At 44.8% G+C, this 57671-nt stretch carries 53 protein-coding genes, 6 pseudogenes and 1 other annotated feature (1 of these 60 running past the window's edge); of the genes and pseudogenes, 41 read left to right on the forward strand and 18 right to left on the reverse strand.

Going from position 1 to position 57671, the window contains the following annotated elements:
- The 7 genes and pseudogenes from SB724_RS14020 to SB724_RS14050 form a co-directional block, all read left to right on the forward strand.
- Positions 1–1462: thioesterase domain-containing protein (locus SB724_RS14020; RefSeq protein WP_410571599.1), on the forward strand; the 1462-nt coding region annotated here is incomplete at its 5' end.
- 99 nt (positions 1463–1561) lie between these two features.
- Positions 1562–2245 carry a response regulator transcription factor gene (locus tag SB724_RS14025; protein WP_007609089.1) on the forward strand — a complete coding sequence of 228 codons (684 nt, stop codon included), beginning with the start codon at positions 1562–1564 and terminating at the stop codon, positions 2243–2245.
- Positions 2242–3264 carry a sensor histidine kinase gene (locus tag SB724_RS14030; RefSeq protein ID WP_265973242.1) on the forward strand — a complete coding sequence of 341 codons (1023 nt, stop codon included), beginning with the start codon at positions 2242–2244 and terminating at the stop codon, positions 3262–3264. Before SB724_RS14025 ends, SB724_RS14030 begins: the two co-directional genes overlap by 4 nt.
- An 843-nt stretch (positions 3265–4107) precedes the next feature.
- Entirely contained in the window at positions 4108–4872 is a 765-nt protein-coding gene (locus tag SB724_RS14035) for an ABC transporter ATP-binding protein (RefSeq protein ID WP_007408973.1), read from the forward strand.
- Positions 4859–6784 carry an FtsX-like permease family protein gene (locus SB724_RS14040; protein ID WP_410571602.1) on the forward strand — a complete coding sequence of 642 codons (1926 nt, stop codon included), beginning with the start codon at positions 4859–4861 and terminating at the stop codon, positions 6782–6784. The genes SB724_RS14035 and SB724_RS14040 overlap by 14 nt, the downstream gene beginning before the upstream one ends.
- Before the next feature lie 54 nt (positions 6785–6838).
- Positions 6839–9871, forward strand: coding sequence for an efflux RND transporter permease subunit (locus SB724_RS14045; protein ID WP_265973245.1), 3033 nt, complete (start codon positions 6839–6841; stop codon positions 9869–9871).
- 86 nt (positions 9872–9957) lie between these two features.
- Positions 9958–10204, forward strand: a pseudogene (locus SB724_RS14050) (DUF4885 family protein); the annotation flags it as partial.
- Positions 10205–10256: 52 nt separating this feature from the next.
- On the opposite strand, the gene SB724_RS14055 reads toward SB724_RS14050, so the two are convergent.
- The 3 genes from SB724_RS14055 to SB724_RS14065 form a co-directional block, all read right to left on the reverse strand.
- On the reverse strand, positions 10257–11102 hold the full coding sequence (locus tag SB724_RS14055; RefSeq protein WP_410571604.1) for an aldo/keto reductase: 846 nt from the start codon (positions 11100–11102) through the stop codon (positions 10257–10259).
- 110 nt (positions 11103–11212) lie between these two features.
- Positions 11213–11905, reverse strand: a complete 693-nt coding sequence (locus tag SB724_RS14060) for an LrgB family protein (RefSeq protein WP_265973249.1) — start codon at positions 11903–11905, stop codon at positions 11213–11215.
- Positions 11875–12279 carry a CidA/LrgA family holin-like protein gene (locus tag SB724_RS14065; protein WP_003156751.1) on the reverse strand — a complete coding sequence of 135 codons (405 nt, stop codon included), beginning with the start codon at positions 12277–12279 and terminating at the stop codon, positions 11875–11877. The genes SB724_RS14060 and SB724_RS14065 overlap by 31 nt, the downstream gene beginning before the upstream one ends.
- A gap of 195 nt (positions 12280–12474) precedes the next feature.
- Between SB724_RS14065 and SB724_RS14070 the strand changes: the two genes are divergently transcribed.
- The 7 genes and pseudogenes from SB724_RS14070 to SB724_RS14100 all read left to right on the forward strand — a co-directional run bounded on the left by SB724_RS14070 (position 12475) and on the right by SB724_RS14100 (position 17573).
- Complete coding sequence (locus tag SB724_RS14070; RefSeq protein ID WP_003156749.1) at positions 12475–12906, forward strand: MarR family winged helix-turn-helix transcriptional regulator; 432 nt, start codon at positions 12475–12477, stop codon at positions 12904–12906.
- A gap of 425 nt (positions 12907–13331) precedes the next feature.
- Positions 13332–14717 carry an amino acid permease gene (locus SB724_RS14075; RefSeq protein WP_410571606.1) on the forward strand — a complete coding sequence of 462 codons (1386 nt, stop codon included), beginning with the start codon at positions 13332–13334 and terminating at the stop codon, positions 14715–14717.
- A gap of 92 nt (positions 14718–14809) precedes the next feature.
- Positions 14810–15523, forward strand: a complete 714-nt coding sequence (locus SB724_RS14080; protein ID WP_410571608.1) for a YjjG family noncanonical pyrimidine nucleotidase — start codon at positions 14810–14812, stop codon at positions 15521–15523.
- Between the two features lie 10 nt (positions 15524–15533).
- Positions 15534–15746: pseudogene (locus tag SB724_RS14085) on the forward strand (sensor histidine kinase); the annotation flags it as partial.
- A gap of 213 nt (positions 15747–15959) precedes the next feature.
- The gene (locus SB724_RS14090) at positions 15960–16436 is read left to right on the forward strand and encodes a DUF4879 domain-containing protein (RefSeq protein ID WP_044802685.1); all 477 of its coding nucleotides are present in this window, start codon (positions 15960–15962) and stop codon (positions 16434–16436) included.
- Positions 16437–16516: 80 nt separating this feature from the next.
- The gene (locus SB724_RS14095) at positions 16517–16765 is read left to right on the forward strand and encodes a sigma-G-dependent sporulation-specific acid-soluble spore protein CsgA (protein ID WP_029974790.1); all 249 of its coding nucleotides are present in this window, start codon (positions 16517–16519) and stop codon (positions 16763–16765) included.
- 109 nt (positions 16766–16874) lie between these two features.
- Positions 16875–17573 (forward strand): YqeB family protein, encoded by a 699-nt coding sequence (locus SB724_RS14100; protein ID WP_140957167.1) that lies wholly within the window; start codon positions 16875–16877, stop codon positions 17571–17573.
- A 45-nt stretch (positions 17574–17618) separates the two neighbouring features.
- Here SB724_RS14100 and SB724_RS14105 read toward each other — a convergent pair whose 3' ends face one another.
- Entirely contained in the window at positions 17619–17879 is a 261-nt protein-coding gene (locus SB724_RS14105; protein ID WP_003156732.1) for a hypothetical protein, read from the reverse strand.
- Positions 17880–18064: 185 nt separating this feature from the next.
- Here SB724_RS14105 and aimA point away from each other — a divergent pair, with 185 nt between their 5' ends.
- Positions 18065–19684 carry a glutamate/serine transporter AimA gene (gene aimA / locus SB724_RS14110; protein ID WP_265973254.1) on the forward strand — a complete coding sequence of 540 codons (1620 nt, stop codon included), beginning with the start codon at positions 18065–18067 and terminating at the stop codon, positions 19682–19684.
- Positions 19685–19778: 94 nt separating this feature from the next.
- On the opposite strand, the gene SB724_RS14115 is transcribed toward aimA, so the two are convergent.
- Together SB724_RS14115 and glpT are read right to left on the reverse strand one after the other, a co-directional pair.
- A complete protein-coding gene (locus SB724_RS14115; RefSeq protein ID WP_410571611.1) occupies positions 19779–20666 on the reverse strand; it encodes a glycerophosphodiester phosphodiesterase in 888 nt (295 codons plus the stop codon).
- Positions 20667–20761: 95 nt separating this feature from the next.
- On the reverse strand, positions 20762–22096 hold the full coding sequence (gene glpT / locus SB724_RS14120) for a glycerol-3-phosphate transporter (RefSeq protein ID WP_003156725.1): 1335 nt from the start codon (positions 22094–22096) through the stop codon (positions 20762–20764).
- A 334-nt stretch (positions 22097–22430) separates the two neighbouring features.
- Here glpT and SB724_RS14125 point away from each other — a divergent pair, with 334 nt between their 5' ends.
- Positions 22431–22673 (forward strand): DUF2651 family protein, encoded by a 243-nt coding sequence (locus SB724_RS14125; protein ID WP_007408994.1) that lies wholly within the window; start codon positions 22431–22433, stop codon positions 22671–22673.
- A 55-nt stretch (positions 22674–22728) separates the two neighbouring features.
- On the opposite strand, the gene hpaB is transcribed toward SB724_RS14125, so the two are convergent.
- The 3 genes from hpaB to SB724_RS14140 all read right to left on the reverse strand — a co-directional run bounded on the left by hpaB (position 22729) and on the right by SB724_RS14140 (position 26997).
- Positions 22729–24174 carry a 4-hydroxyphenylacetate 3-monooxygenase, oxygenase component gene (gene hpaB, locus SB724_RS14130; protein ID WP_038456832.1) on the reverse strand — a complete coding sequence of 482 codons (1446 nt, stop codon included), beginning with the start codon at positions 24172–24174 and terminating at the stop codon, positions 22729–22731.
- A gap of 150 nt (positions 24175–24324) precedes the next feature.
- Entirely contained in the window at positions 24325–24750 is a 426-nt protein-coding gene (locus tag SB724_RS14135; protein ID WP_410571613.1) for a hypothetical protein, read from the reverse strand.
- Positions 24751–24822: 72 nt separating this feature from the next.
- Positions 24823–26997 carry a glycoside hydrolase domain-containing protein gene (locus tag SB724_RS14140; RefSeq protein WP_342019379.1) on the reverse strand — a complete coding sequence of 725 codons (2175 nt, stop codon included), beginning with the start codon at positions 26995–26997 and terminating at the stop codon, positions 24823–24825.
- 374 nt (positions 26998–27371) lie between these two features.
- Here SB724_RS14140 and SB724_RS14145 point away from each other — a divergent pair, with 374 nt between their 5' ends.
- The 9 genes from SB724_RS14145 to trhO all read left to right on the forward strand — a co-directional run bounded on the left by SB724_RS14145 (position 27372) and on the right by trhO (position 34631).
- Positions 27372–27815, forward strand: coding sequence for a hypothetical protein (locus SB724_RS14145; RefSeq protein WP_410571616.1), 444 nt, complete (start codon positions 27372–27374; stop codon positions 27813–27815).
- 278 nt (positions 27816–28093) lie between these two features.
- Positions 28094–28564, forward strand: coding sequence for a helix-turn-helix transcriptional regulator (locus SB724_RS14150; RefSeq protein WP_045206559.1), 471 nt, complete (start codon positions 28094–28096; stop codon positions 28562–28564).
- 71 nt (positions 28565–28635) lie between these two features.
- Positions 28636–29706, forward strand: coding sequence for an iron-containing alcohol dehydrogenase family protein (locus SB724_RS14155; RefSeq protein WP_410571618.1), 1071 nt, complete (start codon positions 28636–28638; stop codon positions 29704–29706).
- Positions 29707–29787: 81 nt separating this feature from the next.
- Positions 29788–30942 carry a phosphoribosylglycinamide formyltransferase 2 gene (gene purT / locus SB724_RS14160; RefSeq protein WP_410571620.1) on the forward strand — a complete coding sequence of 385 codons (1155 nt, stop codon included), beginning with the start codon at positions 29788–29790 and terminating at the stop codon, positions 30940–30942.
- 477 nt (positions 30943–31419) lie between these two features.
- On the forward strand, positions 31420–31953 hold the full coding sequence (pssA, locus tag SB724_RS14165; RefSeq protein WP_007409002.1) for a CDP-diacylglycerol--serine O-phosphatidyltransferase: 534 nt from the start codon (positions 31420–31422) through the stop codon (positions 31951–31953).
- The gene (locus SB724_RS14170; protein ID WP_003156711.1) at positions 31944–32432 is read left to right on the forward strand and encodes a DedA family protein; all 489 of its coding nucleotides are present in this window, start codon (positions 31944–31946) and stop codon (positions 32430–32432) included. Before pssA ends, SB724_RS14170 begins: the two co-directional genes overlap by 10 nt.
- Positions 32425–33240, forward strand: a complete 816-nt coding sequence (locus SB724_RS14175) for a phosphatidylserine decarboxylase (RefSeq protein ID WP_265973262.1) — start codon at positions 32425–32427, stop codon at positions 33238–33240. Before SB724_RS14170 ends, SB724_RS14175 begins: the two co-directional genes overlap by 8 nt.
- Positions 33241–33282: 42 nt before the next feature.
- A complete protein-coding gene (locus SB724_RS14180) occupies positions 33283–33558 on the forward strand; it encodes a hypothetical protein (RefSeq protein WP_265973264.1) in 276 nt (91 codons plus the stop codon).
- 104 nt (positions 33559–33662) lie between these two features.
- Positions 33663–34631, forward strand: coding sequence for an oxygen-dependent tRNA uridine(34) hydroxylase TrhO (gene trhO / locus SB724_RS14185; protein ID WP_007609165.1), 969 nt, complete (start codon positions 33663–33665; stop codon positions 34629–34631).
- 36 nt (positions 34632–34667) lie between these two features.
- On the opposite strand, the gene gltP is transcribed toward trhO, so the two are convergent.
- Positions 34668–35918 carry a glutamate-aspartate/proton symporter GltP gene (gltP, locus tag SB724_RS14190; protein WP_110124493.1) on the reverse strand — a complete coding sequence of 417 codons (1251 nt, stop codon included), beginning with the start codon at positions 35916–35918 and terminating at the stop codon, positions 34668–34670.
- 369 nt (positions 35919–36287) lie between these two features.
- On the opposite strand from gltP, the gene SB724_RS14195 reads away from it, so the two are divergent.
- Positions 36288–37355 (forward strand): branched-chain amino acid aminotransferase, encoded by a 1068-nt coding sequence (locus tag SB724_RS14195; protein WP_130571659.1) that lies wholly within the window; start codon positions 36288–36290, stop codon positions 37353–37355.
- Between the two features lie 40 nt (positions 37356–37395).
- Here the strand turns inward: SB724_RS14195 and SB724_RS14200 are convergent, their stop codons facing one another.
- The 4 genes from SB724_RS14200 to SB724_RS14215 form a co-directional block, all read right to left on the reverse strand.
- Positions 37396–38799 (reverse strand): amino acid permease, encoded by a 1404-nt coding sequence (locus SB724_RS14200; protein WP_410571624.1) that lies wholly within the window; start codon positions 38797–38799, stop codon positions 37396–37398.
- Between the two features lie 113 nt (positions 38800–38912).
- Positions 38913–39860 carry a homocysteine S-methyltransferase gene (gene mmuM / locus SB724_RS14205; RefSeq protein WP_410571626.1) on the reverse strand — a complete coding sequence of 316 codons (948 nt, stop codon included), beginning with the start codon at positions 39858–39860 and terminating at the stop codon, positions 38913–38915.
- A 115-nt stretch (positions 39861–39975) separates the two neighbouring features.
- Positions 39976–41412, reverse strand: coding sequence for an alanine/glycine:cation symporter family protein (locus SB724_RS14210; RefSeq protein ID WP_094032888.1), 1437 nt, complete (start codon positions 41410–41412; stop codon positions 39976–39978).
- A gap of 24 nt (positions 41413–41436) precedes the next feature.
- The gene (locus tag SB724_RS14215; protein ID WP_410571629.1) at positions 41437–42420 is read right to left on the reverse strand and encodes a glutaminase; all 984 of its coding nucleotides are present in this window, start codon (positions 42418–42420) and stop codon (positions 41437–41439) included.
- Between the two features lie 243 nt (positions 42421–42663).
- Here SB724_RS14215 and glnK point away from each other — a divergent pair, with 243 nt between their 5' ends.
- The 5 genes and pseudogenes from glnK to SB724_RS14240 form a co-directional block, all read left to right on the forward strand.
- On the forward strand, positions 42664–43956 hold the full coding sequence (gene glnK / locus SB724_RS14220) for a two-component system sensor histidine kinase GlnK (protein WP_021495302.1): 1293 nt from the start codon (positions 42664–42666) through the stop codon (positions 43954–43956).
- Position 43957: 1 nt separating this feature from the next.
- Entirely contained in the window at positions 43958–44905 is a 948-nt protein-coding gene (gene glnL, locus SB724_RS14225; RefSeq protein WP_007409014.1) for a glutamine utilization two-component system response regulator GlnL, read from the forward strand.
- A 5-nt stretch (positions 44906–44910) separates the two neighbouring features.
- A pseudogene (locus SB724_RS14230) lies at positions 44911–45144 on the forward strand (hypothetical protein); the annotation flags it as partial.
- Positions 45145–45192: 48 nt separating this feature from the next.
- Positions 45193–45443 (forward strand) — a binding site (T-box leader).
- Positions 45444–45531: 88 nt separating this feature from the next.
- Positions 45532–45696, forward strand: coding sequence for a tryptophan RNA-binding attenuator protein inhibitory protein (locus SB724_RS14235; protein ID WP_032872714.1), 165 nt, complete (start codon positions 45532–45534; stop codon positions 45694–45696).
- Between the two features lie 128 nt (positions 45697–45824).
- A pseudogene (locus SB724_RS14240) lies at positions 45825–46006 on the forward strand (transposase); the annotation flags it as partial.
- 141 nt (positions 46007–46147) lie between these two features.
- Here the strand turns inward: SB724_RS14240 and SB724_RS14245 are convergent.
- Positions 46148–47040: pseudogene (locus SB724_RS14245) on the reverse strand (cation diffusion facilitator family transporter).
- 428 nt (positions 47041–47468) lie between these two features.
- Here SB724_RS14245 and SB724_RS14250 point away from each other — a divergent pair.
- The 5 genes and pseudogenes from SB724_RS14250 to SB724_RS14270 all read left to right on the forward strand — a co-directional run.
- Positions 47469–48089 carry a nitroreductase family protein gene (locus SB724_RS14250; protein ID WP_410571632.1) on the forward strand — a complete coding sequence of 207 codons (621 nt, stop codon included), beginning with the start codon at positions 47469–47471 and terminating at the stop codon, positions 48087–48089.
- A 24-nt stretch (positions 48090–48113) separates the two neighbouring features.
- Positions 48114–49049, forward strand: a complete 936-nt coding sequence (locus SB724_RS14255; protein ID WP_410571634.1) for a ring-cleaving dioxygenase — start codon at positions 48114–48116, stop codon at positions 49047–49049.
- Between the two features lie 132 nt (positions 49050–49181).
- Positions 49182–49571, forward strand: a complete 390-nt coding sequence (locus SB724_RS14260; RefSeq protein ID WP_007609195.1) for a DoxX family protein — start codon at positions 49182–49184, stop codon at positions 49569–49571.
- A 179-nt stretch (positions 49572–49750) separates the two neighbouring features.
- On the forward strand, positions 49751–50089 hold the full coding sequence (locus tag SB724_RS14265; protein WP_057080017.1) for a thioredoxin family protein: 339 nt from the start codon (positions 49751–49753) through the stop codon (positions 50087–50089).
- 139 nt (positions 50090–50228) lie between these two features.
- A pseudogene (locus SB724_RS14270) lies at positions 50229–50407 on the forward strand (transposase); the annotation flags it as partial.
- 164 nt (positions 50408–50571) lie between these two features.
- On the opposite strand, the gene SB724_RS14275 reads toward SB724_RS14270, so the two are convergent.
- Positions 50572–50955 carry a DUF2512 family protein gene (locus tag SB724_RS14275; protein ID WP_003156684.1) on the reverse strand — a complete coding sequence of 128 codons (384 nt, stop codon included), beginning with the start codon at positions 50953–50955 and terminating at the stop codon, positions 50572–50574.
- A 153-nt stretch (positions 50956–51108) separates the two neighbouring features.
- On the opposite strand from SB724_RS14275, the gene SB724_RS14280 reads away from it, so the two are divergent.
- The 4 genes from SB724_RS14280 to tatC all read left to right on the forward strand — a co-directional run bounded on the left by SB724_RS14280 (position 51109) and on the right by tatC (position 54549).
- The gene (locus SB724_RS14280; protein ID WP_224181575.1) at positions 51109–51537 is read left to right on the forward strand and encodes a cell wall hydrolase; all 429 of its coding nucleotides are present in this window, start codon (positions 51109–51111) and stop codon (positions 51535–51537) included.
- 263 nt (positions 51538–51800) lie between these two features.
- Entirely contained in the window at positions 51801–53552 is a 1752-nt protein-coding gene (locus SB724_RS14285; protein ID WP_021495297.1) for an alkaline phosphatase D family protein, read from the forward strand.
- Positions 53553–53564: 12 nt separating this feature from the next.
- Positions 53565–53762, forward strand: coding sequence for a twin-arginine translocase TatA/TatE family subunit (locus tag SB724_RS14290; RefSeq protein ID WP_014469689.1), 198 nt, complete (start codon positions 53565–53567; stop codon positions 53760–53762).
- Positions 53763–53823: 61 nt separating this feature from the next.
- Positions 53824–54549, forward strand: coding sequence for a twin-arginine translocase subunit TatC (tatC, locus tag SB724_RS14295; RefSeq protein ID WP_410571638.1), 726 nt, complete (start codon positions 53824–53826; stop codon positions 54547–54549).
- Here tatC and pcp read toward each other — a convergent pair.
- Positions 54546–55193: a pyroglutamyl-peptidase I gene (gene pcp, locus SB724_RS14300; protein WP_410571640.1), complete on the reverse strand. Its 648-nt coding sequence runs from the start codon at positions 55191–55193 to the stop codon at positions 54546–54548. The genes tatC and pcp overlap by 4 nt on opposite strands.
- A 71-nt stretch (positions 55194–55264) precedes the next feature.
- Between pcp and SB724_RS14305 the strand changes: the two genes are divergently transcribed.
- Positions 55265–56392: an aminotransferase class V-fold PLP-dependent enzyme gene (locus SB724_RS14305; protein ID WP_410571642.1), complete on the forward strand. Its 1128-nt coding sequence runs from the start codon at positions 55265–55267 to the stop codon at positions 56390–56392.
- A gap of 34 nt (positions 56393–56426) precedes the next feature.
- Here SB724_RS14305 and lmr(B) read toward each other — a convergent pair whose 3' ends face one another.
- Positions 56427–57671, reverse strand: partial view of a lincomycin efflux MFS transporter Lmr(B) gene (gene lmr(B), locus SB724_RS14310; RefSeq protein ID WP_410571644.1) — the 3' portion only. The gene runs 195 nt beyond the window's last position; 1245 of the gene's 1440 nt are visible here — the last part of the coding sequence; its start codon lies off the right edge, out of view; its stop codon occupies positions 56427–56429.

Raw genomic sequence — 57671 nt, forward strand, 5'->3', positions numbered from 1 at the left:
ACTATATTTAGGCGGAGATGGCGTAGCAAGGGGCTATTTAAATCAGCCTGAATTATCTGGGGAGAAATTTATACAAAACCCGTTTGTCTCTGGGGAGAAATTATATAAAAGCGGAGACATCGCCAGATGGCGCAGAGACGGTAACATTGAATTTGCCGGCAGAGCGGACCATCAAGTCAAGATTCGGGGATTCAGAATAGAAACAGAAGAGATTGATCGAAAATTATTGAGCCATCCAAGCATTAAAGAGGCTTTGGTTTTAGCCAAAGCAAATGAACAGAATGAGAAGTACCTTTGTGCTTACGTAACTACAGATGGAGTTATGGATAAACTAAAGCTTAAAGAATATTTACAAGAGAGTCTGCCGGACTATATGGTACCAGCTTATATAATAGAAGTAGAATCATTTCCTCTTACTACAAACGGGAAAGTGAATCGCAAATCTCTTCCTGAACCAATACCAAAAGATTTAATTTATGGAAAGTTTGAAGCGCCTAGAAACGAAACAGAGACAAAATTAGCAGCTTTATGGAATGAAGTTTTAGGAACGAATAAAGTTGGAATTGAAGATAATTTTTTTGAATTGGGAGGGGATTCCCTAAAACTAATAAAGCTTTTATCCAGAACAAAAGATATTTTTGGAATGGACATTGAACTGAATAAAATGTATAAGAATCCTAATATAGTATCTATGGCAAAATATATTCTCAAAAAAGAGTATAGCCGTATATGTGGCGCGGATAAATTACAGCTACTGAACAAGAAGCAAGATAGAAATCTTTTTGCCTTTCCACCAGTCGGCGGGATTGGAATAGTGTACAGTGATTTGGCAAAGTTAATCCAAACTCATTCCTTTTATGCATTTGATTTTATTGAAGAAAATAAGAGAATTGAACAATATGTAGAGTTAATTTTAAACACACAGGCTGAAGGGCCATATCTATTATTAGGATACTCTGCTGGGGGTAACTTAGCATTTGAAGTTGCAGCAGAATTAGAACGGAACAGAAAAGAAGTATCGGATGTTATTCTATTAGATAGTTATAAGGTTGAAAATAAACAGAGTCAGTCAACTTATTCAGACAATTTGTATAAAAATATAATCGAAGGAGCAAAAAAGGAACCAATGTTCCAAGAGTATCTTGAAACTGAGTACTTTAGAGAAAAAGCAATTGATAAAATAAAAGCCTATACTCGATTTTTAAACAGTATTACACATAAACACAAAATTGCTGCAAATCTTCATCTTATTAAGGCAGTAGGAAATAAAGAGAAAAAAGATAATGATCAATTCCTTTTATATAATTGGGGAGACTTTACTGAGAGAGCAGTGCATTATTATAATGGATTCGGGGAACATGGTGAAATGCTTTCAAAGGATTATTTATCAGGGAATACGGCATTAATTACTGATATATTTAAAAAAACAGAAGAACATTCATTACCTTATAAAGGAATGTAACATTTAACACAGGAGGGAATTGATTTTTTCTTCCTTCCTGTTTTATTTTTAAATAATCCTTGAGAGAATGGTGAGCTATTTTTATAAGAAGGTGAGAAATTGGATAATATATATAAATTGCTGATTATAGAAGACGATAAGGATATGGCTAAGGCTTTACAAAATTTACTTGTTAAATGGAATTTTGAGACTGTTATATGCGGAGATTTTGATAATATTTTGTCAATATATGAAAAAGAAGAGCCTCACATCATATTATTGGACATCAATATTCCTTCATTTGATGGTTTTTATTGGTGTAAGAAAATAAGAGAAGTTTCAAGTGTCCCAATTATTTTTTGCTCGTCTAGAAACAGTAATATGGATATTGTCATGGCTATTAACAATGGCGGGGATGATTATATTCAAAAACCATTTGACAGCCATGTGTTGGTGGCGAAATTACAAGCAATTATAAGAAGAACTTATGAGTACATAACAGCAGAATCTCATCTAATCGAATCTAATAATGTGATATTAAACCTTAACGATGCAAAAATATACTTCCAAGATCAGAGTTTAGAGCTTACAAAGAATGAATTTAAAATTCTAAAAACGTTAATGGAAAACAAAGGGAAAGTTGTTTCGCGGGATAATTTAATGAGACAGCTTTGGAATGATGATATTTACGTAAACGAAAATACATTGACAGTAAATATAAATAGATTAAGGAATAGATTAGAGGGGATTAATGTTGATGACTTTATTTTAACAAAAAAAGGAATGGGATATATAATTCAATGAAATTAATTGATTATGTGAAAAATCATATATTATGGATTTTATGCAGTGCACTTATTCTGGTTGTAATCAATGGGATTTTGTTTGCGAGTACCTCTATTCATCAAAGTTATATAGACATTTTTTATATGGATTTGTTGATTGTCTTTATTCTACTGATCAACATTTTCTATGGATTCATCAAGGCAAAAAAGAAATACGAAGTTGTGTTTAATAGTTCTATCGAAACTTTAGAAAAAAACAAAGTTGGAAATGATTATTTTATAGATATGCTTATAAAAGTCTCCAAAAAGCAACAAAATAAATTTTTGAAAGCAGAAGAAGATTATAAAAACGGTATTAACGAAATTCAAGACTATACTACTCAATGGGTTCATGACATAAAAGTTAATATAGCTGTGTGTGAACTGCTACTGGATGAGATTAACTTAGAAAGCAGCAGAGAGCTGCGTAATCAAATTGAACAAATTAAATTTAGGATTAATCACATTTTACATGTGACAAGAGCTAATCACTACGATCAAGACATTTTAGCGGGAGTAGTAGATGTATGTCATATTTTAAGAAGTGCAATAAAAGAAAATGCTCTTTTTTTTATTAATAAAAACATTGAGATTGAGACTAATTTAAAACCATTTAGTGTTATCAGTGATGGACGTTGGATTTATTATATTTTTGGTCAAATTCTTAATAATAGCAGTAAATATACACCTGAGGGGGGAACGCTGACTATTACAACTAAAGAAGAGAAACAAGCCTATTATATAATGATTAAAGATAATGGAATTGGCATTTCAAAAGAGGATTTATCTAGGATATTCAATAAAGGCTTTACAGGTAAAAATGGTAAGGTAGGAACGAAATCTACAGGGATGGGTTTATATTATGCTAAAAAAATGGCTGATAAACTAAGTATAGGAATTGAGGTAGACAGCGTAGAGGGTGAATATACTGAATTTCACATTATATTTTATAAACTATCCGATTATTATAAAGTGGCAAATGAAGCAATAAGTAATTAGTTAAAAACAGGGGGTAATCTAATGAGAAGAAAGGCTAAAATATTTTATATTCCATTTGCAGTGGGTCATCGATAGTTTATTCTAAGTGGAAAAGATTCATGGATCCACTTGTTGAGGTAAATGAAGTAGAGAGTTGGCTGGCAGAGGAAGAAGATTGAAAGACCCTCAATAGACAATATGGAAGAAATGGTTGAGGATATATATAATTCTATTAAGAATAATATAACTGAACCTTTTGCCTATTTTCGAACATAGTATGGGTGAACTGCTTACATATGAGCTTTGTCACAAATTTCGAAATGAAGGAAATCCTGCCCTCGTGCCTATTTGTCTCCGTAGAAAAGCTCCTCAATTGAAGGGAAGAAAACGACTAATACACATCTTTCCAAAACATGATTTTTTTTCTGTGATTTTAAAATTAGATGGTACAGGTAATTTATTTTTAAGAACAAGGAGTTAGAAGATATGTTCTTGCCGATTTTGAGAACTGAGTTTAAGTCAATAGAAACCTATGAATTTACTCCTAAAAACAATTTACCAAATTCCGATTTTTCTGTTTTTTTATGGAGTAGACGATAAGACTGTTGATTTTGAAGAATTATCTTTTTGGAGAAAAGTAATAGGGAGCGATGCCGCTCCTTATATCTGCTTAAAAACCTCCCATACTGATTATCCATGGTTTTGTACAAAAGTCCTCTAACTCATCACCCCAACCTAACATGAATGTCACATTCACTTTTAGAAATGTAACCTAAATCGATAGCAGCGTTTTGTGCTCTAAATTATAATACAACTATAAGAATCAATGTCCTACGCATAATCAGATTTTATGGGGGTTTATAGATGAATAAGATCGTAGAGGTATCAAACGTAATAAAGGAGTATGGTGAAATTGGCAGTACCTTTCGAGCGCTTAAGGAGGTAAGCTTAAATATCAACAAAGGAGAATTTGTTGGTATAATGGGTCCTTCAGGCTCAGGTAAGACCACATTGTTAAATATTATGTCTACTATTGACAAAGCTACTTTAGGAGAAGTTTTAATCGATGGTAAAAGAATAGATTATTACAAGGATGAGGACCTTGCAAAATTCAGGAGAGACACAATCGGATTTGTCTTCCAAGCTTTTAATTTATTAGACAATATGACAATTAGAGATAACATTGCTCTGCCTCTTGCACTAAACAATGTAAAACACAAAATCATTCTAAAAAAAATTGATGAACTAACTGAGCTCTTAGGAATTTCAAATCAGTTAGATAAGTATCCATATGAATTGTCAGGCGGTCAAAAGCAAAGAGTAGCTATTTGTCGTGCGTTAATTACCTCTCCAAAGGTTATTTTTGCAGACGAACCAACAGGGGCTCTTGACTCTAAGTCATCCTCAGAGGTTCTAGAATGTTTTAAAAATATTAACAAAACCATAGGAACAACCATCATCATGGTAACCCATGATGCAAACGCAGCAAGCTATTGTAATAGGGTTATGTTCTTAAAGGACGGTAAATTGCACGGAAGACTAGACAGCAGCGGAGATAAAAAGGAATTATTTAAGAAAGTGTTAAACATGCTTGCCGTAATGGGAGGATCGGAAAATGAACTCCTTTAAAATTGCCTCTAAGCTTTTGAAGAACAATTTAAAAATATATGGATTATATTTTGTGGTTTTAGTTGTAACTGTGGCAACTTACTACAATTTTACTGCTATACAGTACAATGAAGTGTTTGTCCAATTAACTGAAAGGTTTCAATCAGCTGTAGTGGCAAGTGCAACATCTGGCTTTGTTCTAATTTGCACAGTGGTCTTTTTTATGTGGCATGCCAATGGATTCTTTTTAAAACAACGTCAAAAAGAAACCGGGTTATACATGCTAATGGGAATAAGTACGTCTAAAATTGGAAGAGTATTCGCAATTGAAAGTATTCTAATAGGCAGTTTGTCTCTATTAATGGGTTTATTGATCGGGATATTATTCTCGAAATTGTTCTTAATGTTATTAAGTAAGTCCATGACACTGGGTGGTGAAATTCCTTTTAGTATATCTGCACAAGCCATCATTCAGCTTATTATTGTGTTCGGAATCATCTTTGTAATGCTGGGAATGAAAAACTATAGAGTTGTGAAAAAAACACAACTAATTAATATGTTGAATGCTTCGAAAGCAAAGCCCTCACCTCCAAAATATAATTATACAAAGGGTTTTACAGGTTTAGTATTAATTGCTGCAGGCTATATAGTGGCACTAAACTTTAAGCAATGGGATTTGGATTTATTGCTTTCTGCGATGGGAATCTTGATCTTGGTCAGCACGGGGACTTACCTGTTTTTTGGAAGTTCTCTGACTATAATTTTAGGGAAGTTAACAAATTCAAAAAAAATTATTTATAAAGATGTAAGGTTAGTCAGTATAAGCAATACTTTCTTTAGACAAAAAGTTAATTATAGAAGTTTAGCGATGACGGCTATTTTAACAGCAGCTACCGTAACTGCATTCAATGTAAGCATTTCGTTCAAACAGTTTGAAATAAATTATGACATCACAGCCTCCCCATACAGTTTAAGTTTTGAAAGCAATTCTGAAGATGTCAAAGATAAAGTCAAAGAAGTGATCCGAGAGTCAAAGCATGACTTAATCGGAATCAATAAGATTCACTTTTTTATTGGTAATGTCCAATACGACGATAATAAGCAAAATATTGATCCGAATAACAAAGCTATTATCACTAGTTACTCACAAATAAAGAAAACATTAATATTTTTGGATTATAGTAACAAATCGAGTATTTTGAATCAAATTAAACCAGAAACTCATGAAATTTCTTTTATTCTAAATGCTGATTCAATAGCTTCACCTATTTATGTTGATGGTAATAAAGTGAGCATTAATAATAATAATTTCCTAGTTTCTAAACATACACAGCTCCCTTTTACAGGGAAAATTAAAAAATATGGTGACAAAAACATTTATGTTTTAAATGACAATGATTATAAAGAATTAAGAAAGAAAAACCAAGAGATTGTATTAAATGGTGTGCGAATTACAGATGAAAAAGAAAGTAGGGAAGTGGTTAATAGAATTAAGGAAGTTGTACCAGGTGGAGATTTGAATGTAAATGGAAAGAATCAAAGCTTTACATGGGAGTATTATGCTTTAGGTCAATTTTTCTTTTTAGGCCTGATTATGTCCCTAGTATTCATACTAGCGACCTTTAGTACAATTTACTTTAAAATTTTAAGTGATGCATTCACTGATAGGGAACAATATTCAATGTTGAAAAAAATTGGTATGAGTAAAAAAGAAGTGCAGAGGTCTGTCTATCTGCAAGTTGGAATTGCATTTTTACTGCCTGTGATTGTGGGAGCCCTTCATAGCATTGTAGCAATGAATATGCTGGAACAGATTATGAATGTAAAATTCACCATTCCAATTCTATGCGGCATCGGATTATTTGTTCTTATAATGGTTGCTTTTTATATAGGACTCTGTAAAAACTACACCAAATTAGTATATGAAGAGTAGTAAAAAAATGAGAAGAATTGTCCAGTGAATTTATAAAGAGAGAGGAGATTTCATATGTCATGGTTAACTAAATGGTCCTTTGCTAATAAAGCTGCTATTACGTTAACATCCATTATTATAATAGCCTGGGGAGTAGTCAGTTATCTTCGTATACCGATGGAATTTTTACCACAGGCAGAAAATCCTCAAGTAACAATTGTTGTCATGGGGCAAGGAACAGATTCTAAAACGATGGAGGAACAGGTCACATTTCCGATTGAGCAAGCCACATCTACGGTTAAAGGAAAAAATGGAGTATTGTCAACCACGGGTGACGGATTTTCAAAGGTTGATATATATTTTGAAGTTGGGACTGATATGAAACAAGCAAAAAGAGAAATACAGGAATCCATTGATTCGCGTTCTTTACCTGACTATGTTTCCAAGCCTTCCATTACTCAGAGCGATACTTCATCGGTTCCAGTTTCCTTTGTAGCTCTTACATTTAAAGACGGATTGACGTCAGAAAATATAGACCTTTTGAATAAAGAAATTGAACCGATATACAATGATGTAAAAGGAGTATCTGGGGTTCAAAAAACGGGAAATGAAAAATCTTTTATATCTGTAAAGGTTGATAACAAAAAATTAAATCAAAATCATATTCCTATCAAAAAAGTCATGGGCATTCTTGAAGGGCAAAACGGAGCATTTTCTGTCGGTGCAGATACGATCGATGGAAAAGCAAGTAATATTAATGTATTAGGTGGTTTATCAAGCATAAAAGAACTTGGGAACATATCTGTACAGGATAATGTAAAGTTAAAGGATATTGCCACTATAAAAGAGACCAAACCTGAAAATGTCATTAATCGATTTAATGGTAAAGACAGTATTGAGCTAGGAATTAGTAAAGATAGTCAAACAAATGCGGTGACACTAAGTAAGGAAATTGAAAAAGTAACAGATACGATTAATAAAAGATATGATAACGTGGAAGCGACAGTTTTCCTTTCAACTTCTGATATGGTAAAAACTTCAGTACAATCGATGATCAAAGAAGTTTTACTAGGGGCTTTATTTGCAACAATTGTTATTATGATCTTTTTAAAAAATGTTAGATCCACATTTATTACTATCGTATCAATACCGATATCCCTGTGCATAACGGTCATTCTATTATCTAAATCCGGTATTAGCTTAAATACACTTACTCTTGGCGGGGTGGCAGTTGCAGTCGGCCGGCTTGTAGATGATAGTATTGTTGTCATTGAAAACATCTATAAAAGAATGCAGGCTGAGAAACTCTCAGTATATATGATAGTAGAGGCAACCAAAGAAGTTGGAGGCGCAATTACAGCATCTACCCTAACCACTGTAGCTGTATTCTTGCCTATAGGTTTAGTAAATGGAAGTTTACAGGAGTATATTTTGCCATTTGCTTTAACTGTCACTTATTCTTTGCTATCTTCGTTATTGGTAGCTGTAACTATTGTACCAGTAATGAGTGGAGCGCTCTTAAAAAAAGAAAAACTTAAAGAATATAATTCTCCTGCACGTTTTACTAAGGTAATAACTTGGTCTCTAAATCATAAATGGATTGTACTATCTTTATCTTTTGTTCTTTTTGCAGGCTCAATTATTGCTTATTTCACAATGCCAAAAGGAGCGGTTGAAAGCAAGAATACAGATTACATCCAAGTGACTTTAAATTACCCATCGGATACACCTCTTGCTAAGGTTAAAAACAATATTCTTAATTTAGAGAAAATCATCAAACAAAAAGATGAAGTTAAATATATGATGACATATCTAGGAAATTCAATGTCGTCAAACCAAAGAGGGGGAGTGGATTCTCCAACAAAGGGTCAATTTAGGGTCTTTTTAAAAGATGAAGGTGATGCAGATAAAATCATAAAAGAAATTCAAAAAGAAAAGGAGAAAGAGCGATTCTCAGACGCGGAGTTTACTGTTGTGGCTTCATCAGTGACCGGCCATGCTGATACAAATATTACGATTGACGTTACAGGAAATAATCTAGATGATCTCGAGAATGTTACAAATAAAATAGAAGGTAAAATTAAAAATATTGAAGGGGTTCAAGAGGTTTCTACGAATCAGGATGAAAAGAAAACAGTTTATTCCTTTGTAGTAAACCCATCGCAAGGTAATACCGAACTGGTTGCCTCCCAGCTGGGAGTTATGTTAAACAGGACAACGCTTGGAACACTTACAATTGACAATAGACAGACTGATGTTATGTTAGAACCTGTTCTTAATACAGACACTTCTCAAGATCTAAAGGATATTCAGATCATGACAGAGTCAGGAAGTACACCTATTTCTAGAGTCGCTACATTAAAGAGTGACCAAGAATCAACCACGCAGTTCCATAAAGATAGTAAACCATATTTACAAGTAACGGCTAAAGTTGATCCGTCGAAACTTTCTGATATAAATGCCAAGATAGAATCTGCAATTTCTGGGGAGGACGGAAAAGAAGCGATTAAAATCCCTAAAGATGTAAAAGTTTTTGTTGGAGGGGCAAGTGTCCAACAATCCGAAGACTTTAATGATCTATTTACGACAATGCTTGTATCGATAGGGGCAGTATTTTTAATTCTGGTTGTGACATTTAAAGGTTTTAAAGCGCCATTTGCTATTCTAACCTCACTTCCACTTGCAGCTATAGGATCGATACTTGGTCTCATGATCAGCGGCATTTCAGTTGATACTAATGTTCTGCTTGGTGCTTTAATGTTAATTGGTATTGTAGTAACAAATGCTATTGTGTTATTAGATCGTGTGAAGCAAAATGAGAAAACGATGACGATACGTGAGTCACTCATTGAGGCTTCAGTAAGAAGAATGCGTCCAATTATTATGACTGCAGTTGCAACTATTTTTGCGATGCTTCCACTATTAGTGAAGAAATCAGAGTCGGTCAATCTTGTTTCACAAAGCTTAGCAGTTGTTGTTATTGGAGGTTTGGCAGTAGCAACCATGCTTACCTTAATAGTGATACCATGCGTATATGAAATATTTAATTTTAAAAAATCAAAAATGCAAAGGCGTGAAAAAACATTGAAAGATGATATAACAATTTAAATAAATTTATTGATGTTTTTGGGACAGGGAACAGAACACTTTTCGAAGTCAGCTGTCGGTGATATGACCGGCGGCTGGTTATTTAGTTAGACGTCTATAAGGAAGCGCTGCAGCACGATCCTTTGCTGAAACATACGGCGGCAGAAGCGGCCGCCCATTACGGACAGGGGCTCACGACTTGCGAGAACGGGTTATGACGCCATTCCTGATTTGGTGCTGTCCATTGAGTATAAAAACGGATCTCTGCGTGATGTCGGCCAAAGCAGGCAATACGGAGCTGGGGATACAGATTGGCTTTCTGAATGGAAACGGGAGCTGGGTGTGCGTATATAAATTGAGAAAAAAGCTGACAAATGATGCCGTCAGCTTTTCTTTATGTGTTTTCTTAAAACTCCTCATACTCCGCCGGGTCTTGGCCGTTTATGCGTCCGTCGGGGCGGGTAAGCGAATCGATAAGTTTCATGTCATTTTCATCAAGGGAGAAATCAAAAACAGAGATGTTTTCAAGCTGGCGCTCGGGCGATGCTGACTTTGGAATCGGGATGGCGCCCAGCTGGATATGCCAGCGTAAAGTGACTTGAGAAATGGTTTTGCCGTATTTGTCCGCAACCCGTCCGAGTTTTTGATCGTTCAATACTTCACCGGCGCGGGATAACGGACTCCATGATTCTGTCATGATGCCCTGTTCTTCGTGCCATTGGCGCTGTTGCTGCTGATTAAAAGCGGGATGCAGTTCAATTTGGTTGATGCCTGGCTTTACGCCGGTTTCACGTTCGAGCCGTTCGATATGCTCAGGCAGGAAATTGCAGACGCCGATGGATCGGATCAGACCCCATTTTTTCGCATCAATCAGTGCCTGCCATGCTTCCGTGTAGCGGTCTTGTTTCGGATTCGGCCAATGGACGAGATACAGGTCATAGTAGTCCAGACCGGCGCGGTATAAAGATTCTTGGATGGTTTGTACAGCTTTGTCATAGTCATGGTAGCGCCCGGGCAGCTTGGACGTCACGTATAGCTGTTCTCTCGGAACAGAGCTTCTGCGGATGGCTTCTCCGACCGTCCCTTCATTTTCATAGTTATAAGCGGTGTCAATCAGACGGTAACCGATATCAATGGCGCTGGTAATGGCATGAACGCCGTTGTTTCCGTTAAGAGCGTATGTACCGAAGCCGATCGCGGGAATGCTTGTCCCATCCAGCAGTTTCTTTTGCGGAATTGTCCCAGTCATCATTAAATCCCTCCTTGTTTTCTACTTTACCATTATTCTTACAAATGAAACATAATAATGGAAGGAAATGAGATGATCCGCACATGAAAAAAGCTGACGGAGAACCGTCAGCTTTAAATTTGAAACATCCATGCTACAACGGGGCCGAAGACCGACCCTAACACGGCGCAGAGCGTCATGGAAACAGAACTCATGGAGACCGTTAATTCTCCGTACTCCATTGCTTTTGAGGTGCCGAGCGCATGGGAAGCGCTTCCGAATGCAATTCCTTTCCCGAGTGAGCTGCGGATGCGGATCCACTTGAGAAGCAGCGGTCCTAAGATAACGCCGGAAAACCCTGCGATCATGACGAACACGACTGTCATGGAAGGGACACCGCCGATACCGGACGCAATCTGTATGGCGACAGGCGTCGTAATTGATTTTGGGATAATTGACAAAATCAAACTCCGGCTGATGCCGAACAGCTCTGCAAATAGCAGGCCGCTGACCATTCCGGAGAATAAACCGGCCAACACGCCGCCGATGATCGGAAACATATACTTGATTAACACCCGGCGCTGCTTATAAAGCGGGTATGCCAAAGCCACCACGGCGGGTCCGAGCAGTGAATTGATCCATTGTCCGCCGATCATATAGTCTTTATACGGAATATGAAAAACAAGCAGCACGGCGATAATGAAAATCGTAGTCGTCAAAACCGGTATGAGAAAGGGATTTGGAAAGCGCACATATAATTTCACCATAGCCAGATAGGCGGCGGCCGTGAACAAAATTATAAGGATTGCGATACATGCTTGCTGCACTTCTTTTTCTCCTTTCTCTGATTGGCTTTGTGCTCTAACAGCTGGCTGGCGTACCCTGCGGCGATCATTGTGACGATGGTGCTCAGCACGATGATCAGAAACAGAGCAGCCCCGCTGGCGGAAAACAGTGACGGGTAATTGATGACGCCCGTCATGGCCGGAATGAATAACAGCGGAAGAAAAGACAGCAAAAATCCGGCTCCGTCTTCAATCATTTTGACGGGAATGATCTTAACCGATAAACATATGATCAGCAGGATCAAACCGATGATACTGCCGGGAATGGGCAGGTGAAAGAACTGCTGAACGGCTCCCCCGATAAAGGAAAATGCGAATAAAATAATGATTTGCAAGATGATGCGTATGACTTTCACGACAATGCTGTTCTTTGGAGAAGAGCAGCTTCCCCCTTTCTTGATGCTTCGATATGTTTCTTTACTTTTTGCGCATATATTTGTACTATACAAATATATGTATGCAAAATCTTTCTATATGTCTTCTGAGTAAATGTGTATATGTTTGTATTATACAACTAATATTGCTGTTGTCAATTGTAAGGAGTGAGGCTGTTGTCAAAACAAGATCCGATTGAATTAATTGAATATGAGCTCACCACTTTTATCAGGAGAGCTGTTTATCTGGATAACTCCGACCGTAAAATCGGACATCTGGAAAGGGCTGCGTATTTGTTATTACGGCAGCTGGATGAATTCGGACCGGCGCGTGTAAAGGAATTAGCCGAATCTTTTAAGCTGGATATTTCCACATTGTCACGCCAGGCCGCGGCCTTGGAGTCGAAAGAGCTGATCCAGCGTTTTTCCGATCCTTCTGACGGGCGGGTCAGTCTGTTTGCGATTACGAAGCTTGGCAAACAGAGGTTAAAAGCTGATAAAAAGATGCGTCTTGAGCGGTATCATCGTATGCTTGACGATTGGTCAGGCGATGAAAAAGAAATGTTCGGCCGGCTTTTGCTGCGGCTGAATGAGGCATTTATCGATTAATGCATGATTTTTGCCGGGTTAAGCAGGATTATGGCGTATACAAGGGAGAATGGAAGAGAGTAAGGCTTTACGCCATTCTGCTTAGCAAAAATAATATTGAATAGGGGGCGGAACATGTTTCTTCAGGGACATCCTGTTTCTCGGAGGCTGCGGCATTTATTATCTCAATATTCATAATTCAATAAAAATGAAAGCGCTTTATTTTTAGTCTATTGGTTTAGGGTGTAAGGTGTTTACCTGAAAAAAACAATTGTATTTTCCACGGAAATTTATTATGATGGAATAAGGAAATTGGAGATTATATAACAATAGAAAGATAGAATATTTCTAATATTGCGGGAAATGAAGAGTGAGTTAGGTTCAACAGGTGCACCTTCTGCTTCATTATTTCACATATATCAGAGCTGTTAAGAGGAGGAAGCGAAGTGGCAAACAAAGAATTAAAGAGAGGCTTAAGCGCGCGTCATATACAGATGATTGCGCTGGGCGGCACGATCGGTGTCGGTTTATTCATGGGGTCATCCAGCACGATCGGATGGACAGGGCCGTCTGTCCTGCTGGCTTATGCGATCTCAGGTATCTTTATTTTTTTTATCATGCGTGCGATGGGCGAAATGCTCTATGTAGAGCCGAGTACAGGGTCGTTTGCGACATTCGGCCATAAGTATATACATCCGTTAGCCGGCTATATGACGGCGTGGAGCAACTGGTTTCAATGGGTGATCGTCGGGATGTCTGAAATTATCGCCGTCGGTTCGTATATGAAATATTGGTTTCCTGATCTGCCGGCATGGATTCCCGGCATTATCGCCATGGCCATTCTCGGTGCGGCGAATTTAATTTCGGTAAAATCTTTCGGTGAGTTTGAATTTTGGTTTGCCATGATCAAAATCGTCACCATTATTCTGATGATCGTGGCCGGAATCGGGATTATTTTCTTCGGTTTCGGTAACGGAGGGCATGCGATCGGATTATCTAATTTATGGTCGCACGGCGGTTTCTTTACGAATGGTTTTTCAGGATTTTTCTTTGCCTTGTCTTTGGTTGTTGCGGCCTATCAAGGGGTCGAACTGATCGGGATTACGGCAGGAGAAGCGAAGGACCCGCAAAAAACGCTGCGAAGCGCGATTCAGAGTATTATTTGGCGGATTTTAATTTTCTACATCGGTGCGATTTTCGTCATCGTTACCGTATATCCGTGGAATGAGCTTCACTCACTCGGCAGTCCGTTTGTTTCGACATTTGCGAAAGTCGGGATTACGGCGGCGGCCGGTTTGATTAACTTTGTTGTGATTACCGCTGCGATGTCCGGATGCAACAGCGGGATATTCAGTGCGGGACGCATGCTTTATACGTTAGGCGTGAACGGACAGGCCCCGAAATTCTTTAAGAAAGTTTCTTCGAGCGGTGTGCCGATATTCGGTACGCTTGCGGTATTAATCGGACTTGTGATCGGTGTCGTGCTGAACTACATCGCGCCTCCGAAAATTTTTGTCTATGTGTACAGCGCGAGTGTGCTGCCGGGAATGATTCCGTGGTTCGTCATTTTAATCAGCCATCTCGGTTTCAGAAGAGCGAAGGGCGCTGAGCTTGATAAGCATCCGTTTAAGATGCCTTTTGCGCCGTTTACAAACTATTTGACGATCACTTTCTTACTCATGGTATTGATCGGCATGTGGTTTAACAAAGATACGCGGATATCTTTGGTTGTCGGGGTGATTTTCCTGGCGATTGTGACGGTCAGCTATTATGCGTTCGGTATCGGCAAGCGCGTGCCTGGTGAAAAATCGAAAATAGAAGACGCTGTATAATTCAAAAAGACACCTCTCTTACAGGGGTGTCTTTTTCGGCCTGTCCGCGAGTGGTATACTGGTTAAAAAAAGCAGAACCGGGGGAAACATCGATGAGTCATTACCGTACGTTATTATTTGATATAGACAATACGCTGCTGGATTTTACCGCTTCAGAAACCGATGCTCTTCAAAAATTGTTTCAAGGTTCAAAGCTGGACCTGACGACAGAGGTGGAAGCCCGTTATAAAGCGTTAAATCAGGGGCTGTGGAAAGCGTTTGAAGAGGGGGAAATGACCCGCGATGAAGTGGTCAATACACGGTTTGCCCTTTTGTTTAAAGAATACGGCCTCGAAGCCGACGGCGTGCTGATGAATCAGGCGTACCGCCAATACTTAGAAGAAGGGCACCAGATGATAGACGGAGCTTATGAGCTGATTGAACGGCTGAGTCCTTTATTTGATTTATACATCGTGACGAACGGCGTCTCAAGATCACAATATAAGCGGCTGGGCGACTCCGGTCTGTATCCGTTCTTTAAAGATGTGTTTGTATCTGAGGACACGGGTTTTCAAAAGCCGATGAAGGAATACTTTGATTACGTGTTTGCGAGAATTCCCGGTTTTTCTGCCGAGGGCGGACTTATTATCGGCGATTCACTGAGCGCGGACATAAAAGGCGGCCAGATGGCGGGAATGGATACGTGCTGGTTTAATCCCGGAAAGAAAGCAAATGAGTCCGGAATCATCCCGACATACGAGATTCATTCGCTTGATGAGCTGTATGATGTGCTGAACGTGGAGCGAAAAGCCGCCGCTCATTTGTAAGGAGAATACGATGAAGATTGCACATACGAAGTTACTGATCAGGGGTTTTGCATTACTATCAATCTTTCATGCGATTCTTCAGCTCCCTCCCGGCCGGGGGGAGCTGAAGGTTTTTTTGTCTGTGCTCGTGATTATGCTGACGGCTAATGACTGCCTGCGGCCGCTGTATATGAAGAGAAGGCCGGCTGTATATCAAGGCTCTTTTCTCCTGAGCAACGTTATCAGAGTCGGCAAGCTCGGTTCGGTAAAGATGACAGAAGTTCGAGAGTCGTGTTAAGAATCTGCGGCATCTTTCTCATGATCAACGGCGTTTCAAGAGCGTTTCATATCTAGTTCACAAAGTGTTCCGGACTCTTTTATAAAATGTAATCTTTTTCCTTGTAAATCGTGTAAAATAGTATAGGATTCTACGAAAAGAATAAGAGGGGGAAGAAACATGAAAAAGAGACTCGTTACGCTATTCGCGGCGGCCGTTGCTGTTTTGTTGCTTGTGAGCGGGTTGTGGGCTCCATCAGCGTCTGCGGCGCCGGCTCCTGCTTTAACACAAATCCGTATTATCGGTGTGACGTCTGACGGTCAGAGTTACCAATGGGAAAATATCGGGCCGAACCAAATCAGCGCATCAAAACCGATGAAGGGTACAACGGGTTATTTAGCCGTATATTTCCAAGGGTATCCGAACAATAACACGATCCAGGCGTTTAACAACGGAACGAATATTACAAATCTTACGTCAAAAGCGCTGGAAGATGAATATACGAAAAACGGCAATATCGTTACAGGCTATATTAAATATTACAGTGTTCCTCTTTCTTATGTCAGTTCAGGAACGTTCTCTTTCTCCGCAACGGGGCTGAACGGGCCGTACACACCGTTAAGCAGCGGATTTTTCTCCATTCAGGTACAGAGTTAAAACAGCCGTTCGGTGCTTTCATGTATAGTTTTTCTCTCTTTCCGGGAAGCTATTCCTAAAGAAAAGGGAGGGCTTACATGATGGACAGGACACTCGGATATTTGCGCGAGTCGCTTTCGAACCACTTGGAGCATGACGTGTGCCGGGGGATTTATAAAAAGCTTCAGGTGAAGCATTATGAAAACGAGGGCGAGTTTGTGAAAGATCTAAATGATCTGGAAATGGATGCGCTGAATCAGGTGCTTGAAAAGGAAATCAAATATGCTGAGAACGAGCAGGATGAGAAGCGTACGATGGAATTGAATGAAGTATATGAGCTCCTGTTTTAAAAAGCCTCCCGGCGGCCGGGAGGCTTTTTATTGTTTCGGAAACAGTTTACAGTATCATCCAACCCTTTGTATAATGGATAGTTGTGAAAAACACAGACGGAGGAGAAACATGAACGAAATAAAAAAACAGACGGTTCTTGAGTTGTCATCGGTTGAAAAAGCTTTGGTTTTTCTGGTGCCGCCAATATTGGGGCTGGTCATCGGATGGTTTCTGCCGGTCATTGCGAAATGGGCTGTAACATTGGATTGGCTGCCTGTTATCGGGCCGCTGGAAATGATCGCTTCTTTTCACGGATGGAAGGCTGCGGCTGTCATCGCCGTTATCGGCTTAATCGGGGGAATGTGGCTGACGCGGACTGTTTTTAAAGAATGTCTTACGGCGGTCGTGACGGACAGCGAGGTGTCCTTAACCATATATAATGAAGAAAGCGTGTACTCGAAAGACAGCATTTCCGGTGTGTTTACGGATGAAAAGCATCTTGTCTTATTGGGGACTGAAGGGCAGGAGCTTTTTCGGGAGAAGCTTGAGCCGGCGGTTGAAAAAGCGGCTGATGCGTTTCGCGCGCATGGGTATGTCTGGCTGGGGACGGAAGATCCTTTTAAAGAAGAATACAAACGGTGGGTGCCGGACACACCGGATTTGGAGCCGGGGGCAAATGCCCTTTTTAAAGCGAGAGAAAAGGCGCTGAAAGAGGAGGAAAAGGCTGATGCGAAAGAGCTGAAAGCGGAAATATCCAAACTGGGCATTACCGTGCGGGAGAAAGGCTCGCGCCAATATTGGCGGATCTATCAAACGCCGTCTGCATAAAAAAAGCTGCCGCCGTTTGATACGGCCGGGCAGCCCGGGAACAGATTATTTCTTCTTGTCATCATAATATTGAACCGGGTACATGGAGCCTTCAGATACCATTTTGTTATCTTCAATATCTTCGGGATGCGGGTTGCCTGCTTTGTTGACGGGGAATGATTCAATATCCTGCTTCCCGGAGAGCGATGTTTTCATATTGCGGATAAAGTTCATCACCTTTTGGCGGTTTGATTTATCTTTGAGCAGGTAGGAAGTCACTCCGACAGTCGACACGGCAAGTCCTGAAATGAGCAGTTTTTGTTTCACGATAAAAACTCCTTTCTATTTCTGGCTTGCAGTAGTTATTCCCGCTTAACGGCTGTTTAAACATCTGAAGGGTAATTTTGGCTTTCTGCTTTAATGCGATAAAGATTGACAAAACTATTTTCAGAATAATATTATAAATACATGATAGCGCTGGAGTCATATTTTAATTGAAAGGTGTTAACTTTATGAATCAATTACATCGCAGAATGGGAACGTTTGCACTCATGATGGTCGGACTTGGGTCGATGATTGGCTCCGGCTGGTTATTCGGGGCGTGGCGGGCGGCTCAGATTGCGGGACCTGCCGCAATTATTTCCTGGATTATCGGTATGATCGTTATTTTGTTTATCGCACTTTCTTACAGTGAATTGGGTTCAATGTTCCCGGAAGCCGGGGGAATGGTAAAATATACTCAATATTCTCATGGATCATTTATTGGATTTATCGCAGGATGGGCAAACTGGATTGCGATTGTTTCCGTTATTCCGGTGGAAGCGGTTGCGTCTGTTCAATATATGAGCTCATGGCCTTGGGAATGGGCAAAATGGACAAGCAATCTCGTTCACAACGGCACTCTTACGGGAGAGGGGCTCGGCTTCGCATCCGTATTACTGATTATTTACTTTTTACTGAATTATTGGACAGTTAACTTATTTTCAAAAGCGAATTCATTGATTACCATCTTTAAAATTATTATTCCGGGGCTGACAATCGGAGCGCTGCTGTTTACCGGTTTTCACGGCGGAAACTTCACATCCGGTTCAAGCATTGCGCCGAACGGCTGGGCAAGCGTGCTGACGGCGGTGGCCACATCGGGTATCGTATTTGCGTTTAACGGGTTTCAAAGCCCGATTAACATGGCCGGAGAAGCAAAAAATCCCGGCAAATCGATTCCGATTGCGGTTGTCGGTTCGCTGCTGGTCGCAACCGTCATTTACGTCCTATTGCAAATCGCATTTATCGGTGCGGTTGAACCTTCCATGATCGTTCACGGCTGGAGTCACCTGAACTTTAATTCTCCATTTGCCGATTTGGCGATCGCATTGAATATCAACTGGCTTGTCATTATTCTTTATGCGGATGCGTTCGTATCTCCGTCAGGAACGGGTATCACATATACCGCTACGACGTCACGCATGATTTACGGCATGGAAAAAAATAAATATATGCCGAGCATTTTCGGAAAGCTTCATCCGCTGTACGGCGTGCCGCGCCAAGCGATGATTTTCAATCTGATCGTATCGTTTATCTTTCTGTTTTTATTCAGAGGATGGGGCGTGCTTGCTGAAATCATTTCCGTTGCGACGCTGATTTCTTATATCACGGGTCCCGTGACGGTGATGACGCTGCGGCGGACGGCGGGGGATTTATACCGGCCTCTCCGTCTGAAAGGCCTCAGCGTGGTTGCACCGCTCGGCTTCGTATTCGCGTCTCTCGTGCTGTATTGGGCGCGCTGGCCGTTAACAGGGCAGGTGCTGTTTATCATTTTGATCGGCCTTCCGATTTATTTCTACTACCAAGCGAAAGCGAAGTGGAAAGGATTCCGCAGAAACTTTAAAGGCGGCGTCTGGATGGTTGTCTATCTGCTCAGCATGATGGTCATTTCATGGCTCGGAAGTGAAAAATTCGGCGGTCTGAACATCATTCCGTACGGCTGGGATATGGGGCTGATCGCAATCGTTGCCCTTGCCTTCTATGCGTGGGCGCTGAAGAGCGGCTTCAAGACTGAGTATTTGAAAGACGCCAAAGCAATCAACGATCAATTAAAAGGCGGACAGGCGGAAGCCGCTGCCGGAAAAGAATAGTGATTGATAAAAACCTTGCGGTAACGTTCCCGCAAGGTTTTTTTATCGGACGAAAAAACATGGGTTCGGCATCATCTCCGAACCCATGCTGCCTTTATGATTTGTAATCTTTTTTAACCTTTTGGAATACATCCGCATAGTTGGTAAACACACCGGTTACGCCCCAATTCAGCAGACGGCGCATGTCCGCCTCGCTGTTCACGGTATAAGGGTGCAGCAGAAGGCCGTGGCTGCGAATGTTTCGGACATTTTGAGCGTTCAGCGCTTTGTAATCCGGTCCGATTCCGACGGCATATGTTTTTATGTCCGTTAAATCTGCGTCAGTCATTGACGTCATCTGTTCCGCTTCAAGCAATTGGACGGCGGGAAGTTTCGGATCGAGCTGTTTGATTTTCAGAAGGCTGTCCTTGCTGAAAGACTGAATGATAACTTGTCCAAGTTTCGCATGCTTGCCTGCCAATTTGTATTTTTTCAGTGAAGCGATCAGTTTTTCTTCCATACCCGGATATGTTTCGGGCGCCTTTGTTTCAATATAATAGTTTGCATGTCTGCCGAACCGTTTTAACACGTCATCAAGTGTGGGAACGCGAAGTCCGGCGTATTGCGGTTTTGCTTTTTCCGGATAGGCCTTATTGAACCAAGAGCCAGCGTCGAGCTTTTGAATCTCGGCTAATGTATGATCCTTCACCCAGCCTTGTCCGTTTGTGGTGCGGTCCAGTTTTTCATCATGCATGACGATCAGCTTGCCGTCTTTTGTCATTTGTAAATCCAGCTCAATATAGTCAGCCTTCATTTTTTGCGCAGTTTCATAAGAAAGGATCGTGTGCTCCGGGACATACCCCGAAGCACCGCGATGGGCAATGGTCAAAATTCTGTCAGGAGACAAGAGGTTTCCTTTTCCCGCTGCCGATACAGGCGTGACGATGAATGACAATAAACCGAGTGAAAGCAATACCAAAGCAAACAACTTATGTTTCCGCATGTTTTCTTCCCCCTTAAAAATCAATATCTGTCTCTAGTGTAGAAAATCGTTGTAAATGCTGTACTGCAAAAATATTAATCTTTTATGTTGTTTTCTTACACATGCTCCGCCCGCTTGCCCGTATTCCACGTCATAGCCAAGAAGACGATGGACAGCACGCATGAGGAGATAAGCATGATAAAGCCGCCGTTCCAGTCAAAGCGGTCTACGACATAACCCATGATGGCGTTGGCGAAAGCAGAGCCTCCGATGTAGCCGAAAAACCCGGTTAAGCCGGCTGCCGTTCCCGCCGCTTTTTTAGGCGCAAGGTCAATGGCCTGAAGCCCGATCAGCATGACAGGTCCATAGATTAAGAAGCCGATGCTGATCAGCGCGATATTATCGATGAGCGGATGACCGGCAGGGTTAAGCCAGTAGACCAATACAGCGATAAATACGCCGGCCATGAACAGTACGCCTGCCGGCGCGCGGCGGCTTTTGAAAAAACGATCGCTGATCCAGCCGCACAAAATCGTTCCCGGAATTCCCGCATATTCATAAAGGAAATAAGACCACCTGGAGTCTTCAGGAGAGAATCCTTTCGCTTCCGTCAAATAAGTCGGCGCCCAGTCAACGACACCGTACCGCACGAAGTAAACAAAGACATTGGCAAATGCGATATACCACAGAAATTTATTATTCAGCACGTATTTGAAAAGAATTTCTTTGGTCGTCATCTCTTTTTCCTGGTCTTTGAACGCATGTTTCGGATAGTCATTCCGGTATTCTTCAATCGGCGGAAGCCCGCAGGATTGCGGCGTGTCCCGAACGAGAAGAACAATCACAAATGAAATAACGATGGCGATAATCGCCGGAAAGAAAAATACGCTTTTCCAAGTAACAAACATGGCGATGCCGAGAGTCACGAGCGGGGCGAGAATACCTCCGCCTATGTTATGGGCGACATTCCATATCGACATTTTCGTGCCGCGTTCACTGATGGAAAACCAATGAGCCATCGTCCGTCCGCAAGGCGGCCAGCCCATTCCTTGAAACCATCCGTTAATAAACATAAAAATGAACATAATCGTCACGCTTGACGTGACCCACGGCATGGAAACAAATAAAATGTTTACGACACCTGACAAAAACAGACCTGTCGCAAGGAAATACCTCGGGTTGCAGCGGTCAGACACCATCCCCATAATAAATTTACTGAAGCCGTAAGCGATTGATACGGCCGCAAGCACCAAGCCAAGTTCCCCTTTTGAAAACCCTTGTTCCTGAAAATAAGGAATAGCGAAGGCAAAGTTTTTGCGAAGCAAATAATACCCGGCATACCCGATGAAAATCCCCAAAAATACTTGCAGCCTGAGCCGTTTATAGGCCGCATCCGTCTTTGAATCATCCAATCTCTCAATATGCGGAGCGGGCTTAAACAATTGAAACATCATATCCTCCCCTTTGCTGAACGTCTATCATGATGTATGTATGACTCCTTTCCTTGAAAATGACAAAAAGAACCAGAAATCACCCTTGTGAAAGGGCGGGGTTTCCTGGTTCTCCTCATCTCCATCCAAAAATCATTAACTTGTGTATGATAGCGCTTTCTTAAATTATCACAGTCTGACGTGAATGTAAACGCTTTAAGGAAAGTTTTCATTTTTTTGAATAAATAACCGGAGGGAATATCAGCCGGAGAGCGAAAGATTTGAAGTACTCGATTTTGTACTCAGGCATAAGATGTGTTAGGCCGAACTAAGAAAAGCGAAGGGAGTGCATCTGTTGATTGATGAATTGGATTTTGCGTTCGGTGTTCTGCCGCTTTGTATCATCATCTTGTCAGTCGCCGGAACATATTTGTTTAAAAACGCGTTCATTATGCCGGCTGCCGCTTTGGCCGTTTGCCTTATATGCACCTTTACCGTATTGAATTTCTCGTTTATCGGGTGGGCCGTCGTGTACACGCTCGTCTCTTTCGCGTTATCGCATATTACGATGGTGGTGATCAGCCAAAATAAAAAATAGGATCGGCGGCAGCCGATCCAGCTATCAAAAGCAGAGATGTGCTCTCTGCTTTGTTTTATTTATGAATGTGCAGGAATTCCTTGATGACCGCGGTCTGTTCTTCTTTCGGGTAGCTTCTGTACAGATGGCTGGTTAAGCGGACGGGATCACCGAAGAAGTACCGCTCATATTGTGTCTGTCTTGTTCCAAAGGGGCTCATGGTCAAATCCCATGCGAGGCGGAACACTTTTACCCGGTCCTCAGCGTTCAATTCGGCCGCCTGCAAATATTGGTCAAGGTCTCCTCTGATGTCAGAACGGAACGCTTTTTCAGTCGGCAAAGTCACCATTCCGCTTGCCCCGATCAGCTGAATGATTTCCGTGAAGCGCGGGTAGATGTCGGGAAAAATCGCGCTGACCACACGAAGCGGAGTGACACTCGGACGCATATAACCCCATTCATCTGTTTCCGCATCATTCTCCGACTTTTCCAAAAGGGCTTTCATCGTTTCCAGACCGGTGATGATTTCAGCCATCTTAGCCTGAATATGCTGATATTCGCCCACATCTATCGCTTCGACAAGCGTTTGGGCGAGGCCCAGGAGAAACTCCGTCTTTACAATTTGTCTCGTGATAACTTGATGAAATGCGAAGGCGTTAAAAGAGCTTTTCATATTAAAATCAAAAGCCGCCTCGTAATTATTATAAAAAAATACGCGTTCCCAAGGGACTAAAACGTGATCAAATACAACGATAGAATCCATTTCTTCATATCTTGAGCTGAGCGGATAATCAAACGCTGATTTTCCGAGTACGAAAGATTCCCTGCAGATGAATTTTACTCCTTTTGTATTGGAAGGGATTGAAAAAGCGAACGCTTCATCCGATTCAAAATACATTTTAGGCAGAGAAACCACGAGCACTTCATCCGTCAGGCCGCCTTGTGTGGCTAAAATCCGGGCGCCGTGTATGATGAGGCCTTTTTCATTTTTATCGACGACTTTTGCCGAGATAGGTGTTGGCGATACGTTTACACCCATTTGTGAACGATTCACCTGAGGGGTGATAAACGTGTGCGTAAAAGAAAGATCCTGTGCAGCAGCGCGTTCATACAGCGCTTGAACATGTTCCGGAAAACAATGCTCGCGGTCTTTCAAAAGCGCGGCGGAGGAGGCGAAGCTCATCAGCACGGTATTCATATAATCTGGGCTTCGACCCATCATTCCATGCGTCTGCCTGGCCCAAAGCTCGAACATGTTTCTTCTTCTTTTTACGTCATCTTTCGTTTTCGGCTGCAGGTATGAAAGCCCGGCCCGTTCTTTTTTACCGGGAAGACTGTAAGTCATTTGATCTTTCATGTCCGGTTTCGTTTGCAAATCATAAAGAGAGCGCTTCGTTTCCAGAAGGCCCTTAAATGCGGGATGTTCAGAAATCTGTCCCTCGATCTTTTCACCATCAAGCCAAATCTCATTTCCAAGCTGATTTAATCGGTCAATGAACATTTTGCCATTAATGATACCCATCATGTCGCCCTTCTTTCTTTGCAGATCCACTACCTCATTATATTGAAAACGAAATTGGGTGTTCCGGTTATTTCCAAAGGGGAAGAGCCTTTTCTGATAAGGGGGGTGAAGGGTTTGCATAATAAAAAAACCCCTTAAGCAGAGGGGTTTTTAACTGATCATGTCTCTGTATCGTTGTTCGAGGACGAAGTCTATCATTCCGGTGATACGGGTGTTTTCAGATTTTTGTCTGAAACGGTCAGACACTTGGATTTTTCTTGAAAACGGAAATACAGCAATAATCCAAACAAGGCCGGCCAGGCCGAAAACCATTTGCAGAGCCATTTCAATCAATTCATTAAAATGAGTGCTGAAAAAAAAGATATATAACGTGATGAATGTGACTGTATATACGATTTTGACAGTATGTCGGAAGGTGAGGGGCGGTTCAGTGAAACACATTTTCATTTGATTCAGTGTGAGCGAATCTTGTTTCATTAAGTATGTAAGCAGTTCTTCGTCATTTTGACTTCGCGGAATCAAATCGGTTTCTATTTTTTGAACGGTTTCCTTGTATGTCTGCATATCAATCTTCATGCGAATCCTCCTTTAGAAATAACTCCAAGAATACTCATTGAGCATTCCTGGAGCAAGGAGCTGCCTGTTCAATTATAGAAATAGTGATAAAACCGTGCTGAACAAGGCTGCAGCTCCTCCTAATTCAGGTGCTAAAACGACTAAAGCACCGATCCCTACAATAACAATAATTCCTGCGCCTGCAATAGCCATGGTATTCACGACAGAATCCCAATCCGGGGAGTACACCTCTTCGGAATCCGGCAACCTGAAACTCTTTTGTTTTATTTTAAATGTAATGGTAGTTGTTAGTCCAGTTGTAGCACTGTCACCGACCGGAATATCAGGTGTATAAATTTTAAATTGAATATTCAGCGATCCCGCAGCCGGATTGACATACACTTCTAAATAACCGTTGCGGACTGACAAGCTCAGACTGTTAAGCAGGTTTTGATAGGAATCAATTTGTGATGCTGTAAAAGAGACTTGTGAATCTCCCATCAGACCGGTAATATAAGCTCCCGGTTTGCCATTTGTAATGGTAACTGTGTTGGGAGAACCTTCGCTTGGCACTGTTGCCAAAAGTGAAGTAGATAAAAGAATATCCATTTCAGGTGATGCATAAATGGTTTCTGTCTTGTCGAATTCAAACATGGCATTCGCAAGATTCGATATATTTTCTAAAGCAGGAATGGTTGTTAAAATGTCCGTCAGTGTGCGCAGTCTTGCATCATACACAGGATCAGAAGGCGGATGGACGCTGCTTACACCTGAGTCTTTTCCGGAGTATCCGTCTTTGTCAATGGCGACTTTTCCCGCTCCGCTTCCGATCGTTCCTTCATAAAATTGATCAAAAGCCCAGTTTTTCGGCATCGGGTATCCGAGGTTGCCGCTGAATCCGGTCGACATGTTAGCCGTAAAACTATATTTGGTCAGACCTGCTTCTGACGTCCGGATACAAATGTTTCTCGGTCCGTATACCCCGATTTCATATTTCGGCGCAGTAGAGAACGCCTGCATTTTCATAAAAGCTGACTTGATTTCTTGGAAGTAAGGGATGATTTTATCCGTGACTTCATAATCATACGCATCGAAATCGACGGCAAAGTAAATGGTCGTTCCTGACGGAAAGCCTAATCTTCGGGCGGCTGATGCAGCGCTGTACGCATCTCTCGTTCCTTGGTCTTTTACAAAATAAGAAGATTCATAGCCGCCGTCCTGATAAATCGGAAACACGCTTAAGCCGGCATTGAAAATAGTGGAGAGTTCTTTTGACGTTAATGCTTTCGATGTCAGTCCGCTGCTTGTCCGCACATTTCCGGTCAGATATCTTCCCACGATTTTATAGCCATTCTCACGTAAAGTTTTGGCCGTATCTGCCGTCAAAATGGCAGCGGTGTCACAAGCTGAAGCAGCCCGTGTTGTGTCGCCTGAGCTTGATAATAAAGCTTTAATCGTCGGCATGTCCGCATAACCAGTCTGCGGCAGGCACATAAACTTTTGGAAAGCTTTCACTGCCGATACAACGCCGACGCCGTATTTTCCGTCGAATTCACCGGGGTCAAATGATTTCCCATTACAGTAAAGCGCGTATTGAACAATCAAAACAAAGCCTGTCCGTGAGTCGCCGGGAGTCAAGGTAGGGCATAAGCTGGTCGTTCCGTTCCCGAAAAATCCATTGGCGACGCTTGTGCTCATGCCTTCTTCTTTTTGCAGGGCATAAATGAGAGCCTTGTTTGTATCGCGGGCATATAAGCCGTCACAAGGCATCAAGCCGATGTAGTCATTGTAATCCCGGTTCAGGTTCTGCTGGATTTGGCGGATTTTTTTGTCGCCTCCCGCTACTAACCGAAAAGCGCTCATATCCAGCAAGGCCTTCATAATGAGTGCCGTGACGATGCCGTCTTGCTTAGTGAGCCCGGCCGCTTTTTGAAACTCTTTTACAGCGTTTTCGGTATTTTCATAGAAAACGCCTGAAAATCCGCCGGGGTTAAAACCTTTACACCACAGCGCCCCTTGCAGAATGTAATTCATGTTTGTCGGCTTAGAATCGGGAGCCTGCTTTTTCAACGGTTTAAACAATCTTTGTGTCGTCGGTCCGAAGTTATCGGCAGGTTCTGAAATACCAAGCTCAATTTGAAGCGCCCGTGTCAGACCGTAAATGGTATCCCAGCCCGTTTTTCCGTTTTCCGGCACTTTGTTGTACCCGTGTCTGCCCTTGTACGTCTCATTCAGCCATTGTTGTGTTTCCAGGACCATTTCGTCCATTGCAATCCCTCCATTAGGTGTAGTGTGCGTTCATTCATAGGTGGCAAACGTATGACAGTTTGTCATGGGTGCAGAGGTTTATCCAAGGAGAGCCCCATCATACAGCCGCAGCACAAACGCCGAAAGAGAGGCATTGATAGGAAAAGACCTCGCTATGACAATTGATACAAAAACAACAAATGAATAGCGGTTTAAAGTAACTTTATCACTTAATCAAAAATAACAAGAATCATAAGTAGTAGTCATATAGTCGTTTTAAGGGCTGTTCACATCTCTTCCTGCAGTCAAAATGGTTAGTTGGACGGATTTATGATTGGCTATATTGTCATTAACATAAATAGGGTAAATAGTTACAGGAAGGAAGGATTTTCTCGATGAAAAGCAAAAAGATTTTTAAGTCGCTCATCATTATTTTTACTCTTTTAATCAGCGGAATTAGTTTTATGGGTTTTTCTTCTCCGCAAAAAGCAGAGGCTAAAGACTGGCTTCATACTTATAAAAGCGGGTATTTCACTAACTATGTGATCAATACATATCATCCTAAATTCACTAAAACGACAAAAAAGTACAGCTTGAGAGCCGTATCTGTTAAATCCAACAGTAAAGGGAAGGGTACGTATAAAATATACGTCCAAAAGCAAGTCAACGGCAAAGGTGCCTGGAAAACAATCAAAACCGCCAATGCAAAGAAAAATGGAACGACTTATTTTGAAACACCTTCGTTGAAAAAAGGAGATTCATACAGATTTAAATTGGTCAATCAGGGTTCGAAAAAACGTGTCAATTATAGTGCAAGATGGATTGTATTCGCTTCATAATGCTGATTTTCCGGTCTATAAAGTTTTAGCTGCTGCTGCTGCGGCAGCTTTTTATTTTCTCCGGAGCTCAACCGCCAGGGAGCCCGCACCTGTCTCTTCGGGCTTACGTTTGTATTTCACCGCATCATTCTGGATTATGCGTAAAGGTACATCGCTTCAATGATAAGCCAATCCCGGGTTCTTTTTTACCGATTCTTTTGATTCGTTTGAAAATGTTCTGATATAAAAAAGGCGTGCCCCGGTGTAAAATGGCTATATTGATAAATATGGAGGTTGAGATGGATCAAGATTATATGACTGAGCTTGTCTCAGTCCAGCTGAAGAAAATCCGGTCGGAGAGAGGCTACACACAGGAGAAAATGGCGGATGTGATCGGCCTTTCTAAAAAGTCGCTGGTGCAGATTGAGAAAGGGCGGGCGCTTGCGGAATGGCCGCACGTTGTGGCGGTTTGCGCGCTTTTCAGATCAAGTGAAACACTGCAATCCGTATTAGGAGATGATCCGCTGGAGGTCATTGAAGCGGTTGCTCACCGCACAATTGACAGGCCGAAGGGGAAGACGATGGGCGGCAAGGTGTGGTGGAAAACTATCGAGAAAAAAGGCGAGTTCCGCTTGCAGCAGCATTTGATTTCCCACCATTACCGCATCCTTGATTCCTATGATGATCTGTGGTTCAGCAGTTTTGAAAAGGCAGAGGCTTTGGAGCGGCTTGATGAGCTGTTTTTGGAGGCGGAAGAAGCGAAGCGCTGAGCACCTCCGGTTGATGTATTTTCTGACAAGTGGGAAAATATATATAAATTCCAACCAAAGGAGAGATTCGAATGAAGCCTGAAGATATCGTCCGAAGCGGCCCGAATCAGTACATATGCAAGGAAGGAATCGCAAAAGAACTTCCGGGGCTGCTGGAGACATTCAGAAAACCCGTTATTGTGACCGGAATCAAATCCTATCAGGCGTTCTCCGATTACGGCGGCGGTTCTTCCTGGGATGTGATTCAGCATAAAGGATACTGTTCACCTGAGGCGGTGTGTAAGGTCTGTGAGCAGGCGGAAGAAGCGGATGTGATCATCGGTATCGGAGGCGGCACGATTTTAGATTTGGCAAAAGCGGCGGCAGACCGGCTTGATATAGAAGCTGTGATGGTTCCTTCCATTGCGGGGACGTGTGCGGCAAGTACACCATTGAGTGTCATATATGATGAGAGCGGCAATTTTATCAGAGTTGATTATCATAAGCGTTCAAGCTATTTGACGCTTGTTGATCCGCTGTTTTTGCTTTCCTCTCCCATTGAATATATGAAAAGCGGGATCGGTGATACGCTGGCGAAATGGTATGAGGCCGAGGCGGTCATCAGAAATACGGAGGAGGCGGCGCCGCTGATGGCGCAGGCGGGGCTGAGACAGGCGGAATATATCCGTAATCTGTTATTGCGTTACAGTGAAGCGGCCGTCGGAAGCATGGAGAAAGGCGAGCTGTCCGTGCCGTTTATCCATACGGCGGAAACGATCATTATGCTTGCGGGAACGGTCGGCGGGTATGGCGGCCGTTTGTGCAGGATGGCAGGGGCGCATGCGGTCCACAACGGACTCAGTTTTCTTCAGGAGACACATCAGGTGCTGCATGGCCAGAAGGTTGCTTACGGCATATTGGTGCAGCTCGCGCTTGAGAATCGGAGACCTGAGATTGAAGAGCTGCTTCCGTTTTACCGCCGGCTCGGTTTCCCCGTCAGTCTCTGTGATCTCGGCATCCTTGACAATCATGAGGAAGCCAAGCGCCGTATTGCTTCTCACGCCTGCCGGGCGGAAGAATCGTTATGTTTAATGGGACAATATCGCGAGAAGGACGTGTCAGCTGCGATTGAATCGCTCGAATCAGCGCAAAAGACAGGATAGAGCTTGTCATCTATCTTGTCTTTATTTTTTGAATATTTCCGTTATAATGAGTGGGGGATAGAAAGGGAGGGGCCAAAGGACATGTATCAGGCGAAGAAGATGTTGTTATTAGGATCAGGCGAGCTGGGGAAAGAAGTCGTCATTGAAGCGCAGCGGCTCGGGGTTGTCACTGTAGCCGTTGACAGCTATGAGCATGCTCCCGCCATGCAGGCCGCGCACAAAAGCTATGTGATTGATATGCTTGATAAAGCGCAGGTCAGAGAAGTCATTGAGAAAGAAAAACCGGACTTGATCGTGCCGGAAGTGGAAGCCATTGCGACGGTTGAGCTGCTGAAGCTTGAGGAAGAAGGTTTTCACGTCATTCCGAATGCGCGTGCGGCAAAGCTGACGATGGACCGTGAAGGCATCAGACGGCTTGCGGCAGAGACGCTTCATCTTCCGACTGCCGGCTATGAATTCGCGAATACATATGAAGAATTTAAAGAAGCGGCGGAAACAATCGGCTTTCCGTGCGTGGTAAAACCGCTGATGAGCTCTTCCGGAAAAGGACAAAGCGTGTGCCGCTCGGCTTCCGGGCTGAAAAGCTGCTGGGACATGGCGATGGAAGGCGGCCGAGTGAAAAACGGCCGGGTCATCGTTGAGGAATTCATTCCGTTTGAATCAGAAATCACTCTTCTGACAGTGCGCGCGGCGAACGGTACGTCCTTTTGCGCGCCGATCGGACATGAACAAAAAGACGGTGACTATATTGAATCATGGCAGCCTCATCATATGACGGAACAGCAGATCAAAGAGGCGAAACACATTGCGAAAAGCATAACGGACGAGCTCGGCGGATACGGTTTGTTCGGGGTGGAGCTTTTCCTTACTGAAGATAAAGTATATTTCAGCGAGGTGTCTCCCCGTCCGCATGATACAGGGCTCGTTACGCTTGTGACGCAAAATTTGTCAGAGTTTGCGCTGCATGTCCGCGCGGTATTGGGATTCCCGATTCCGGAAATCACTCAGCTGTCGCCGGGGGCAAGCCGTCCGCTGAAGGCGCCAAAAGAGCTTGCTGATTATGCGGTTGAAGGTTTGGAAAAGGCTTTGGCGGTAAAAAGCACTCAGGTCCGCGTATTCGGTAAACCCGTCACGAAAGTAGGACGCCGTATGGCGGTTGCGCTTTCTGCAGCTGAGACCGTTGAAGAGGCCAGAGAAAGAGCGGCCGAAGCACTCAGTCATTTATCAATTACATAAAATGATCTTAAAAGGCGTTTTTACCGTAATGGTAAGGCGCCTTTTTTGTTTGGACAGACTATATACTGGAAAACGGGGTTGTGAGATAATGTATGAGGCCGTTTTGTGCCGGCTTTTTAATTCTTGAAACTTTTTATGTCCGCAATCGTTATATGTAATGTTCTCATTTCACGGAGAAGGAAATAACAATACATCATACGGCTTTTCATTCATCAAGAACGGACAATCCGGATCGCAGCATGGAATATTTAAGCAGGGTAATCCGGAATAGAGGAAACCATGATTGCTTACCTTAATATGAACGGCGAAAAAACAAAAATCACCAGATTAGATTGTTCAAATAACACCAAATGCTGTATAATAAAAGAATTTGAATGATAGCATTGAAAGTATTTCATTTTATGTTTCCGTAAAATGGGGTCTTTATGCATACGCAGTCCGATTTGATATGGTTTTAATTGGAGGTTTGTGTAAACTGTGAATTATATACCTAGTATGATTACAATTGGAAATTTCATTTGCGGGCTCTTATCGATTCATTCCCTTTTGTATCATAATATACACTCTGCGGTGATCTTTATTTTCACCGGGATGTTTCTTGATTTCTTTGACGGTTTGGCCGCCCGTAAGCTGAACGCGGTATCGGAGATGGGAAGGGAGCTTGACTCTTTTGCGGATCTCGTGACGTTCGGCGTAGCGCCGTCCATGCTAGCTTACAGTGTTTCACTATATACGATTCCGTTCATCGGAATTTTAATCGCGCTTTCCTACAGTATCTGCGGGATGATCCGTCTTTCCAGATTTAATATTGAACAAAGCAAGCTGCCGACGTTTATCGGGATGCCGATTCCGTTTGCGGGTATGTGTCTTGTCATTTTGAGCTTTATCAATAACGCTTTTCTTCTGGGGGCGGGAACGATCGCGCTCGGTTATTTAATGGTCAGCAACATTAAATTTCCGCACTTTAAAAAACAGGCGCCTGAAAACCTGGAGAGCAGAAGATGGAATTAGTTCAGCAATTAATATCCGATTACGGATATATCGCGATTTTTCTTATGCTGACACTTGGTATTATCGGATTGCCAATTCCGGATGAAGTCATGATGACGCTTGTGGGCTACTTCGCTCATTTAAACGTGCTGAATTACGGGCTCTCCATTCTGATCAGCTTTATCGGAGCGCTCCTTGGGATGATTATCAGCTACTTCATCGGCAGAAAAGCCGGCCGGCCGTTTATTAATAAGTTCGGAAAATGGGTCGGCCTGAAGGAAAAGAGGATGGAGAAAGTAGACAGGTGGATGAAGAAGTACGGGCCGTACACCATTATTTTAGGTTATTTCATCCCTGGCATCAGACACGTGACCTGCTACTTTTCCGGAATCGGCAGAATGGAATTCAAAACCTACTTATGCTTCGCCGCCATCGGAGCGTTTTTATGGTGTTTTATTTTTATTACTATAGGAAAATTCATAGGAGTAATCAATGTTTAATACTGCCGCTAAAGTTCTTTACCGTTCATTGATTGAACTGACTAATAATCGATTGACGTCTTATCTCATTAAAAACTTCTGTGAATCGAAACTGAGCAAGCCGATGATTCCGCTGTTTTCCAAACACTATCGCATCAACTGGAATGAAACGGAACGTACGGCTTCTGACTTTGATTCACTGGCGTCATTTTTCATTCGTGATATTAATTTGAATCTCCGCCCCGTGGCAAAAGAGAAGAACGCCATCGTCAGTCCTGTGGACGGCGTCGTTCAGACGGTGGGCATGATTAATCCGAATCAAACCTTCATGGTAAAAGGGAAGGATTATTCGTTTGCTGAACTGACGGGGTTTAAAAACGCCGATCACAAATACAACGGCGGCCGTTTTGCCGTGCTTTATCTGAGCCCGAGACATTACCACCGCTTCCATTCTCCCGTCAGCTGCACGTATCAGAAGCTGGCCGAGTTGGGGAAACGCTCCTATCCCGTTAATACGATGGGATTGAAGTACGGGAAAGATGTGCTCTCAAAAAATTACCGTTATGTGTACGAGCTGACCCGTGCTGACCAGCAGATGCTGATGATTCCGGTAGGTGCGATGAATATTAACTCGATCGTTCAGACAAACACCGGAAACAGGCTTGAGACGGGGGAAGAGCTGGGCTATTTTTCATTTGGATCGACCGTTATTTTAGTATTCGAGAAAGATATGTTTACCCCTTCGGATAACCTGACTGAAGGCCGTGAATTACAGGTCGGTCAGATCATCGGTTATGCGGAGTCACAGGAGGAGGCGTCCGCTTTATAAAAGCTGCTCCTCTTTTTTATATGGTGTAAGGAAGTGAACATTATGAAAGAAAAGGATTTGGCAAAGCTGATAGAGCAGTACCAGCATACAGGGGATCAGCAAATTCTTGAAGCCGTGCGGGACGCATGCCGGCCTGTCGTTGAGGAGCTCATCTCAGAACTGGCTGAAGACAGCGCCGATCTTCTGCGGGCAAAAGGCCGTGACCGTTTTCCGTTTATTATCGGCAAGTATCAGACCTCGGCCGGCCTTTCGCTTGAGACCTTTTTGCGCAACACGTATCGGTTTTATTTTCAGCAGGTTTTAAAAGGCGAAGCGTGACTGGAAGAAAGAGTCCGGACGGAAATGTTCATCTTTCGCCCGTTTTCCTGTATGATATAGTAGAGTGTGCGATCATTAATTTAATTGAACAGGGTGTATAAATCATGGAAAAACAATATAGAGTTTTACTTTATTATAAATATGTAAAGATTGATGAGCCTGAAGAGTTCACGGCTCAGCATTTGAAGTTTTGTAAGGAGCTCGGTCTGTTAGGCCGTATTTTGATTTCTGAGGAAGGCATTAACGGTACGGTGTCCGGAACGGTTGAACAGACGGAACAATACATGAATGCGCTGAAAGCTGATCCGCGCTTTGCTGACATGCCGATCAAAATTGACGAGGCTGACGGACATGCATTCCGCAAAATGTTTGTGCGCCATAAAAAAGAATTGGTGACGCTTCGTCTCGAAGATGATGTTGATCCGAATGTCACGACGGGCAAGCATTTGAAACCGAAAGACTTTTATGAGCAAATGCAGGATCCTGACACGATCGTGATCGACGCCAGAAACGACTATGAGTATGACCTCGGTCATTTCCGCGGAGCGGTCAGACCTGATATTGAGGCGTTCCGTGAGCTGCCGGACTGGATTGAAGAGCACAAAGACATGCTTGAAGGTAAAAAAATTCTCACGTACTGCACAGGCGGCGTACGCTGTGAAAAATTTTCCGGCTGGCTGCTGAAGAAGGGCTTTGAAGACGTGTCCCAGCTTGACGGCGGTATCGTCACTTACGGTAAAGATCCTGAAGTGAAAGGGCAGCTGTGGGACGGACAGTGCTACGTGTTTGACGAAAGAATCAGCGTACCGGTCAACCGCGTAGAGCACGTTATCATCGGAAAAGATTATTTCACGGGCGAGCCGTGCGAGCGTTATGTGAACTGCGCAAATCCGGCATGTAATAAAAAAATGATCTGCACACCTGAGAATGAATACAAATACATGCGCAGCTGCAGTCACGAATGCCGTACGAACGAACGCAACATGTATGTGAAAGAGCACGAAATGACTCAGGAAGAAATCAATGAACGCCTTGCTTTGATTGAAAAAGAGGATCATGCGGCGATTGATTAATAGAAAAGACCACCAATGAGGTGGTCTTTTTTGTGTTTATATACTTTCTGTCCGGGCAGTCTGGTCTGCCGTGACGGGTCCTTTATATTTAAATGCTTTTTCCCACTTGGACACGACGATGCAGGCGACCGCATGGCCGGGCACGTTGACGCCGGTTCTCGCCATGTCCATGACGCGGTCGACACCGGCAATGATGGCGACACCTTCCGCGGGGAGACCGACGGCATTGGCTGTCGCCAGAAGCACGACGAGGGAGCCTGACGGGACGGCGGCAATGCCTTTGCTTGTCATGACGAGCACAAGCATCATCAGAAGCTGCTGAGAAAGCGGCATCTCCACATGAAACGCCTGCGCCAGAAAAATACAGGACACCGATAAATAGAGGCTTGAGCCGTCACAGTTCAGCGATAAACCTGACGGAACCACAAAGGAGACGACCCGCTTCGGACAGCCGTATTTCTCCATCCGATCCATCAGCTGAGGCAGAATGGTTTCTGTGCTTGTCGTGGAGAAAGCGATCAAAAACAGATCCCAAATCATTTTCAGCACTTCAAAGTACTTGATTTTAAAGATAAGCCCCACGATCGGAAACAGAACGAAGAGTATCAGGAACAGCCCGAGGAACACAGTGCCGATCAGCTTCAGCATCGGAAGCAAAAGCGCGATTCCGAATTGCCCGACGGAGGCGGCCATAAGGGCGAGAACGCCGATCGGAGCGGTGACCATCACCATCTGCGTCAGCTTGAACATAATATTTGCCGTGGATTCGAAGAAACTCATGACAGGTGCGGAGGCTTTGCCGATGCCGGCTGCGGCAACACCGAATAAAATCGCGAAAAAAATGACGGCGAGAAGATCGTTTTTCGCCATAACGTCAATGATATTAACGGGGATAATATCAAGAAGCATTTGTTTCAGGTCGACTACTTTTTCCGTATAGCCGGAAAGCTCGTGAATGTCTTTTTTAGCAAGATGAGAAAGGTTAAGTCCGACTCCCGGCTTCAGCACGTTCGCCAATAACAGACCGAGCGCCAGAACAAGCGTCGTAATCACTTCGAACCAAATAATCGTTTTGATGCCGAGACTGCCCATTTTTTTCATACTGCCGCTGCCGGCGGCTCCGATGACAATGGTTGAAAACACGATCGGCACGACAATCATTTTAATCAGGCGGATAAATCCGTCTCCGACGGGCCGCAGCGCCATCCCGAAATCCGGGAAGAAATGGCCGATCAATGCTCCGATAGCTAAAGCGATCAAAATCTGGAATGCGATAAATTTTTTCAAGCGAATCCCCCTTTTACTTGCGCATTTCATACGTAATTCGTGAAGCAGGCGGCAACCACCTTCCTATCCGCCATAAATTTGTCACATTATTGACTGTGCGATAGAAAGGATTGTTTTACATTATGTAAGCGCAATCATTTATTATGACAGAAAGTCCTCATTGAAAAAAATGAAGGAGAATAAAATAAAGTTAGAATTTCGCTTGAAAATATCAAAAATTTTGATAATTATTTTCTTATAAGTGGTATATTTGATATGATACGGTCAACTGCATCCTCATATATCTGTGCATACACGATTCAGGCAGAGAAAACAGGCAGCTTATAAAAGACTGAAAATTTAAACAATTAGAAGAAAGGTGTGCTTTTGTTGAATCAACTGATTGAAAGACGTAAGGTCACAGCAAGAAAAGAAAAACCGGATTCCGCTTCATTGGGATTTGGCAAGTACTTCACAGATTACATGTTTGTCATGGATTACGAAGAGGAGACAGGGTGGCATGATCCGAGAATCACACCTTATGAACCGGTCCATCTGGATCCTTCCGCATCGGTTTTCCATTACGGGCAGGCCGTATTTGAAGGGCTGAAGGCTTACAGGTCAGAAGACGGACGGGTGTTGATGTTCCGTCCTGACCAAAATATAAAACGGCTGAATAAATCGTTACGGCGGATGAGCATGCCGCCTCTTGACGAGAAGCTGGCGCTGGAAGCATTGATACAATTGGTGGAGCTGGAGCAGGAATGGATACCGATAGAAAAAGGAACCTCTTTATATATCCGTCCGTTTGTAATTGCGACTGAGCCTTCTTTAGGCGTCCGGCCTTCAAAGCGTTACAAGTTCATGGTTGTTCTGACGCCTGTCGGTTCGTACTACGGCGATCAGCTGAAACCGATCCGTATTTATGTGGAGGATGAGTATGTGCGTGCCGTCACCGGCGGAGTGGGCGACGTCAAAACGTCCGGAAATTATGCGGCTAGCTTACAGGCTCAGCGGAAAGCCGAAGAACTGGGGTATGATCAGGTGCTTTGGCTCGACGGGGTGGAAAAGAAATATGCCGAAGAGGTAGGGAGTATGAATATCTTTTTCATCATAAACGGAGAGGCCGTAACGCCGGCATTAAACGGAAGCATTCTCGGGGGCATCACACGCGCATCTGTGATAGAGCTGTTAAAAAGCTGGGGCATCCGTGTCAGGGAAGAACAGGTCGCCATTGATGACATCTATGAGGCTGCGATGAGAGGCGAGGTGTCAGAGGTATTCGGTACGGGAACCGCGGCCGTCATCTCGCCGGTCGGCGCGCTGCACATTCACGGAGAAACAATTGAACTGAATAACGGTTTGATCGGTGAAGTGTCAGAAAGGCTCTATGAAACGATTGCCGGCATCCAAGTCGGGAAGGTGCGGGATTCGTTCAGATGGGTGGTTGAAGTATAAATGAAAAAAGAACCCTTGCGCTGCAGGGTTCTTTTTTCGGTTATTGGGATTTTACGGCTTGCACGCGGGCTCTGCTTTTCCGGTTTTTCAAGTAATAAGCGCTGTAGCAAACGGCCATAAATGCAATCCCGCAATAAAGGGCGATGGCCTGGTTCGGATCAAAAGCGATGCCGATACAGGAGGCGAGGCACAGGAGAAAGGCCGCTATCGGTACGGCCGGATATCCCGGTGTCCTGTATTTCAAGTCTGAAAGCTGGTGCCCGTCTGTAAGAAACCGTCTTCGGAACAAAAATTGCGATGCGGCGATGCTCATCCACACAGCCACTACCGCAAATCCTGAGACGGAGACGAGAACAAGATAGACTGTATCCGCTGCAAATACGCTTGACAACAACGACAGAATGCCGCCGATCATACTGAAGATCAGAGCGTTAAAAGGAATGCCTTTAGAGGTCAGCCTGGCAAAGGCGGGATGAAGCTCCCCTTCTTTAGACAGGGACCACAGCATACGTGATGACGCGTACAGCCCTGAATTGGCCGCAGACAGAAGCGCCGTTAAAATGACGAAATTCATCAGATCGGCCGCATAAGGCACGCCGACTCTGTCAAATACCGTGACAAACGGGCTTTCAATCACACCGGCTTCCTTGATGGAGATCATCCCTGACAGCACAAAAATCGTTCCGATAAAGAAAAGCGCCAGCCGCCAGACTGTGGTCTTAATGGCGCGCGGAACGGTTTTTTCCGGATCGGCGCTTTCTCCTGCGGCGATTCCGATCAATTCCGTCCCTGAAAAAGCAAAGTTTACTGAAAGCATCGTCATCAGTATCGGGAAAAAGCCATTTGGAAAAAGGCTGCCGCCATCCGTAAAGTTCGACAGCATAGGTGCGGCCTCACCGCTTTTCATCGGGACGATGCCGAACATCGCCGCTCCGCCCAATAAAATAAACAGTAAGATGGCTAAGACTTTAATGCTTGAGAACCAAAACTCCGATTCAGCAAAAAATTTCACGGAGAAGGCGTTTAATAAAAAGATGAGAAGAGCGAATACCGCACTCCACATCCAAACCGAAGTATGCGGGAACCAACGCTGCATGAAAAGCCCGGCCGCCGTGAATTCAGAGCCCAGCGCCACCGCCCACGTCAGCCAGTACAGCCATGCGACCGTAAAGCCTGTCGCCGGCCCGATATAGGTCTTCGCATAGGTGTGGAATGCGCCCGTCACCGGCATGGCCACTGACAGTTCACCGAGGCAAAGCATGACAAGATAGACAATGCCCGCTCCCAAAAGGTAAGCGAAAATGGTGCCCGCCGGACCCGCCTGATGAATGGTATACCCAGAGCTTAAAAACAGCCCCGTTCCGATCACACCTCCGAGTGATAGCATAAAGAGGTGTCTGCTTTTCATACTTCTCTGAAAATTCGTCTCGTTCTTGTTGTTCATTGTTTTCCAACTTTCTGCGAGGGCCGTCCTAATAAAAAATCTCATGCCGGCGAACGGCACGAGATTCCGGCGAACCGGCTTTTTGAATAGAATATACAAACTATTCCGATTAGTCAAGTTGTTTTTAAGGTCTTGGCCCAATCGGCAATGGCCTGAATGTCCGCGGGTTTCGTCCGGCAGCAGCCTCCGATCAGGCTCACGCCGTTTTCGTACCAGCTTTGCGCGCTTTTTCCGAAATGGTTTTCGCACGCTGCGCCTTTCCAGGTTTTTGTCACTGGGTCATATTGTTCGCCAGAGTTCGGATAGGCGATAATCGGTTTGGACGTTGCCCGTTTGATTTCTTGTACCAGCTGCGGAATATGTTCGATCGGTGTACAGTTGATGCCGATCGCTGCGATTTGGCTGCAGTAGCCGAGCAGGGCCGCGCATTCGGAAATAGGCGTGCCTTCGCTGATATGCCGTCCGTCTTTGGCGCTGAAGCTGATCCATGCATAAGTGCCGGGGAATTCCTCCAGCAGCCTTGTGATCGCTTTTGCTTCTGACAGGCACGGAATGGTCTCACAGGCCAAAAGATCGGCGCCGGATTCTATGAGGGCTTTCATCCGGGGGCGGTGGAAGCTGATCAGCTCATCCTCCGTCAGTCCGTAATGCCCGCGATATTCGGAGCCGTCAGCGAGGCTCGCGCCGTAAGGTCCGATAGAAGCGGCAACCAAAGGTTTGGGCCGGTGTAAACGGTTTTCTTCATGCGCCCAAAATTCATCGCGTGCTTGTGCGGCAAGTTCAACAGATGTCTGAATGAGACGTATTGCATCTGTTTCAGGGATGCCGCGCGCTGCAAATCCTTCGATTGTCGATTGATAACTGGCGGTGATCGCGCAATCAGCGCCGGCGGCAAAATATTCTGCATGCACCTGTTTGATCAGTTCCGGTCTCTCCAAAAGAATTTTGGCCGACCACAGATCGTCATGTAAATCACAGCCCATCCGCTCAAGCTCGGTTGCCATCGCGCCGTCTATGATCATCACCGGGTATTCATTTAATATTTGTGTAATGGGATTCATAGGCCTTCCTTTCTGACTTTACTGAAAATATATAAAAAGGGTAATGGACGCTATTCTCTTTGTCAATGAACCGGCAGAAAAAAGGTGTTCAGGACGCTGCCCGAACACCTTTTGTTTAGGAAATGTGTTTGCCTTTCGCGCTTTTCGCGATGTCTGAATACTCCCAGCAGTCGATCCCGTCATCATCAGGGAGCACATCTCTGTAAAAGACGGGGTCCTTTCCGGCTTTCTTTTGCCGGACATAATCGCTCAAAGCGGCAAACGCTTTTTTCGACAGAAGGAAAATCGCGATTAAGTTCACGACCACCATTAAGCCCATGAACAAGTCAGCCATATCCCACACAAGCTGGACTTTGGAAATACAGCCGAACAGTACCATTCCGAGCACACAGATGCGGTAAATGAACAGCCATTTTTTATTCTGGCTTAAAAATCCGATATTGGTTTCTCCGTAATAATAGTTGCCCATCAGAGCGCTGAAGCCGAACAAAAGCATTAAGACGGCAAGGAAACCTGACGCCCACGCGCCGACATGATCGCTCAAGGCGGCCTGAGAAAGCGCGATGCCGCTCAGTCCCGGCTGGTGATACGCGTCTGAAAATAAAATGATAAGCGCCGTGCTTGTACAAATGACGAGCGTATCCGTCAGGACGCCGAATGCCTGAATGAGCCCCTGTTTCACCGGGTGGCTCGTCGTAGCTGTCGCCGCCGCGTTCGGAGCGCTTCCCATACCCGCTTCATTTGAGAAAATCCCGCGTCTTACACCTTGCATCAAGGCCGCACCTAAAGCGCCGCCCGCTGCCTGATCAATTCCGAACGCATTTTTTACGATTAGCGACAGAACGCCGGGCAATTGGGTGATGTTCGTCAGAATGACAAAGAAAGCGACACCGATATATAAAACGGCCAAAACGACTACGATGTATTCCGCCATTTTAGCAATCCGTTTGACGCCGCCGAAGATTACGCCGCCGAAAACCAAGATTAAAATAATGCCCAATGTAAGCCGGCTGGTGCCGAACGCGTTTTGAAAGGCGACGCTGATCGTATTGGATTGAACGGAATTAAAAACAACCCCGAATGACAGTGTGATTAATACGGCGAACAGCGCGCCCATCCAGCGTTTCTTCAGTCCCTTTTCCATGTAATAGGCCGGGCCCCCGCGGAATCCGTTTTGATCTTTTACTTTATAAATTTGGGCCAGCGTGCTTTCAACAAAGCTTGAAGCCGAACCGATGACTGCGATAATCCACATCCAGAAAATAGCGCCCGGACCGCCGAGTGCGATCGCAATGGCGATTCCGGTAATATTCCCGGTTCCGACACGCGCCGCCATACTGATGCAAAATGCCTGAAACGGGGAAATGCTGTTTTTTGTCCGGGCGGCCGCGCCTTCCTTCAAAACCCGGATCATTTCCTTCAGCATGCGGACTTGCAGACCCTTTGATCTGAACGTAAAAAATAGTCCCAGAGAAAGAAGCAGTACGATTAACAGTTTTGACCATAAAAAATCATTTGCCGAGCCGATTACATTTTCAAGGAATTCCTGCATCCAATCACCTCTTGGTTCGTTTGATTAAAAAATACTGAGCTCCCACTCCTGTGCGATATGTTTCAGCAGCATGCCGCCGGTCAGGCTGTTGCCGTATTCATCAATGGCCGGACCGTAAATGCCGATGCCGCAGCCGTTATGAAAAGGCTGTTCTCTTCTGGCGCTTGGGGGAACCAATGCCATAATGCCGCCGGATACCCCGCTTTTGGCCGGGACGCCGACGAAAGCCGCATATTTGCCTGACGCATTGTACATCCCGCATGTCAGCATCAGGGCTTTGGCGAGTTTCGCGACATCTTTCGGAATGACCTGTTCCCGTCGGATCGGATGGTAGCCGTCATGCGCAAGTATCAATCCGATTAAAGCGATGTCCTCGGTTGTACCCTCCATGGCGCACTGCTTTAAATACACTTCAAGCGTTTCTTCCACATCCGCCTCGAGAAAGTTCGTTTCTTTTAAATAGTAGGCGAGCGCTCGGTTCCGATGCGCGGTCTGCCATTCAGAACGGAAGACCTCCTCGTGAATGTGAGGGCGTTTTCCTATTAATTTTTCAAAAACGGAAAAGAGATATTCTAATTTATCATGCGCCGTTTCACCCGGAAGCAGCGAGGCGACGGTAATGGCGCCGGCATTGATCATCGGGTTGAAGGGCTTCCCGGGTTTATGGATTTCAAGCCGGATGATAGAATTAAACGCATCACCCGTCGGCTCCACATCCACACGATCCAGCACGTAAGAAATGCCTCTGTTCATGCAGGCGGCAATAAAGCTGATGACTTTTGAGATGCTCTGCAATGTGAACGGGACATTCCATTCACCGGCATGAATCATTGAGCCATCCGGCTCTAATATGCAAATGCCCAGCTGAGAGTCGTTGATTTCTACGAGGGCGGGTATATAATTTGCGCTTTTTCCATTGACGGAAAACGGTCGGTAATGCTCCACCCAATCTTGTAAAAGTGAAGCCAGTTCCTCTTTTTCAAGGCGCTCTCTGACCATATCTTTCATAACATTCCTCCTCTATTGCAAGCCTGTCCGAAGCGGAAACCGGTCTTGGAAAACGTTTTCAAAAATAGCGTGTTCCATGTTAATGTATAATGACATCTACAGAATCATACAAAATACGACAAAATCATTCTTAAAATAAGCCGATAGATTTATAAATCAGCCGGAGTGTCCCGCCATTCGGGTCTAAAGAAATTTGCGGACTGTATCGGTCTTGTTCAAAATAGACAGAAGAAGGAAGTGATTATGATCAGGCTCGACTATTTACTGAAAAAAGACGGCTATCTTTTCGCCCTTATGCTGATCACCGTGCCGCTGGCGGGGGAACTGAAATTTTACCCCCTGAATGAGGTATATCGGATCAGCTTCGGCGCCCCGGCTTTTTTCTTTTTTCTGCTGCTGCTTCGGCATGTGCCGGCAGTATTGTCAGGGCTGTTGACAGGTGCAGCCGTTGTGGCATTCCGGATCGGCCTGGCGTGCTGGGGAGGAGAGCATGCCGGCTTTACGGAGGCTTTTTTCAGCCAATATCCCAGTTTCTTTTTTTACTTTACATATGCCTGCTTGTTTTATGTGCTGAAGGTCAGGCTTTTTTGGGATCGGCCGCTGATGATCGGGTTTCTCGGTTTTCTCATTGAAATTGCGTCCGATGCCGTTGAAATGACGGTTCAGTTTTCCGGCGGCCGGCAGATTATGATGCCGGACAAGCTGGCGGATATTGCGGTTATCGCTGTTTCTCACACATTTATTGTGCTGAGTTTTTTCAACGTGATGAAGCTGCACGAATCTCAGGTCAGGGAAAAACAAACGAGAAAGCAGCATGAGCACATGCTGATGATTGTGTCTAACTTATATGAAGAAACGATTCATTTGAAAAAAACGCTGAAAACGACGGAGCATGTGACGAAAGAATCCTATCAGCTGTATCGGGAAATGAGCGGGAACGACCGGGAGCTCGGGAGCCGAATGCTGCGCCTTGCGGGAGAAATTCATGAAGTGAAAAAAGACAATCAGCGAATATTCGCCGGCCTGTCGAAGCTGATTTCCAATGAGAGATTCCGGGATTACATGAATGCCGCCGCTCTGGTCGGCATCGTCATCCGAATCAATGAAAAATACGCCGAATCTTTAGGCAAGGACATTCAATTCCGGAGCGTGATTGAAGGAGAGCATCCCGATTATCACGTCTTTACCGTCTTGTCGATCTTAAATAATCTGACCGCCAATGCCGTCGAAGCCATGGGTGACAGGGGTGAGATCCGCCTCGCGCTGCGCAGGGCGGAGGGGGAGATGGCCGAATTTGAGGCGGAAGATGACGGTCCCGGCATTCCGGAAAAAATCGGAGAGGTCGTTTATGATCCCGGATTTACGTCCAAATACGATGAATTCGGCACACCTTCAACGGGCATCGGGCTTACTTACGTGAAGGAAATCGTAACTGAACTTGACGGAGACATTTCCTTTCATAACAAGCCAAAAGGCGTCATATTTACGATTAAACTGCCGGTGAAGCATTTGATTGCAGAAAGGATGAACTCATAATATGCGTTTTTTTATAGCTGATGATGACCGGGCGATCCGTTCCATTTTAAAACAGATGATCGAGGACGAGGACTTAGGCGAAGTCGTCGGTGAGGCAGAGGACGGAAGCCAGATTGAAGGGCATTATCTCCATTTTAAACAAGTCGATATTTTATTAATTGATCTGCTGATGCCGGGGCGGGACGGGATTGAGACGATCCGGCATCTTCAGGGGTCGTACAACGGAAAAGCGGTGATGATATCGCAGGTGGAGGCAAAGGAAATGGTGGGAGAAGCTTATTCTCTCGGCATCGAATACTTTATCCACAAACCGATCAACAAAATCGAGATCGTCACCGTTTTGCGAAAAGTAAAAGAGCGGATTGAACTGGAAACTTCGATCGGCGACATCCAACATTCGTTAAGCCGTCTTATTCAGCGGAATGAGCCGAAAAAAAGCGGGCCGGGGGGGATGCATGAGAAATCAATCAAAGAAACAGGAAAATTTCTTTTATCGGAATTAGGCATCGTGGGAGAAAGCGGGGCGCATGACCTCATGGCCGTCCTTCACTATTTATTTGAGGATGAACAGGCGGAAAGAAACATCCCGTCTTTAAAGCAGATGTTTACAAACGTCGCCATCCGGAAGCTGGGGCCTGCGGCGGCACAAGCCGAGGTTAACAGGGAAATCAAAGCCTCGGAACAGCGGATCAGAAGGGCCGTCATCCATTCGTTAAACCATTTCGCCTCATTGGGCACAACGGATTTTTCAAATCCCAAATTTGAATATTACGCCTCGAAATTCTTTGATTTCCCCGCTGTCAGCAAGAGAATGAAAGAAATGCAGGCTAAGGAAACCGTGCCGCTTTCTCCGGTTAAAGTGAATATGAAAAAATTCATTCACGTCTTCTTTTTAGAGGCGAAAGATTTACGCGAAGGATCAAAGTTTGTCAGCGGAGGCAGCCGGTAAGCTGGCTTTGGAAAAGATGGCAAACGTGGATAAAGTACAGTTCGTACTGGCCTGATTTTTCCGCGCTGATCCATGGCATGCACCCTCCGCATATTTTTGTAAACGAAAATCAGCATGTGACAGAATGGCAGGCCGCTTACCCTGTGGAAACGGCGAAGTTCGCGCTTCAGATGGGGCAAGAGGAGCATATGCAAATGGCGCGGGACATGCTCGGCCTGTCCGATCCGAAAGGTTATTGACTTCCGCCGGATGACAGCGTATGATACATTTTAAAATAAAAGAACGGATGAACAATGCTGAGGAAGAGTAAGTACGCATCAGCGCGCGGGGTTCAGAGAGTCGGTGGCCGCTGTGAACCGATCCCCGTCCGGTGCCGAATGGGCTTCTGAATTGCTGCGCTGAAATGACAGTAGGCGGTGCCGGGATTCTTTCCCCGTTATCAAGAAAGGAGTATTGAAACCGTGTGTTTCTGTACTTTTTGAGAGAATGGCTTTTCAGCCGTTAATAAAGGTGGCACCGCGAAAACCTCGTCCTTTGATGGACGGGGTTTTTTTGTGTTGTTAAGGAGGTGATGGCCATGGAAAGTGACTGGAGACGGACAGACAATCAAAAAAGGAGGGATATTCGTGGTGATCGCAACCGACGATCTTGAGCTCACGTGTCCGCATTGTGAGGGAACCGGCCAGGAGAAGGAAGGGACGCCCTGTCCGAAGTGCGGCGCGAAGGGCGTCATATTGACCGCTCAAGGAAACACGCTGCTGCATTTTATCAGAAAGCATATTGATCAGTGAAATCAAACGAATAAGGCCGTTATCCGGCCTTCAGGCTGTCGAGAAAATCTCGACAGCCTTTATTTTTCACTTAAAATATCCATTCCCCTGTCATAAAATAAAAGAAAGACAGAAAAAATGGCTTTCTCATGTTCCGCACAAGAAATTTTTCTCAAAACACAGCCGAATTCATTCTGTTTGACCAACTCGTCGAAGAGGATCACCTTCTTCGAAAAATTGATAAATACATAGACTTCTCTTTCATCGTTGAAAAGGTCAAACCTTACTACAGCGCTCACTTGATCCGCTGATCTTATTCAAAATGATGTGGAAGATTGCCACATACCCAGCCAAGCAAGGCTAGGCATGTGGGAGTGCTTTTTCTGCACCTGAAATCAAATGAATATGTGAAGAAACAGCACAAAACAAAAAAGCTTGCAGAAAAACATCATTTTCTCTACAAGCTGCTTTTTCATTCTTCAAAATAAGGATTCACATGGATGAGCACTTCTTCAACATCTGAGAAGTGTCTTTTGATTTCATTTCTGATTTCGCGGGCAATATCGTGTCCCTGCTTAATCGTCAAATCATGATCCAAAGATAACCGGACATCAAGCAATTTATAGTGGCCGTGTTCTCTTGCTCGGATTTATCGAGCCGTTTGACTTGAGGGCAATGCAAAATAACCGCTTTATATTCCTCTATCAGTTCGGGATCAACACTTTTTTCCATGAGAACGTCAACAGACGGCCTGATTAATTCCATTGAAATCTTAAAAATGAGGTACGCCACGATGACACTGGCAATTGCATCGGCGTACAACAGATAGGACCATCCGTATGTGTTCCCGATAATCGCCAATAGGACGCCGATAAAAGCGGCAAGAGAGGCAACGATATCGCCTTTATGATCGTATGCAATCGCTATAATCGCTTTACTGTTCCATTTTTTCCCTTGTTTGATCGAATAACGATATAAGATCTGCTTAGCCACGTAGGATATCAGAGCCGCAAAAAATGCGCTGTATTGCGGGATGCTTGGACCTTCAACAAAGGACGAAATCGCTTCTATTAGAATATACACGGAAACGAGCACTAATATGATTCCTACAATCGCTTCGCTGATGACCTCAGCTTTGCCATGCCCGAAAGGATGGTCTTGATCGGGCGGCTTATTAGAAATGCCGATGACGGCCAGAACAGCAATTGAAGCCACGACATCCGCTGCAGAATGTATACCGTCGGCAAAAACTGCTTCACTATCGCCTATCAGTCCAAAAAAGATCTTTCCTGCCATTAAGATCAGATTGGCTATCAATGCAATCAAAGCAACTTTTTTGCTTATTTGTTCTCTTTCACTTGTCATTTTTTCCTCCTATAAAACTGCACAAAAAAATAGGGGCGCTTTTGATTCGCTCTCCGTATCCTTTCTTGTGTAATCACTTTGCTTATCGTACCAATTCAGTTTCGAGTGGGTCTATAGCAAGGTTGTTTCCTGTTTACTAATAAATAAGGTGACAGAAAAAAAGTTGGAGCAGGGCTAAACAGTACACAGACAAAATGGCGCTGAATTTAAAAATGAACTGTTGACATTTGAGTATTTATCTTTTATTATTATCTCGAATTCAAGATTTTTTAATTCAAGATAATTTAATTAGAGTGCAGGATAAGAACCTGCCGATCGTTTGATTCACGAAAAGATCAGTGAAGAGAACGTTTCGTTTTTTAATCATACATTATTTGATTTTTTATACTATAATACCTCGAATTCGAGATAAAAGGGGTACGAGAGAAATGGCTGAATTTGTACAGCTAGTGAATGAAAGAAGATCTGCAAGCAACTTTCTTCCAGAACATCCAATCACAAGAGATGAGCTCAACGAAATGTTTGAATTGGTTGCGTTGGCTCCATCAGCTTTTAATTTGCAGCATACAAAATATGTGACGGTTCTTGACCCGGATGTAAAAGAAAAGCTGAAGCAGGCCGCAAACGGACAATATAAAGTGTTTAGCTCATCAGCGGTTCTTTTGGTTTTAGGGGATAAGCAGGCATATCAGCAAGCGGCTGACATCTATGAAGGATTGAAGCTGCTTGGGGTATTAAATAAACAAGAGTATGATCACATGGTTCAAGACACCGTTTCGTTTTATGAAAACAAGGGAGAACCATTTAAGAGAGATGAGGCGATAAGAAATGCTTCACTTTCTGCGATGATGTTTATGCTGAGTGCTAAGGAAAAAGGCTGGGACACCTGTCCGATGATAGGGTTTGATACTGAAGCCGTGAAACAGATTTTGAAGATGGATGATCAATTTGAAGTTGTCATGATGATTACAATCGGTAAAGAAAAAATAGAAAGCAGAAGGCCGCGCGGCTACCGAAAGCCTGTGAATGAGTTTGTGGAGTATATTTAAATATTTGTAAAGGAGCGGATAAAAATGGCTAAAAAAACGATGGGAATCCATCATATTACAGCAATTGTCGGTCACCCTCAAGAGAATGCTGATTTCTATGCTGGAGTGCTGGGGCTGCGATTGGTCAAGCAAACGGTCAATTTTGATGATCCGGGTACGTATCACCTTTATTTTGGGGACGAAGGCGGGAAGCCGGGAACAATCATCACATTCTTTCCGTGGGCGGACGCCCGTCAAGGCATCATTGGAGACGGACAGGTTGGCGTGACATCTTACATCGTGCCGAGAGGTGCTATGGCATTTTGGGAAAAGAGACTTGAAAAGTTCAACGTGCCATACACAAAAATCGAGCGTTTTGGAGAACAATATATAGAATTTGATGACCCGCATGGCCTGCATTTAGAAATCGTGGAAAGAGAAGCAGGGGACGCCAATACGTGGACTTTCGGAGATGTAACCCCGGATGTTGCCATTAAAGGTTTTGGCGGTGCAACCCTGTTATCAGCACAGCCTGAAAAAACAGGTGAATTGCTGGAAAACATGGGGCTTGAGCGAGTCGGCAAAGAAGGAGACTTCGTTCGTTATCGTTCTGCCGGTGATATCGGAAATGTGATTGATCTTAAATTAACGCCTATCGGCCGCGGACAAATGGGTGTCGGCACGGTCCATCACATCGCTTGGCGGGCTCAGGATGACGAAGATCAATTAGATTGGCAAAGATTCATTGCTGCGAACGGATATGGTGTGACTCCTGTTCAGGATAGAAACTATTTTAATGCGGTTTACTTCAGAGAACACGGGGAAATCTTATTTGAGATCGCAACTGATCCGCCGGGCTTTGCCCATGATGAGTCACAAGAAACAATGGGCGGAAAATTGATGCTCCCTGAGCAGTATGAACCGCACCGGGCTCATATTGAACAAGGGCTGCTGCCGTTTGAAGTGAGAGAATTAGATTGATTGATAGATGAACGTGAAGCATGAAGAAAAATAATAAGACATACATTTAACAGATGTTTGCTGGAAGCGACTGTTGGTAAACAAGCTGCCTTGCAGCACATCATATAATATGAAAAATAAGGAGAGATAAAAATGGAAGATGCAGGACTATTACTTATTCGAATCATGATTGGTGTGGTGTTTCTGTTTTATGGATCACAAAAATTATTCGGCTGGTTTGGCGGATACGGGATTAAAGGAACCGGACAATGGTTCGAGTCAATTGGAGTTAAACCAGGCAATGCCGCGGCCGCTTTATCAGGTCTCGGGGAACTCGCAAGCGGAATTTTATTTATTTTAGGTGTATTCCTCCCGCTTGGAGCTGCTATTATAACGATCATTATGTTAGGTGCCATTGTAAAAGTTCACGGAGCGAAAGGGTTTGCGAACGGTGCCGGCGGTTTTGAATATAACTTGGTGCTGATTGCAGTCTCCATCGGAGTTGCACTCATCGGTTCAGGGGCGTACGCTTTGCATTTTTAATATAAGTATCTAAGAACAGTTACTGAAAAGCGGTAACTGTTCTTTTATTCTTCAAGCACAACGTTAAGGTGCTCTGAACAGCAAAAAAGCGGATATGATCAATATAAATGTGTATAGTGAATGTACGAGTATTGATGAGCTTGGTCATGAAAGACGAGCCGATTTGAAGGAGGATTTTGATGAAAGAGCTGACAGACTTACATTCATTAGATTCTATCGAGAATTTTATTAAGCAGCATCAATTCAGTTTTATCTACATTTCAAGACCCGCCTGTACAGTATGTCACGCTGTTCTGCCGCAGCTCAGAAAAGTATTGGATCAGTTTCCGAATATCAAATTGGGGCATACCAACGCTGACGAGGTAGAAGAGGTTGCCGGCAGATTTTCAGTCTTCACTGTCCCCGTGCTTCTTTTGTTCATTGATGGGACTGAGTTTCTGAGAGAAGCCCGCTTTGTTCATTTTGAACAGCTCGAAGAAAGGCTGAAAAGGGTTTATCAGTTATATCAAGATGTATAAAGTGTTTATACTTTACAAATAAAAAGCCCCCTTTATGGGGCTCAGGCTGTCGAGAAAATCTCGACAGCCTTTATTTTTTCCTTAAAATATCCATACCTCTGTCATAAAATAAAAGAAAGACTGAAAAAATGGCTTTCTCATGTTCCGCACAAGAAATTTTTCTCAAAACACAGCCGAATTCGTTCTGTTTGACCAACTCGTCGAAGAGGATCACCTTCTTCGAAAAATTGATAAATACATAGACTTCTCTTTCATCGTGGAAAAGGTCAAACCTTACTGCAGCGCTCACTTGATCCGCTGATCTTATTCAAAATGATGTGAAAGTTGCCACATACCAGCCAAGCAAGGCTGGGTATGTGGGAGTACTTTTTCTGCACCTGAAATCAAATGAATATGTAAAGAAACAGCACAAAACAAAAAAGCTTGCAGAAAAAACATCGTTTTTTCTACAAGCTGAAGGCCGTTATCCGGCCTTTTTTACGTTATTCGGACCGGGGTTCTAAAAAACGGGACCCGCCCAAGTCTTTTCTCATCAGATAAATATGGAAAAAATATTCTCCGACGGCGATGATGACGGCGGAAATAAGAGCGGCAAACGCCAGTCTTCCTCCGGAAATGCCCATGGACAGCGGCATTCCCATCAGCCAAACAACAAGAAACGCGATTCCGAAATCAGCGGACGCCGCCGTGATATTATTCCATCTCGGAAGCACGTACAGGTCGCCCGTAAAGTAGGAAACGGCTCCCAGCACAATGGTCATCAGCAGCACGTCGCCGAATGTAAAGCGAAAACCTAAGCCGAGTATCAGATACAGAATAATGATGGTCATAATGCCTTTAATGGCAAGCGCTTTAATGTGTTCCATGCGAATTCCTCCTTATGGAAATCATGTTAGTATGTTTCCTCATAACGAGAAATATAAACCCTTTTTTCGTGAACATTTGTTTTCTGGTTTTTGGCTGTCATCACTGGGCCGCTGCTGAATATGATGAAGGGAGAAAATACGGGAGGTGTCATGATGGCAGTCGTAAAAGCATCGAGCGCCGATTTGGATCTAATGGCAAGGCTGCTCAGGGCGGAAGCGGAAGGCGAAGGGAAGCAGGGAATGCTTTTGGTCGGCAATGTGGGAATCAATCGGCTGCGTGCAAATTGTTCTGATTTTAAAGGTCTGCGCACCATCAGGCAGATGGTGTTTCAGCCGCACGCGTTTGAAGCGGTGACTCACGGATATTTTTATCAAAGACCGCGCGAATCAGAGCGGAGGCTTGCCCGCCGGACGATTAACGGAGAGCGGTTTTGGCCGGCTAAGTTCAGCCTGTGGTATTTTAAGCCGCCGGGAAACTGCCCGCCGACTTGGTATGATCAGCCGTTTGTCGCCAGATTCAAATCCCACTGCTTCTATCAGCCGACAGGTGAAACGTGCGAAAACGTGTACAATACATTTTAATCCCTGGCGCACCGTTCTTAGAATGAACGGTGTTTTTTTAATTTTTTGTGAAGAAAAATAGGAAAAAAGTGCGCTTGACGGATGACAAGCCAAATAGAAACAGAGGGGGGTTTCTCCCGGCGGGGCAAGGTTTGTCGAAACAATGTGAAAAATGTCTCCCGCCGTCCATTTTTCAGCCTTACAAACCCTTCACACTTCTTCATAGCGGTTTAACATTTCTTTTTTATAATAAGGGCGATCAATGAGACGAAAGGGGAACTGACATGACACATGACGGCCGTTTAGATGAATGGATCAAGGAATTGGAGAACAAAAGCTTTCAGAACAATACGTTTGACCGCCGCGCATTTATACAGGGCGCCGGGAAAATCGCCGGTCTTTCCCTCGGGTTAGCGATCGCGCAATCCATCGGCGCGTTTGAAGTGAATGCCGCTCCGAAATTTTCAAACTATCCGTTCACCCTCGGCGTAGCCTCCGGCGACCCGCTGTCTGACAGCGTCATTCTCTGGACGCGTCTTGCCCCTGACCCGCTGAATGGGGGCGGCATGCCGAAGCAGGCCGTGCCGGTAAAATGGGAAATCGCCGCTGATGAACATTTCCGTCACATCGTCAAACGCGGAACGGAAATGGCCAAGCCGAATCTCGGACACTCCGTCCATGTCGAGGCGGACGGGCTCAAGCCCAATAAAGTGTACTATTACCGGTTTAAAAGCGGGCATGAGCTCAGTCCCGTCGGCCGGACGAAAACGCTGCCCGCTCCCGGCGCTGACGTATCCGCCATGACGTTTGCGTTTGCCTCATGCCAGCAGTATGAACACGGCTATTATACGGCGTATAAACATATGGCGAAGGAAAAGCTTGATCTCGTGTTCCATCTCGGAGATTACATTTATGAATACGGACCGAACGAATATGTGTCAAAAACGGGAAATGTCAGGACGCACAGCAGCGCTGAAGTGTATACACTGTCAGATTACCGCAACCGTCATGCCCAATACCGCTCTGATGCCAATCTGAAAGCCGCCCACGCCGCATTTCCGTGGGTCGTGACGTGGGACGATCATGAGGTGGAAAACAATTATGCCAATATTATCCCTGAAAAAGGCCAATCCGTTGAAGCGTTTGTGCTCAGGAGGGCCGCAGCTTACCAGGCTTATTATGAACACATGCCGCTCAGGCGCATGTCATTGCCGAACGGTCCTGATATGCGGCTGTACAGGCAATTTTCTTATGGCAATTTGGCATCGTTCAATGTGCTTGATACAAGACAGTACAGAGATGATCAGGCCAACGGCGACGGGAATAAGCCGCCTTCTGATGAGTGGAGAGATCCGAAGCGCACATTGATGGGGACAGAACAGGAGCAATGGCTGTTCGGAAATTTAGCCGCCTCAAAAGCGAAGTGGAATGTGCTGGCGCAGCAAATCTTTTTCGCGCAATGGAATTTCGGAACAACCGCCAATCCGATATACAGCATGGATTCATGGGACGGCTACCCGGCTCAGCGGGAGCGGGTCATCAATTTTATAAAAAGCAAAAACCTGAACAATGTCATCGTGCTGACGGGTGATGTTCACGCAAGCTGGGCGTCAAACCTGCATACCGATTTTAATCAAACGAATTCAAAGATTTTCGGAGCCGAATTCGTCGGGACTTCCATTACATCTGGAGGAAACGGGGCGGATAAACGGGCCGATACGGATCAGATTTTAAAACAAAACCCGCATATTAAGTTTTTCAACGATTACCGCGGCTATGTCCGCTGTACCGTGACCCCTGCCCAATGGAGAGCGGATTACAGAGTGGTGCCGTACGTGACGGAGCCGGGGGCTGAGGTATCCACGCGGGCTTCGTTCATTTATCAGAAAGACCAGACGGGGATTCGGAAGGTCTCTCAAGCTGCGGTTGCAGGCGGTTTAAAGCAGTCAAACGAGGTGGAAGAGGATCGTTTCTTCGCCCATAACAATGCGCATGAAAAGCAAATGAGAAAGAAACGGGCCAAAATCTCACAATAAGGAGGCACACTCATGTTTTCAAATATCGGCATTCCCGGGTTGATCCTGATCTTCGTCATCGCTCTCATCATTTTCGGACCTTCAAAGCTTCCGGAGATCGGCCGTGCCGCCGGCCGCACGCTGCTTGAATTTAAAAGCGCCGCAAAAACATTGGTCTCGAATGAAGAGCCGGACAAGCAGGCGGCTGAGAAAGACAAAACGGCAGGCTGAATCCTGACATGGGGGCAGACGAATCCGCTTCTGCCTCTTTCTCTATAAGGAGGATGTACGATTGGATAAAAAAGAAACCCACTTGATCGGGCATTTAGAGGAAGTCCGGCAGCGTCTCATTAAAACCGTTATCGCCTTTCTTCTATTTTTTATCGGCGCCTGCTGGTTTGTGCAGGACATTTATGACTGGCTGATCAAGGATTTGGATGGAAGGCTGGCCGTTTTAGGGCCGAGCGAGATTTTATGGGTGTATATGATGATTGCGGGAATATGCGCCCTTACGGCAACGATTCCGGTTGCCGCTTTTCAGCTCTGGCGTTTTACGGCGCCGGCTTTGACCCCGTTTGAACGCCGCGCCGCTTTGCTTTACATTCCGGGGCTTTCGGTTTTGTTTATTATCGGAATTTCCTTCGGGTATTTTGTGCTGTTTCCGATTGTGCTCGGATTTTTAACACAATTATCCGCCGGCCATTTTGACATGGTATTTACGGCGGACAAGTATTTTACCTTTATGCTGAATCTTACATTGCCGTTCGGATTTTTGTTTGAAATGCCTCTGGCCGTCATGTTTCTGACACGGCTCGGAATCGTGAATCCAACCCGGCTGGCAAAGGCTCGGAAGCTTTCGTATTTTGTGCTGATCGTCGTCTCGGTGCTGATTACGCCTCCGGATTTTATGTCTGACTTTCTCGTCATGATTCCGCTGCTCGTCCTCTATGAAATCAGTGTGACGCTGTCCCGCATCGTTTACCGGAAGAAATGGGCCGAGGCGGCGTCTGCAGCTTAGTGAAGTTCGCCTCCGCCGGTCTCAATATCGTCCTCATGCGCCGCGGCGGTCACCGCGGCGATTTTGAGCGCTTTTGTCACGAGATCCAGGCTGAGGCTCGGCGCAGACTTCTGCAAGGTTTGCTCGGGGATGTACGGGATGTGTATAAACCCGCCGCGGATGTGCGGATGGCGGCAGGCGATTTCATCCATCAGGCCGTAAAAGAGGTGATTGCATACAAACGTCCCCGCCGTGTAGGATACAGCCGCGGGAATGCCTTCCTTTTTGATTTCCTCAACGATCCGTTTGATCGGAAGGCCGGTCCAATAGGCCGCGGGACCGTCTTGAGAAATGTTTTCCCCGACAGGCTGGTTTCCTTCGTTATCCGGTATGCGCGCCTCATTGAGATTGATCGCGACCCGTTCCGGCGTGATCTGCATTCTGCCGCCTGCCTGTCCGACACAGATGATAATGTCAGGCTGATGCTTTTTGATCGACTCGCGCAGCACGGCAAGAGACTTATAAAAAACGGTCGGCACTTGTTCAGATACGATAGAGGCGGGGCCTTCAGCGGCACCGTTCAGCCGTTTGACCGCTTCCCATGAAGGATTGACCGTTTCCCCGCCGAAGGGGTCAAAGCCTGTAAGCAATACTTTTTTCTCCATATAAAACCCTCCTTTTCTTTTTACCATACTCTATAATGGACATATATTCCTGCCGAAGGGGGAAACACGTCTTGAATTCGCCTCTGGTGCAATACCGGTCTTTATTTCCGGCGCTCCGCACACATACGATGCTCGCCAGCTGCTCTCAAAGCGCTCTTGCCCTGCCGGTTTCAAAAGCGATCAATGACTACCAGGAAAGCCTGCTTCAGCATGGCGGAAACTGGGAAGAAGCCATTGGACGAACGGAGCAGGCAAGGTGTGAATTTGCGAAATTGATCGGCGCCCATCCTGAAGAAATTGCCGTTTTACCTTCAGTAACGGCTGCTGTCTCTGCCGTCGTTTCCGCTTTACCGGATTGCCGAAAGAAACAGGCGGTGTATACGGAATTGGATTTTCCGGCGATCGCCCACATTTTGAAGGCACAGACTGAGATGGAGCTTTCAGTCGTGCCGTCTGAAGATGGAATGATCCCGTTAGAGCGGTATGAGACGTACATATCGGAACAGACGCTTTTCACCTGTGTGCCTCATGTGTCATATACGTCCGGTTTTGTCCAGGATATGAAGCGCATTGCCGAGATATCCGCAAAGAAGGGATCGCTTCTTTTTGTCGATGCTTATCAATCGGCGGGGCACATCCCGATTGATGTAAAAGAATGGGGAGTTGATATGCTGGCCGCGGGTGCGAGAAAGTATATGCTCGGCATACCGGGAACGGCGTTTCTTTATGTCAGAAAGGAACTTGCCGAACGGCTGAAGCCGAAAGTCACCGGGTGGTTCGGGCAGCAGCGGGCGTCGATGCTGGATTTAACTCATTTTTCTTATGCGGACGGAGCCAAACGCTTTGAGACCGGAACCCCGGCATTTATCAGCATATATGCGGCACAGGCGGCTTTATCTCTAGTAAACGATGCCGGCACAGACCGCATTCACCAAGAAGTAAAAAAACTCAGCGCATTTGCGTATGAATACGCTTCTGAAAAAGGACTGAATCTCACAGGGCCGCCGTCTGCCGATGACAGACCCGGCATGATTTCCATACGGGATGAAAAAGCGGCGGAAACGGCTGCGCTGTTGAGGCGGAAAAACATCGTATGCGCACCCAGCGGACAAATCATCCGGCTGGCGCCTCATTTCTATAACACGGCCGATGATCTGATCTATGCGATTGATGAACTGGCTGAAGCGCGCGGTATATAAAAAACAGCAGACTCACGGGGAGCCTGCTGTTTTCTTATGAGTGATTCACTTTGACCCGTTTCATAAAGAAAGCGCTGATCAAGCCGATAACTGCGACAATCATCGCGAAGATAAAGGCGTGCTGGACGCCCGCAATCAGCGCGTGAGAGTATGCGGAAGGATCATTCGGGTTTTTCACGGTGCTCATATAATTCTTCTGCCCGGCTGCCATGATGCTGACCGCCACCGCAGTGCCGATTGCGCCGGCCATCTGCTGGAGCGTATTCATAATGGCCGTTCCGTCCGGATAAAATTCCGGCGGCAGCTGGTTTAAGCCGTTCGTTTGCGCCGGCATCATGATCATGGAAATGCCGATCATCAGGCATGTGTGGAGCACGACGATGAGAATGGCCGTTGAAGTGCCGGTAATGTTTGAGAAAAACGAAAGCACGGTTGCCGTGATGACAAACCCGGGAATGACAAGCCACTTCGGTCCGTATTTATCAAACAGGCGCCCCGTCACCGGAGACATAAAGCCGTTTAAAATACCGCCCGGCAGCAGGATGAGCCCGGACGTAAACGCCGTCAGCATCAGTCCGCTTTGTAAATACATAGGCAATAGAAGCATTGTCGATAAGATAACCATCATACAGATAAACACAATCACGACACCGAGAACAAACATCGGATAGCGGAAAGCGCGCAGATTCATCATCGGCTGCTTCATTGTCAGCTGCCTGATGGAAAATAAGATGAGCGCGATCGCACCGACAGTGAGCGAACCGATAACCGTCGGGCTTGACCAGCCGTCTGATCCTTCGCCCGCATTGCTGAATCCGAATACGATGCCGCCAAACCCGATCGTAGACAGAATAATGGAAAGCACGTCAATTTTCGGTTTTGTAATGTCAGACACGTTCTGCATGTAGGCGATGCCGAATAAAAGAGCCAACACAAGAAACGGCAGGGAAATCCAGAAAATCCAATGCCAGTTCAAATGCTCTAACACAAGCCCTGAAAATGTCGGACCGATCGCAGGAGCGAACATGATGACAAGCCCGATCGTCCCCATCGCCGCTCCGCGCTTATGCGGCGGAAAGATGACGAGGATTGTATTAAACATCAGCGGCAGCAGCAGCCCGGTTCCTAAAGCCTGCACGATTCTCGCCGCCAAAAGAAACGGAAAGCTCGGCGCAAGCGCTGCAATCAGCGTGCCGATAATAGAAAAAGCGAGTGAAACGATAAACAGCTGTCTCGTCGTAAACCATTGCAAAAGCAGACCCGATACCGGGACAAGAAT

The sequence above is a fragment of the Bacillus sp. SIMBA_031 genome (assembly GCF_046535225.1).
GTDB lineage: Bacteria > Bacillota > Bacilli > Bacillales > Bacillaceae > Bacillus > Bacillus velezensis.

Coding starts and splice junctions, on each gene's coding strand:
- SB724_RS14030 (WP_265973242.1), top strand. CDS start 2,242: ATGAAATTAATTGATTATGTGAAAAATCATATATTATGGATTTTATGC.
- SB724_RS14035 (WP_007408973.1), top strand. CDS start 4,108: ATGAATAAGATCGTAGAGGTATCAAACGTAATAAAGGAGTATGGTGAA.
- SB724_RS14040 (WP_410571602.1), top strand. CDS start 4,859: ATGAACTCCTTTAAAATTGCCTCTAAGCTTTTGAAGAACAATTTAAAA.
- SB724_RS14045 (WP_265973245.1), top strand. CDS start 6,839: ATGTCATGGTTAACTAAATGGTCCTTTGCTAATAAAGCTGCTATTACG.
- SB724_RS14055 (WP_410571604.1), bottom strand. CDS start 11,102: ATGATGACTGGGACAATTCCGCAAAAGAAACTGCTGGATGGGACAAGC.
- SB724_RS14080 (WP_410571608.1), top strand. CDS start 14,810: ATGAGTCATTACCGTACGTTATTATTTGATATAGACAATACGCTGCTG.
- SB724_RS14090 (WP_044802685.1), top strand. CDS start 15,960: ATGAAAAAGAGACTCGTTACGCTATTCGCGGCGGCCGTTGCTGTTTTG.
- SB724_RS14095 (WP_029974790.1), top strand. CDS start 16,517: ATGGACAGGACACTCGGATATTTGCGCGAGTCGCTTTCGAACCACTTG.
- SB724_RS14100 (WP_140957167.1), top strand. CDS start 16,875: ATGAACGAAATAAAAAAACAGACGGTTCTTGAGTTGTCATCGGTTGAA.
- aimA (WP_265973254.1), top strand. CDS start 18,065: ATGAATCAATTACATCGCAGAATGGGAACGTTTGCACTCATGATGGTC.
- SB724_RS14115 (WP_410571611.1), bottom strand. CDS start 20,666: ATGCGGAAACATAAGTTGTTTGCTTTGGTATTGCTTTCACTCGGTTTA.
- glpT (WP_003156725.1), bottom strand. CDS start 22,096: ATGTTTCAATTGTTTAAGCCCGCTCCGCATATTGAGAGATTGGATGAT.
- hpaB (WP_038456832.1), bottom strand. CDS start 24,174: ATGGGTATCATTAATGGCAAAATGTTCATTGACCGATTAAATCAGCTT.
- SB724_RS14135 (WP_410571613.1), bottom strand. CDS start 24,750: ATGAAGATTGATATGCAGACATACAAGGAAACCGTTCAAAAAATAGAA.
- SB724_RS14140 (WP_342019379.1), bottom strand. CDS start 26,997: ATGGACGAAATGGTCCTGGAAACACAACAATGGCTGAATGAGACGTAC.
- SB724_RS14145 (WP_410571616.1), top strand. CDS start 27,372: ATGAAAAGCAAAAAGATTTTTAAGTCGCTCATCATTATTTTTACTCTT.
- SB724_RS14150 (WP_045206559.1), top strand. CDS start 28,094: ATGGATCAAGATTATATGACTGAGCTTGTCTCAGTCCAGCTGAAGAAA.
- SB724_RS14155 (WP_410571618.1), top strand. CDS start 28,636: ATGAAGCCTGAAGATATCGTCCGAAGCGGCCCGAATCAGTACATATGC.
- purT (WP_410571620.1), top strand. CDS start 29,788: ATGTATCAGGCGAAGAAGATGTTGTTATTAGGATCAGGCGAGCTGGGG.
- SB724_RS14170 (WP_003156711.1), top strand. CDS start 31,944: ATGGAATTAGTTCAGCAATTAATATCCGATTACGGATATATCGCGATT.
- SB724_RS14175 (WP_265973262.1), top strand. CDS start 32,425: ATGTTTAATACTGCCGCTAAAGTTCTTTACCGTTCATTGATTGAACTG.
- SB724_RS14180 (WP_265973264.1), top strand. CDS start 33,283: ATGAAAGAAAAGGATTTGGCAAAGCTGATAGAGCAGTACCAGCATACA.
- trhO (WP_007609165.1), top strand. CDS start 33,663: ATGGAAAAACAATATAGAGTTTTACTTTATTATAAATATGTAAAGATT.
- SB724_RS14200 (WP_410571624.1), bottom strand. CDS start 38,799: ATGAACAACAAGAACGAGACGAATTTTCAGAGAAGTATGAAAAGCAGA.
- mmuM (WP_410571626.1), bottom strand. CDS start 39,860: ATGAATCCCATTACACAAATATTAAATGAATACCCGGTGATGATCATA.
- SB724_RS14210 (WP_094032888.1), bottom strand. CDS start 41,412: ATGCAGGAATTCCTTGAAAATGTAATCGGCTCGGCAAATGATTTTTTA.
- SB724_RS14215 (WP_410571629.1), bottom strand. CDS start 42,420: ATGAAAGATATGGTCAGAGAGCGCCTTGAAAAAGAGGAACTGGCTTCA.
- glnK (WP_021495302.1), top strand. CDS start 42,664: ATGATCAGGCTCGACTATTTACTGAAAAAAGACGGCTATCTTTTCGCC.
- glnL (WP_007409014.1), top strand. CDS start 43,958: ATGCGTTTTTTTATAGCTGATGATGACCGGGCGATCCGTTCCATTTTA.
- SB724_RS14250 (WP_410571632.1), top strand. CDS start 47,469: ATGGCTGAATTTGTACAGCTAGTGAATGAAAGAAGATCTGCAAGCAAC.
- SB724_RS14255 (WP_410571634.1), top strand. CDS start 48,114: ATGGCTAAAAAAACGATGGGAATCCATCATATTACAGCAATTGTCGGT.
- SB724_RS14260 (WP_007609195.1), top strand. CDS start 49,182: ATGGAAGATGCAGGACTATTACTTATTCGAATCATGATTGGTGTGGTG.
- SB724_RS14265 (WP_057080017.1), top strand. CDS start 49,751: ATGAAAGAGCTGACAGACTTACATTCATTAGATTCTATCGAGAATTTT.
- SB724_RS14275 (WP_003156684.1), bottom strand. CDS start 50,955: ATGGAACACATTAAAGCGCTTGCCATTAAAGGCATTATGACCATCATT.
- SB724_RS14280 (WP_224181575.1), top strand. CDS start 51,109: ATGGCAGTCGTAAAAGCATCGAGCGCCGATTTGGATCTAATGGCAAGG.
- SB724_RS14285 (WP_021495297.1), top strand. CDS start 51,801: ATGACACATGACGGCCGTTTAGATGAATGGATCAAGGAATTGGAGAAC.
- SB724_RS14290 (WP_014469689.1), top strand. CDS start 53,565: ATGTTTTCAAATATCGGCATTCCCGGGTTGATCCTGATCTTCGTCATC.
- pcp (WP_410571640.1), bottom strand. CDS start 55,193: ATGGAGAAAAAAGTATTGCTTACAGGCTTTGACCCCTTCGGCGGGGAA.